This window comes from Microbulbifer maximicatervae (SeqCode) (assembly GCF_052466985.1).
Window position 1 is genome coordinate 1,270,721 of record NZ_CP174298.1, and the last position, 57,671, is coordinate 1,328,391.

48 protein-coding genes (1 of these 48 cut by a window edge) are annotated in these 57,671 nt (G+C 48.1%); 12 read left to right on the forward strand and 36 right to left on the reverse strand.

Annotated elements, in window-relative coordinates:
* Window positions 1–211: 211 nt before the first annotated feature.
* Both ACJJI3_RS05605 and ACJJI3_RS05610 read right to left on the reverse strand, forming a co-directional pair.
* Window positions 212–3,394 carry an efflux RND transporter permease subunit gene (locus tag ACJJI3_RS05605; protein ID WP_444941793.1) on the reverse strand — a complete coding sequence of 1,061 codons (3,183 nt, stop codon included), beginning with the start codon at window positions 3,392–3,394 and terminating at the stop codon, window positions 212–214.
* Between the two features lie 11 nt (window positions 3,395–3,405).
* Window positions 3,406–4,590 (reverse strand): efflux RND transporter periplasmic adaptor subunit, encoded by a 1,185-nt coding sequence (locus ACJJI3_RS05610; protein ID WP_444941794.1) that lies wholly within the window; start codon window positions 4,588–4,590, stop codon window positions 3,406–3,408.
* Between the two features lie 272 nt (window positions 4,591–4,862).
* On the opposite strand from ACJJI3_RS05610, the gene ACJJI3_RS05615 reads away from it, so the two are divergent.
* Window positions 4,863–5,525, forward strand: coding sequence for a TetR family transcriptional regulator (locus tag ACJJI3_RS05615; protein ID WP_444927753.1), 663 nt, complete (start codon window positions 4,863–4,865; stop codon window positions 5,523–5,525).
* A gap of 179 nt (window positions 5,526–5,704) precedes the next feature.
* On the opposite strand, the gene ACJJI3_RS05620 is transcribed toward ACJJI3_RS05615, so the two are convergent.
* The 12 genes from ACJJI3_RS05620 to ACJJI3_RS05675 all read right to left on the reverse strand — a co-directional run bounded on the left by ACJJI3_RS05620 (window position 5,705) and on the right by ACJJI3_RS05675 (window position 21,186).
* Window positions 5,705–6,805, reverse strand: a complete 1,101-nt coding sequence (locus ACJJI3_RS05620; RefSeq protein WP_444941795.1) for a SagB/ThcOx family dehydrogenase — start codon at window positions 6,803–6,805, stop codon at window positions 5,705–5,707.
* Between the two features lie 423 nt (window positions 6,806–7,228).
* Entirely contained in the window at window positions 7,229–9,985 is a 2,757-nt protein-coding gene (locus ACJJI3_RS05625; RefSeq protein WP_444941796.1) for a TonB-dependent receptor, read from the reverse strand.
* Window positions 9,986–10,144: 159 nt separating this feature from the next.
* Window positions 10,145–10,840: a gluconate 2-dehydrogenase subunit 3 family protein gene (locus ACJJI3_RS05630; RefSeq protein ID WP_444927751.1), complete on the reverse strand. Its 696-nt coding sequence runs from the start codon at window positions 10,838–10,840 to the stop codon at window positions 10,145–10,147.
* A 1-nt stretch (window position 10,841) separates the two neighbouring features.
* Complete coding sequence (locus ACJJI3_RS05635) at window positions 10,842–12,638, reverse strand: GMC oxidoreductase (RefSeq protein WP_444941797.1); 1,797 nt, start codon at window positions 12,636–12,638, stop codon at window positions 10,842–10,844.
* A 251-nt stretch (window positions 12,639–12,889) separates the two neighbouring features.
* Complete coding sequence (locus ACJJI3_RS05640; protein ID WP_444941798.1) at window positions 12,890–13,801, reverse strand: sugar phosphate isomerase/epimerase family protein; 912 nt, start codon at window positions 13,799–13,801, stop codon at window positions 12,890–12,892.
* Window positions 13,798–14,016 carry a twin-arginine translocase TatA/TatE family subunit gene (locus ACJJI3_RS05645; RefSeq protein WP_108733294.1) on the reverse strand — a complete coding sequence of 73 codons (219 nt, stop codon included), beginning with the start codon at window positions 14,014–14,016 and terminating at the stop codon, window positions 13,798–13,800. Before ACJJI3_RS05645 ends, ACJJI3_RS05640 begins: the two co-directional genes overlap by 4 nt.
* A gap of 3 nt (window positions 14,017–14,019) precedes the next feature.
* Window positions 14,020–14,733 carry a 3-keto-disaccharide hydrolase gene (locus ACJJI3_RS05650; RefSeq protein WP_444941799.1) on the reverse strand — a complete coding sequence of 238 codons (714 nt, stop codon included), beginning with the start codon at window positions 14,731–14,733 and terminating at the stop codon, window positions 14,020–14,022.
* Between the two features lie 67 nt (window positions 14,734–14,800).
* Window positions 14,801–15,808 (reverse strand): LacI family DNA-binding transcriptional regulator, encoded by a 1,008-nt coding sequence (locus ACJJI3_RS05655; RefSeq protein ID WP_444941800.1) that lies wholly within the window; start codon window positions 15,806–15,808, stop codon window positions 14,801–14,803.
* A gap of 56 nt (window positions 15,809–15,864) precedes the next feature.
* Window positions 15,865–17,187 carry an MFS transporter gene (locus ACJJI3_RS05660; protein ID WP_444941801.1) on the reverse strand — a complete coding sequence of 441 codons (1,323 nt, stop codon included), beginning with the start codon at window positions 17,185–17,187 and terminating at the stop codon, window positions 15,865–15,867.
* A gap of 56 nt (window positions 17,188–17,243) precedes the next feature.
* On the reverse strand, window positions 17,244–18,305 hold the full coding sequence (locus tag ACJJI3_RS05665; protein ID WP_444941802.1) for a sugar phosphate isomerase/epimerase family protein: 1,062 nt from the start codon (window positions 18,303–18,305) through the stop codon (window positions 17,244–17,246).
* A gap of 198 nt (window positions 18,306–18,503) precedes the next feature.
* Window positions 18,504–19,673, reverse strand: coding sequence for a Gfo/Idh/MocA family protein (locus tag ACJJI3_RS05670; protein WP_444941803.1), 1,170 nt, complete (start codon window positions 19,671–19,673; stop codon window positions 18,504–18,506).
* A 253-nt stretch (window positions 19,674–19,926) separates the two neighbouring features.
* Window positions 19,927–21,186, reverse strand: coding sequence for an FAD-dependent oxidoreductase (locus ACJJI3_RS05675; RefSeq protein WP_444941804.1), 1,260 nt, complete (start codon window positions 21,184–21,186; stop codon window positions 19,927–19,929).
* A 217-nt stretch (window positions 21,187–21,403) separates the two neighbouring features.
* Here ACJJI3_RS05675 and ACJJI3_RS05680 point away from each other — a divergent pair, with 217 nt between their 5' ends.
* A complete protein-coding gene (locus tag ACJJI3_RS05680) occupies window positions 21,404–21,940 on the forward strand; it encodes a lipocalin family protein (RefSeq protein WP_444941805.1) in 537 nt (178 codons plus the stop codon).
* 166 nt (window positions 21,941–22,106) lie between these two features.
* Here ACJJI3_RS05680 and ACJJI3_RS05685 read toward each other — a convergent pair whose 3' ends face one another.
* The 5 genes from ACJJI3_RS05685 to ACJJI3_RS05705 all read right to left on the reverse strand — a co-directional run bounded on the left by ACJJI3_RS05685 (window position 22,107) and on the right by ACJJI3_RS05705 (window position 25,305).
* On the reverse strand, window positions 22,107–22,664 hold the full coding sequence (locus tag ACJJI3_RS05685) for a thioredoxin family protein (protein ID WP_444941806.1): 558 nt from the start codon (window positions 22,662–22,664) through the stop codon (window positions 22,107–22,109).
* A 26-nt stretch (window positions 22,665–22,690) separates the two neighbouring features.
* The gene (locus ACJJI3_RS05690; protein WP_444941807.1) at window positions 22,691–23,095 is read right to left on the reverse strand and encodes an SDR family NAD(P)-dependent oxidoreductase; all 405 of its coding nucleotides are present in this window, start codon (window positions 23,093–23,095) and stop codon (window positions 22,691–22,693) included.
* A 146-nt stretch (window positions 23,096–23,241) separates the two neighbouring features.
* Window positions 23,242–23,691 (reverse strand): SDR family NAD(P)-dependent oxidoreductase, encoded by a 450-nt coding sequence (locus tag ACJJI3_RS05695; protein ID WP_444941808.1) that lies wholly within the window; start codon window positions 23,689–23,691, stop codon window positions 23,242–23,244.
* Between the two features lie 140 nt (window positions 23,692–23,831).
* Entirely contained in the window at window positions 23,832–24,398 is a 567-nt protein-coding gene (locus tag ACJJI3_RS05700) for a carboxymuconolactone decarboxylase family protein (protein WP_444941809.1), read from the reverse strand.
* A gap of 325 nt (window positions 24,399–24,723) precedes the next feature.
* Window positions 24,724–25,305 carry a TetR/AcrR family transcriptional regulator gene (locus tag ACJJI3_RS05705; protein ID WP_413665724.1) on the reverse strand — a complete coding sequence of 194 codons (582 nt, stop codon included), beginning with the start codon at window positions 25,303–25,305 and terminating at the stop codon, window positions 24,724–24,726.
* 544 nt (window positions 25,306–25,849) lie between these two features.
* Here ACJJI3_RS05705 and ACJJI3_RS05710 point away from each other — a divergent pair.
* From ACJJI3_RS05710 to arsJ, 6 genes are all read left to right on the forward strand, one after another.
* Window positions 25,850–27,949: a carboxy terminal-processing peptidase gene (locus ACJJI3_RS05710; protein WP_444941810.1), complete on the forward strand. Its 2,100-nt coding sequence runs from the start codon at window positions 25,850–25,852 to the stop codon at window positions 27,947–27,949.
* A gap of 91 nt (window positions 27,950–28,040) precedes the next feature.
* Entirely contained in the window at window positions 28,041–28,856 is an 816-nt protein-coding gene (gene xthA, locus ACJJI3_RS05715; RefSeq protein ID WP_413665722.1) for an exodeoxyribonuclease III, read from the forward strand.
* Window positions 28,857–28,954: 98 nt separating this feature from the next.
* A complete protein-coding gene (locus ACJJI3_RS05720; RefSeq protein ID WP_444941811.1) occupies window positions 28,955–29,383 on the forward strand; it encodes an arsenate reductase/protein-tyrosine-phosphatase family protein in 429 nt (142 codons plus the stop codon).
* Window positions 29,380–29,724, forward strand: coding sequence for a metalloregulator ArsR/SmtB family transcription factor (locus ACJJI3_RS05725; RefSeq protein WP_282932732.1), 345 nt, complete (start codon window positions 29,380–29,382; stop codon window positions 29,722–29,724). Before ACJJI3_RS05720 ends, ACJJI3_RS05725 begins: the two co-directional genes overlap by 4 nt.
* An 84-nt stretch (window positions 29,725–29,808) precedes the next feature.
* Entirely contained in the window at window positions 29,809–30,813 is a 1,005-nt protein-coding gene (locus ACJJI3_RS05730) for an ArsJ-associated glyceraldehyde-3-phosphate dehydrogenase (RefSeq protein ID WP_444941812.1), read from the forward strand.
* Window positions 30,814–30,933: 120 nt separating this feature from the next.
* Window positions 30,934–32,181 carry an organoarsenical effux MFS transporter ArsJ gene (arsJ, locus tag ACJJI3_RS05735; protein ID WP_444941813.1) on the forward strand — a complete coding sequence of 416 codons (1,248 nt, stop codon included), beginning with the start codon at window positions 30,934–30,936 and terminating at the stop codon, window positions 32,179–32,181.
* A gap of 268 nt (window positions 32,182–32,449) precedes the next feature.
* Here the strand turns inward: arsJ and ACJJI3_RS05740 are convergent, their stop codons facing one another.
* The 3 genes from ACJJI3_RS05740 to ACJJI3_RS05750 form a co-directional block, all read right to left on the reverse strand.
* Window positions 32,450–33,043 (reverse strand): cytochrome b, encoded by a 594-nt coding sequence (locus tag ACJJI3_RS05740; protein ID WP_444941814.1) that lies wholly within the window; start codon window positions 33,041–33,043, stop codon window positions 32,450–32,452.
* A 51-nt stretch (window positions 33,044–33,094) separates the two neighbouring features.
* On the reverse strand, window positions 33,095–33,751 hold the full coding sequence (locus tag ACJJI3_RS05745) for a DUF6962 family protein (RefSeq protein ID WP_444941815.1): 657 nt from the start codon (window positions 33,749–33,751) through the stop codon (window positions 33,095–33,097).
* Window positions 33,752–34,014: 263 nt separating this feature from the next.
* Window positions 34,015–35,025 carry an NADP-dependent oxidoreductase gene (locus ACJJI3_RS05750; protein ID WP_444941816.1) on the reverse strand — a complete coding sequence of 337 codons (1,011 nt, stop codon included), beginning with the start codon at window positions 35,023–35,025 and terminating at the stop codon, window positions 34,015–34,017.
* Between the two features lie 151 nt (window positions 35,026–35,176).
* On the opposite strand from ACJJI3_RS05750, the gene ACJJI3_RS05755 reads away from it, so the two are divergent.
* Both ACJJI3_RS05755 and ACJJI3_RS05760 read left to right on the forward strand, forming a co-directional pair.
* Window positions 35,177–36,085, forward strand: coding sequence for a LysR family transcriptional regulator (locus tag ACJJI3_RS05755; RefSeq protein WP_444917080.1), 909 nt, complete (start codon window positions 35,177–35,179; stop codon window positions 36,083–36,085).
* Window positions 36,086–36,446: 361 nt separating this feature from the next.
* Window positions 36,447–37,079: a hypothetical protein gene (locus tag ACJJI3_RS05760; protein ID WP_444941817.1), complete on the forward strand. Its 633-nt coding sequence runs from the start codon at window positions 36,447–36,449 to the stop codon at window positions 37,077–37,079.
* Between the two features lie 681 nt (window positions 37,080–37,760).
* Here the strand turns inward: ACJJI3_RS05760 and ACJJI3_RS05765 are convergent.
* The 7 genes from ACJJI3_RS05765 to ACJJI3_RS05795 form a co-directional block, all read right to left on the reverse strand.
* Window positions 37,761–38,756, reverse strand: coding sequence for an alpha/beta fold hydrolase (locus tag ACJJI3_RS05765; RefSeq protein ID WP_444941818.1), 996 nt, complete (start codon window positions 38,754–38,756; stop codon window positions 37,761–37,763).
* A gap of 1,530 nt (window positions 38,757–40,286) precedes the next feature.
* Complete coding sequence (locus ACJJI3_RS05770) at window positions 40,287–41,006, reverse strand: hypothetical protein (RefSeq protein WP_444941819.1); 720 nt, start codon at window positions 41,004–41,006, stop codon at window positions 40,287–40,289.
* A 429-nt stretch (window positions 41,007–41,435) separates the two neighbouring features.
* The gene (locus ACJJI3_RS05775; protein ID WP_413665710.1) at window positions 41,436–41,861 is read right to left on the reverse strand and encodes a hypothetical protein; all 426 of its coding nucleotides are present in this window, start codon (window positions 41,859–41,861) and stop codon (window positions 41,436–41,438) included.
* A 91-nt stretch (window positions 41,862–41,952) separates the two neighbouring features.
* On the reverse strand, window positions 41,953–43,242 hold the full coding sequence (locus ACJJI3_RS05780; protein WP_444941820.1) for a DSD1 family PLP-dependent enzyme: 1,290 nt from the start codon (window positions 43,240–43,242) through the stop codon (window positions 41,953–41,955).
* Between the two features lie 41 nt (window positions 43,243–43,283).
* On the reverse strand, window positions 43,284–44,678 hold the full coding sequence (locus tag ACJJI3_RS05785; protein ID WP_444941821.1) for an FAD-linked oxidoreductase, L-gulonolactone oxidase family: 1,395 nt from the start codon (window positions 44,676–44,678) through the stop codon (window positions 43,284–43,286).
* A 5-nt stretch (window positions 44,679–44,683) separates the two neighbouring features.
* Window positions 44,684–45,070, reverse strand: a complete 387-nt coding sequence (locus ACJJI3_RS05790) for a c-type cytochrome (RefSeq protein ID WP_413665707.1) — start codon at window positions 45,068–45,070, stop codon at window positions 44,684–44,686.
* Window positions 45,071–45,339: 269 nt separating this feature from the next.
* A complete protein-coding gene (locus ACJJI3_RS05795) occupies window positions 45,340–45,678 on the reverse strand; it encodes a hypothetical protein (RefSeq protein ID WP_413665706.1) in 339 nt (112 codons plus the stop codon).
* 251 nt (window positions 45,679–45,929) lie between these two features.
* On the opposite strand from ACJJI3_RS05795, the gene ACJJI3_RS05800 reads away from it, so the two are divergent.
* Window positions 45,930–46,826 (forward strand): aldo/keto reductase, encoded by an 897-nt coding sequence (locus ACJJI3_RS05800; RefSeq protein ID WP_444941822.1) that lies wholly within the window; start codon window positions 45,930–45,932, stop codon window positions 46,824–46,826.
* A gap of 141 nt (window positions 46,827–46,967) precedes the next feature.
* Here ACJJI3_RS05800 and ACJJI3_RS05805 read toward each other — a convergent pair whose 3' ends face one another.
* Entirely contained in the window at window positions 46,968–47,540 is a 573-nt protein-coding gene (locus ACJJI3_RS05805) for a hypothetical protein (RefSeq protein WP_413665704.1), read from the reverse strand.
* Between the two features lie 968 nt (window positions 47,541–48,508).
* Entirely contained in the window at window positions 48,509–49,276 is a 768-nt protein-coding gene (locus ACJJI3_RS05810) for a S1/P1 nuclease (protein ID WP_413665703.1), read from the reverse strand.
* 291 nt (window positions 49,277–49,567) lie between these two features.
* Here ACJJI3_RS05810 and ACJJI3_RS05815 point away from each other — a divergent pair, with 291 nt between their 5' ends.
* Window positions 49,568–52,705 (forward strand): TonB-dependent receptor, encoded by a 3,138-nt coding sequence (locus ACJJI3_RS05815; protein ID WP_444941823.1) that lies wholly within the window; start codon window positions 49,568–49,570, stop codon window positions 52,703–52,705.
* A gap of 227 nt (window positions 52,706–52,932) precedes the next feature.
* On the opposite strand, the gene ACJJI3_RS05820 is transcribed toward ACJJI3_RS05815, so the two are convergent.
* The 5 genes from ACJJI3_RS05820 to gspL form a co-directional block, all read right to left on the reverse strand.
* Window positions 52,933–55,146: a hybrid sensor histidine kinase/response regulator gene (locus ACJJI3_RS05820; protein WP_444941824.1), complete on the reverse strand. Its 2,214-nt coding sequence runs from the start codon at window positions 55,144–55,146 to the stop codon at window positions 52,933–52,935.
* Between the two features lie 46 nt (window positions 55,147–55,192).
* Entirely contained in the window at window positions 55,193–55,396 is a 204-nt protein-coding gene (locus ACJJI3_RS05825) for a DUF2788 domain-containing protein (RefSeq protein WP_282932717.1), read from the reverse strand.
* 109 nt (window positions 55,397–55,505) lie between these two features.
* The gene (locus ACJJI3_RS05830) at window positions 55,506–55,778 is read right to left on the reverse strand and encodes an acetyltransferase (RefSeq protein WP_282932716.1); all 273 of its coding nucleotides are present in this window, start codon (window positions 55,776–55,778) and stop codon (window positions 55,506–55,508) included.
* Window positions 55,779–55,953: 175 nt separating this feature from the next.
* The gene (locus tag ACJJI3_RS05835; RefSeq protein WP_444897209.1) at window positions 55,954–56,442 is read right to left on the reverse strand and encodes a type II secretion system protein M; all 489 of its coding nucleotides are present in this window, start codon (window positions 56,440–56,442) and stop codon (window positions 55,954–55,956) included.
* A gap of 56 nt (window positions 56,443–56,498) precedes the next feature.
* Window positions 56,499–57,671: the 3' portion of a type II secretion system protein GspL gene (gspL, locus tag ACJJI3_RS05840; protein ID WP_444941825.1), read on the reverse strand. Its footprint extends 171 nt past the window's final position; 1,173 of the gene's 1,344 nt are visible here — the last part of the coding sequence; the start codon falls outside the window, past its right edge — the gene reads right to left on this strand; its stop codon occupies window positions 56,499–56,501.

A 57,671-nucleotide genomic window follows, 5' to 3' on the forward strand; every position in this document is an offset into this window, starting at 1 on the left:
GATTTAAATCATTGCTAATGCTTCATTACTTCAGCGAATAATTTAAAACGATGACATGTTGGCGGAGCTGGAACTAAAGAGGTTCACTTTGTATCTTGAGACTGGCAGTAGCAACCTATTCAGGGATCTTGTGACTTATGGGGGGCCAGAAAGTAAAAAGCCAGGCCCATTAACCTGGCCTGGCTTTATTTAATTTATAGTTAAAGCTCTGTTAAAGCGCTTCGGCCGCTTCTGCTCTCTCATTTTTTTCTGACGAAATGTCTTGTTTAGCCAGCTCCACTTCCTGCTTATGCACTCTCCTGCCAAACAACCGCTGCACCACAACAAAGAACAGTGGGATAAAGAAAATTCCCAGTAGAGTTCCAACAATCATGCCGCCGAACACACCGGTACCGATTGCCCGTTGGGCACCTGAGCCAGCTCCGGTTGCTATGGCTAAGGGCAACACCCCCAAACCAAAAGCGAGAGATGTCATTAAAATCGGGCGTAACCTGTCCCGTACAGCTCGCATCGTGGCATCTACCAGTTCCATACCGTCTTCCAGATTCTGTTTCGCAAACTCCACAATCAGGATGGCATTTTTACTGGTTAGCCCCACTGTTGTCAGCATCGCGACTTGGAAGTAAATGTCGCGCTCCATGCCCCTTATGCTATTGGCCAGTACTGCACCCAGGATTCCCAAAGGAGCCATCAATAGTACTGCTGTCGGTACTGTCCAGCTCTCATAAAGAGCAGCCAAACACAAGAACACGATCAAAAGGGACAAGGTATACAGCAATGGGGTTTGTGCTCCAGCAGAGCGCTCTTGATATGAGAGACCACTCCACTCCATACCAATACCTGCGGGTAGTTGCGCCACTAGGCGCTCAACCTCTTCCATTGCCTCACCAGAGCTGACTCCGGGTGCAGCCTGCCCATTAACCTGCATTGATGGAACGCCGTTATAGCGCTCCAAGCGGGGGGAACCGTACTCCCAGCCAAAACTGGCAAAGGATGATAGCGGTACCATATCGCCCTTATCGTTACGCACTGACCACAATTGGAAGTCTTCCGGGACCATCCTAAAGGGAGCATCAGCCTGCATATACACCCGTTTTACCCGCCCGCGATCGATAAAGTCATCAATATATGAACCGCCCCATGCTGTACTCAAAGCGCTGTTAATATCGTCGATAGACAAGCCAAGCGCAGCTGCTTTTGCATTATCAATTTTTACACGGAATTGCGGGGTATCTTCTTGGCCATTGGGGCGAACATTAGCCAAAAGTTCACTCTGCCCGGCCATTCCCAGAAACTGGTTCCTGGCTGCTGTTAAAGCCTCATGACCCAAACTGCCATTATCCTGAAGATAAAAGTTGAAACCACCAGAAGAACCCAACTCGGGGAGCGGCGGAGGTGCGAAAGCGAAAGCCATCGCATCTTTAATTTGCATCAAGGCACCCATCGCGCGCATGGCGACAGACCCAGCGCTCTGAGACTCTTCTTCACGCTGGGACCAATCTTCCAAATTTACAAAAGCAATACCGGTATTTTGCCCGCTACCGGCAAAGCTGAACCCCTGTACCGAGAATACTGATTTCACGATACCCTGCTCATTGTTCAGGAACTGGTCCTCTACTTTTCGGATAGAGTTCATAGTGCGCTCCTGGGTTGCCCCCACCGGCGCCTGCACCATGGAGAACAGCACACCCTGATCCTCATCCGGCAGGAACGAGCTGGGCAATCGCAGGAATAGGAAGGCCATGACTGCGGAAAGCGCAACAAACAACAGCATGAAACGACCGCTGCGCTTCAAAATACCTTGTACTCCACCTTGATAGCGCTGGCTACCTCGATCAAAGTTGCGATTGAACCAGCCAAAAAAGCCCTTCTCCCCATGCCCCTCCCCTTTGGATATTGGCTTCAGCAAGGTCGCACAAAGCGCTGGTGTCAGGATAATCGCCACCAACACTGACAACGCCATAGCGGCAACAATCGTGGCGGAGAACTGACGGTAGATCACGCCGGTGGCGCCATCCATAAATGCCATGGGCACAAACACTGCCGACAAAACTACGCCAATGCCAATCAGTGCCGCAGTAATCTGGTGCATCGACTTCTTAGTGGCTTCTTTAGGGGAGAGCCCTTCCTCCCGCATCACCCGCTCGACATTCTCCACAACCACAATGGCGTCATCCACAAGCAGCCCAATTGCAAGCACCATGGCAAACATCGTGAGCATATTGACTGAGAATCCCAGCGAAGCGAGTACGGCAAAAGTACCCATTAGCACCACTGGTACCGCAATCGTCGGAATCAACGTGGCACGGAAGTTCTGAAGAAACAGATACATCACCAGAAATACCAGGACGATCGCTTCAATCAAGGTAGAGATAACACCCTTAATAGATGCCTCAACAAACGGTGTCGTATCGAATGGTACTACCGAAGTCAGGCCTCGGGGAAAGTAAGCCTCCAGCTCCTTCAACTTGGCTTTCACCCCATCAGCAGTTTCCAGGGCATTGGCCCCAGTCGCCAAGTTAATAGCGATGCCGGTTGCAGGCTGGCGATTGTAACGGGAAATAAACTCATAATTCTCCGCCCCTAGCTCGACTCGAGCAATATCTCCCAGGCGCAAGAGCGAGCCATCGTCATTGGCTCTGACGATAATATCCCGGAACTCCTCAGGGGTTTGCAAACGTTCCTGGGAAGTAATTGCCGCATTTAGCTGTTGCCCTGGAATAGAGGGAGCAGCACCAAGGCTTCCGACCGTAACTTGTGCATTTTGGGCCCGCACTGCATCGGTAACATCACCAGGGGTAAGTTCATAGGTGGTGAGCTTATTGGGATCGAGCCAAATCCGCATCGCGTACTTGGAACCAAATACCTGCACATTGCCCACGCCTGGCACCCGGCTGATCGGGTCAACAATGGCCGAATTGATATAGTCAGCAATATCATTGCGGTTCATGCTGCCGTCTTCAGACACAAAGCCGGCGACCATTAGGAAGCCACCTCGAGACTTACTAACATTTACTCCTTGTACCTGGACCTCCTGTGGCAGCAGCGGCATCGCCAGTTGCACTTTGTTTTGCACCTGGACCTGGGCTGTATCCGGGTCAGTTCCATTCTCGAAAGTTAAAGAGATTGAAACACCACCGTTGGATTGACTGGTGGCGGACATATAAAGGAGACCATCGAGGCCCTTCATGTTGCGTTCGAGGATTTGAGTAACCGAATCCTCAACCACCTTGGCGGAAGCGCCTGGATAATTTGCCTCTATATTGATCGACGGTGGCGCGATATTTGGATAGCGCTCAACTGCCAGCTCGCCGATAGACAACACACCTGCCAGTATCGTGATAATTGCCAGCACCCAGGCAAAGATGGGCCGATTGATAAAAAAACTTGCCATAACCCCTACCCTTAAGACCCCTGCTGTGCAGGCGCTTCGCCAGCCTGTTGATCGCCTTCAGCCGCCGGCAGCTGCTCATTTTCGCGCTCGCTGGCCTGTACCGGTGCTCCCGGGCGAATTTTCTGCAGCCCGGCGACTACGACCCGGTCCCCGGCCTTGAGCCCATCTTCCACTAGCCAGCGATTGCCAATCGTACGACTAACCCGCACAGATCGCTGGGCAACCACATTTTCCTCATTCACTACCATGGCTGAGGTGTTGCCCTTAGGGTCCCGCGCAATTCCCTGCTGAGGTACCAGAATTGCGTCTTCACGGACACCACTACCGACAATTGCGCGCACATACATGCCCGGCAAAAGCATGGTGTCCGGGTTTGGGACAACTACTCGCAACAATACGCTGCCCGTTGAGGGGTCGACACTGGCTTCGGCAAACTCCAGCTTGCCCTGGTGTTCAAATTCGCTGCCATCTTCTAATAGGATTGTCACAGGTAGATGAGTGGCGTCGGCCAGTGTTCCCGCTTGAAGCGCTCGACGGAGGCTAACAAGCTCAGCTGCCGACTGGGTAACCTCAACATAGATCGGATCTAGTTGCTGCACAGTAGCCAAAGTTCCGGCCTGATTGGCCGTTACCAGAGCGCCTTGAGTAACTGTAGATTTGCCAATTCGGCCTGTAATCGGAGAAGTGACCCGCGCATATTCCAACTGGATTTCCGCCCTGTGCAGCTCCGCCTGAGCTGCGGCTACATCGGCTCGGGCCTCCTGAAGATCGGCTTCCGCAGCATCATTTTCCTGCGTGCTAACAGCACCATTCCCCACCAGGTTCGCAGTGCGCTCGGCTTTGAGGCGAGCAATGTTCATAGCCGCCTTTGCGCCTTGCAAACTTGCTCTGGCACTATCGACGTCAGCACGATAAAGAGCGTCATCTAGCTGGTAAAGCGGCTGATTTGCACTAACTTGGCCACCTTCACGGAACAATTGGCGTTTTATGATGCCATTAACCTGCGGGCGAACCTCGGCCACTTTAAAGGGGGAAGTCCGCCCCGGCAGCTCCCTGGTAAGGGTGACGGATTCCGGCTGAAGTGTGACTACGGTCACTTGGGGGGCCATTCCCGGTGGAGCCGAAGCTTCCTCGTTACATCCCGCCAACAATGCGGAAGCGACCAAAAGGCTGGTGAGAGCGCGGGCTTTTAACATGGTTACCTCTAAAAGTGACTGCGCGGACAAAATACTGGCAGTTAGCGGAATTTTTAAGTGACAAGGAAATCTGAGTAAAGTAGCGTGGCATTTTATGAGTACGTAGGAAACAGGATCAACTGTTCATAATCGTGCAATTTTCATCTAACATGCACTTTCACCTAGTATATTCAAGGGTTTGCACATAAAACCCCTTTGCGCACCTGCGGTTAAACGCTGCAAAAATGAGCCAGAGTGAAACTAATAATTGATTAAAGAAGCCGCTGTTCCTTATGACCAAACGCAGAGATGAGCAAATTTTGACCACCCGTGAGCGTATATTAAACGCTGCGCTCAATGTGTTTCATGAATATGGAGTGTGTCGCCCTTCCCTTTCCGAAGTCGCAAAGCTGGCTGGAGTTAGTTGCGGTGCTGTTGCCGACCACTTTCACAGCAAAACCGGTTTGCTGCTCGCTCTGACAGAACGCATGGTACTACCCGGCGAACAACTTTGTAATAACGCCGGCGAGCAACTCAACGCCAATCCCCTCGGTACACTGCGAACCCGCTGGGTGTGGCTGTTTCAGGAAATTGCTTGTAACCCAGAGTGGCAGCAGGTACTTGAGATTATCTTCCATCCCTGTGAAGAAAAGGTTACCGAGAACAATGAAGCCCACTTGCGTATGAAGCAAGGGCGCACCCGCGGGCTTGAGCGAATGGCACAACTGATTGCCCTCGCAGTATCCGAGCGCCAACTGCCCGAAGATCTTGATACAGACCTCGCGATGCAGATGTTACACGGTGGCCTGTTCGGTGTGATTGAAACTTGGCTCTTATCCTCAAGAATTGAAGATATCGGCGAACTCGGTGAACGCTATATCGACTCTCTGATCGATATGATCCGCTTCTCCCCCACCATGCGCTTAAGTTCACGGTTGGTCCACACCCTGCACTAACGCACCTTATCCTTATCTACTTCGGTGGGGCATACTGCTTTGCAGTTTTCACCTCACCATAAGTACCTTTTCTCTTTTATGCTCATTGGAAGTCCCAAACTGGTTATTTTGGCCCTGAAATCATCGATTACCGCAATGTCAAACTTCTTTTTTCAGGCAAAACATTTAACTATTACTCATTAATCCAATTTTGTTGAATCAGAAGGCAAGTACTCTACCGGGAAACAGGCATGCTCTCCTTCCCCAATAGCCATAAAAAAGACCATGGCACTGTCTTTATCCAACTTCAGCAGACTCTCAAACTCTTCATCGTAAAAAGCGCCCGCTATAAATACGTCTTGCTTAAGAGAGTGTGCATAGAGAAATATATTCTCAGATAGATGGCCGGCTTCAAGGTAAGCCATCCGATAGATACGGGAATGACGATACTTGGACCAGAACCGATTAAATTTGCAGACAAAGCAAATATTAACTGCGGCACCCTCGGCATAGGGCTGACCGACCAGCAAGCGGCGGATCTTATCATGGCTAACAGGACCTCCGACTTTGGTCAATCCATGATCAATTGGATTGTAAAGGTAAATACCAGGATCAATCCCCTGTACCGAATGCACTATCAGGTAAATATCTGTAGCTTGTAAGGCGCCGCCAGCAGGGCTGCTGCGAAAATATCCAAAATAATTTATTTTGTCTGAGTGGGCCTTATAAAACTTTTCAACAAACGGAGAAGTACGAAATTTTACACAATGAAAAAGTATTTTTTCCAAAAGCTCACGTTTTAAAGTGGTACCCGGTACAAATTTTCGTGAAGAAAACCGGGTCCCAAACACAGACTCCAACTGATTGGTGGTAGGAAAGCTATTCAGTGGAATATCCACTTCTGGATAATTGTACTTGCCTTTAGCCTTTTCCGGCACCTGTTTACAGTAGTCAACATACTGTCCTACCCAAGATACCCTGGGATCTTCACTAGCCCCTTCTTTGCCCTCAGTCGAGGGCGGTAACGAAAGCTTGGTGCCATAATGGTAAAACCAGGATAGTACATCCCAACCCCATTGTTTCCGAGCTAAATCACCACTGATGAAGGCTCCATTACTTTGAAGGAAATCTGCTGCCTTAGTTTCTCCTGTCTGCACATCGGAATAAAATTTATCCAGAATATTTATGAGGGTTTCTTTATCCAAAGCCCACTGATCGTGATGAACAACATCCCACAAGATGACTTCATTTTCACTGAAATAGAGAAAGAAATTATCTAATAAAGCAGCGCCTTTCATCATCGCTTAACCATCATATTTACTAGAACTGGTAAAAAAACTAGAAAGGCAGAATCGATAAATTCTTGATTTGTCTGTATTAGCCCTGAGTGAGACGTCCCTTATTTTCAAGGGCCATCTCACTTTTTGTGAAAAACTACCTTCTATTAACAGGTAGTGTAGACTGTGACACAAACTCCCAGAGCATAGGGTGTTGCGTCTTCTATATATACCCTTTTCATGATAAATCCCTCCATTCAAACTACTTTAAATTACTCCTTCAACTGAGTACTAGTATAAAATGCACACATTTCCTAGATCGAATTGATATATGAGAGCTAATAAAATACTCAATTGCGCCTAAACTGAGTACGCTGATATGAAATTAAAAATTTACAGAAAGGTGCGGACACGTCCCTGTGTCCGCGTGACTGGGTAGCAATGAGGTTAGAAACTATATGTCAGCCCCATATAAGCTCGTCGGCCTGAATATGAGGAGCCCCAGACCCTGTTTTCCTCACCCCAATATCTATCCACCTTCTCTTCGGTAAGGTTGATTATTGAGGCGGTCAACGTCAGGTTATCCATCAAGCGATAAGATGCATTAACATCCAACTGATCGTATTCATCAGTGAAAGTGTTCATGCCATTGTGGAATCCGTCTGCATAGTCACTGCGATAATTGTAAGAAGCGCGAATGCTAAAGTCGATATTTTCATAGTAAAGGGATAGGTTGTACTGGTCCTTTGAAGTGCCGGCAATTTCTGTTTTGGTTTTGATACCTTCAGAGTCAATCTCAGCTAGCTCCGTATCTGTGAAGGTATAGTTTGCATAGACTCCAAAGCCATTATCAAAGGCATACTGAACAAACAGTTCTACACCTTGTGCGGTAGCATCAGTGCCATTGACCGGCATAGACATAGACACTGCCCGGGTAACACCATCGATATCCCTTGTCACCATAGAACTGCCGTTGATTACAAACGAAGCAATATCTTTTCTGAACAAGGTCAGTCCTGCAGCAGAGGCATCATCGAAATACCACTCCAGCCCCAAATCAAACTGATCAGCTTTATAAGGCTCCAATTCAGAGTTGCCTGCATACCCTTGACTGACTGTTGAGCCGGGCAAAGGAGCGTGGATCACTTCAGAACCACCGAGATTATCGTATTCCACTCTCGCTACGACTCTAGCGAGAGCTGCGCGCATAACCAGTTCATCGGAGATATCCCAAGCGATATTAGCACTAGGTAAAATATCAGTATTGCTGCTGTCACGAATATTGGGTTCGTCCTGTAACACCCCATCAATATTGTCGTAGGTGCTCGCATACTGCTTGGTCTGGACTGCTCGAATACCAAAGTTTCCGCGCAGGACTGCCGAGGCAAAATTCTGCTGTACATAAGCAGCCGTAATTTCCTCACCAACCCGGTAAACCTGATTTTTCTCGACGATTACCGTAGGGTCACCATAGGTTGCGTATAGAAACTCTTTTAACTTATCAAACTCCAGATAAGCGAAATTTGGCACATTCACACCGCCGATAATATTATCGAGAGGGCCGTTTGAAAGGATATCGATTGTGTCGGGCACACCATCGGGGTCAGTGTGGAATGAATCACTTGGCCACCAGGGGTAACAAGCTCCATCAACATCACCCCAGTTAATCGTTGGACAGGGAGGATTATCATCATCCCAGGATTGTTTGGTGATGCGGCGGTTTATCTCATGGTCCCGGTACTTAACCCCAACATCCAGGGAGGTAAGCCAGGCATAATCCATATCGATGGAAACGTCCAGCTGGTAGTAACTCTCCTCGTCCTCGCTGCTGGTCCAATGGGATGAGAACCAGTCATATAAAGGATAAGTGTTGGGATCTCCCAGATCTGCACTGGTATCAATTTCAGCAGTACCACTGCTGAGATCCCAGCTCCAATCGGTTGCAGTGCCATAACGGGAATTGACTGATGCAAACAATTTCTCAGAGGGGCCGCCCTCTGCACTGGTATTACCGACTACCAACCGAGCACTATATCCATCTCCCTCGTAACTGATATTGAAATCCAGCGTGTCCGAAACATATTCCGCTCGAGTGTAGTCACCAGCTACCTGTGGAGACTGTAACTCTGCCTGGCCCCGATCGAGCATACCAATGCCAAGAAGAGTATCACCATCTTCATCAAACTTGAGACTGCCCGGCGCTATTGCATCCCCGTAGTTCCACTCAGGAAATACGATACGATAATTCTCTGAGTTGCCGCCTAGCTCAAAGCGGAAATAATTGACACCGAATTCCAGCTGTTCTACCGGACGCCATTGGGCACTTAGCTGCATTCCATCCCGGGTCCGTTCCTCTTCCAAGACACTACCGACAACGGCTCGCGGCGCATAGAAATCCCGGTATTCATTACCATCGATATCCACCATCGGCCCCCTGGCCTCTACGCCAGCCTGGGGAGACTCATCTCCCTGCCAACCCCAGTTTTCTACCGAGGTGCTAATTACCCGGTTCTGACGATCCTGCTTTGAGTATCCAAACAATACACCAAAGGTTTCCTGATCATTTTTCCATGAGTAAAAACCGGTGTACTGAGGTTCGTACTCCCCAGTAACATCAGCATAAGTACTCTCAATGGATAGCATACCCTCCCCGGAATCCAGGTCCAGTGGCTTGCGGGTGTGTAAAATTACAGTACCACCTATCCCGCCTTCATCCAGTTTTGCTTCTGGACTTTTATACACATCCGCTCGGGAGATCATCGCTGAGGGTAGCAACGCGTAGGAAAATGATCGGGATGGATCATCGCCGGGAGTGGCTATATAGTTTCCATTTAGCTGGGTAAAAGTGAGCTCAGGTGCAGTTCCTCGGATACTTACCTCGGCACCCTCGCCGCCGCTTCGAACGATGGATACTCCCGGAACCCTCTGCAAAGAGTCTGCAACATTCTTATCGGGGAATTTACCCATATCTTCAGCGGTGATTGAGTCTACCACCGCATTGGAAAAACGCTTTACATCGAGATTTTTCTCCATGCTCCGGCGAATACCCAATACCTCTACTTCCTCTAGCACCAGACTCTCTGTATCAGATTCACTGGTGCTCTGGGCATTTGCCATACCTACAACACTGCACAACACTAGAACACTTACAGACGTCCTCAATAGATCTAGCTGGCGATTTGTATTTAAGGGTATCTCTCTCATTGCTCAAATTTCTCTTTTATTATTTTTTTCTAGCTTTCCGTTCACCCTAAAAGCCCGACATATCATTTGCCGGGCCACCGGAATATGCCCTACTCTTATCGATCCAATTCTGTCTCGATATTTTTATATGTGCGTATAGCGCTAAAGCAAAAAGCGTTTTTAGCTATCCAAGCCAAGTCGCTTGAGAACTTCAGGGGGTGCTCCAGGGAAACTCGCCATTGGTCGGTTACCCACATAACCAATATCCGCCATACCTTCCTCGGTGGTATAGAAAGCGGTGGACACGAGAACTCGAACTTTGGCAAAGAAACGAGCACCAGCCTGGAACTCAGGCTTCGCCGTGCGAGTCCACTTGATATCCTCACAGATGGCTACTTTTTGAGGTTCATTCAGATCGACAAAGGAACCTCCAAACCTACGCTTGGACTCACCCTCCAGCCAAACAACCCCTCCCCGAATCGTGACAAGATCTGCTTTATTATTGGAATATGGGGCGCTGACATATTCGTTGATGTAGTGATGGGCCCCTACTGAAGAGGCACTCGGAGAAGTTTCATCTGCGGGAATAATGACGTCGCAAAGTGCTGCCAATACCGCTAACTCACCCATTTCAAGCTGCATCTCCCAAGGCACAACGGGATTAAGGAGATCCGGATCTGTCGGCGTGCCCCTGGCAAGAGTCTGCTTCGGGGCGTCCAGGTTCTTTACTGCCGGTTCAGCCGCTGGCACCTCCTCTTTCACTACAACTTTTTGCGCTACTTTCTCAGAACAGCCAATGACTGGAACTGCAGCAGCGGTGGTAGCAATCAAACGCAGGGCGTTGCGCCGACCCAGGTTGGTTTTTTCCTCGCTCATATCAGATATTCCTCTTCTTGAACTGGTCCACGATGTAGTCGCAGGTGCGCCAGGCCAGCGCCATAATGGTCAGGGTTGGATTCTTATCGGCATTGGAGACAAAGGGTGCGCCGTCAGTAAGGAAGAGATTCGGTACTTCCCAGGACTGGCAGTATGGATTGAGCACGGAATCTTTCGGATTTGAGCCCATGCGCGCCGTGCCGACTTCGTGAATAATCGCACCGCCGTTGATAATTGCCTTGGCACCGTCGGTTTGCACGGTAGAGGTGACCTTACCGCCCATACCTTCAATGATTTCAGCAAAGGTTTTGTGCATATGGGCAGCCTGGTTCAATTCCTGGGCACTCCACTTCCAATGGAACTTCAGTACAGGGATGCCCCACTGATCTACCTGGTCCTTATCAATTTCACAGTAGCTGTCCTCGTTGGGAATCATTTCCCCGCGACCGTCAAACCACACAAAGGAGCCGTAGTAACGCCGGCAGGCTTCTTTCAAATCTTTGCCATAAGCACCACTGGTAAAATCACCCATACCGCCGAAAGCACCTGCGCCCGGCATACTGCGACCACCGCCGAATTCAATGTGGTAACCACGGGCAAAATCCAGGTCACCACGTAATTGTTCCTTGTACAACCACCAGGGCATATACATGTGCATCGCCGATGCGCCGTCCTCATTATGGGCAGGCATACTTTCCAAAGCGGGAATCTGCCCGCCGATACCAGCTCCCACTGTATCCATCAGGTATTTCCCTACGGCACCGCTGCCATTGGCGATACCATCGGGGAATAAAGTGCTTTTGGAATTAAGGAGAATGCGCGAAGTTTCAGCGGCACTGGCTGCAACAACCACAGCTCGGGCACTGGCAAATTTTTCCTGACGGGTATCTTTATCAATATAGATAACCCCGTTAGCCTTACCTTTTTTGTCAACGGTAACTTCACGCACCATGGCATCAGTAATGATATCCAGGTTGCCCGTCGCTAATGCCGGTGGCAGTAGTACAGTCGTGGACTGGAAATTCGCCTTAATTGAGCAACCGCGCCCACAGGGCGTAGCCCAAAAACAGGCTGCGCGAGATTTCATTGATTCCCGGGTGACGTCCTGAGCCAATTTATTGTTTGGGAATAATTTCTGCGGAATATTTTCGTGATCCAGACGCTCACTGAGAATAGCCAGGTGAGAGGGAATTACAGGGATCCCCAGCCTATCGCACGCTTTTTTGGCCAGAAGTTCATAGGCACGGGGCTTCGGGGGTGGCAGCAGCACTCCTTCGGAAGAGTCAGGAGTGTTTTCTAACCCCTCGTTAGTGCCATAGACACCAATGAGCATCTCGGTTTTATCGTAGTAGGGAGCGAGATCGTTGTAACTGATCGGCCAATCAAAACCGAGTCCATCCCTTGAGTAGGGTTTAAAATCATACTCACCCATTCGCAGGGAAATCCGTCCCCAATGGTTCGTACGGCCACCCAGCATACGAGCACGCCACCAGTCAAAACGGCGGCCTCTTTCTCTGGAGCCCTGAGTGTAGGGTTCGCCGGGTACCTTCCAACCCCCGTCAACTGTTGCATCATAGAAACCGAACGGCTTTTCCGGTGTGCTCCCCCCACGCAAAGGCGCATCTTTTGGGAGGTTAAACATTGGGGTTTCCTTGACCGGGTCATAGGATCTCCCCGCCTCCAGCAATAGAACCTTTAGCCCTGCAGTGGCTAGTACATAGGCAGCCATACCGCCGCCAGCACCAGATCCAACAATTAGTGCGTCATACTCTTTCTTCTCGAAGTCATCATTCGGCATCGCCTCTCTCCTACTTCATCAATTATTTTTGTTTTACTCGTTTAATTTTAATTAACTTATAAGATAAATCTGTAACCGGTTACATATTTTGACAAAAATTTTTACTTATCCGTTATATCTAATGTCTAACTTATGTTTTTTTAACCAAAAAGATTAATTTTTATGAATATTTTTAACGAGCCTAGAAATCCCTAAATATTTTGATCAAAAAATGAGAGTAACCGGTTACATTTTTACCAAATAATTATTACTTACTTACCATATAGCTCACCCTGTCGCGACAAGCGCAGCAAAAGCTCTTTCGTTGCTTTGATCCCCCAGTCTTCATCGCCGGCGCCTTCATACTCAATGCCGATATACCCCTTATAACCCGCCTTTTGAATTATCCGCAGCATCCGGGCAAAATCCGTATTGGTCTCATTTCCCCGCTTATCAAATGAAAAACTCTTTGCGCTGATTCCGCGGGCAAAGGGCATCAACTGCTCTACTCCCAAGTAGCGGTCGTAGTCACCAAAGTTTCCAAAGTCTGGCAAGCTTCCACAGTTCGGCATATCCACTGACTGTAATAACTGGGATAACCAAAGTCCGTTTGAGGAATAGCCACCGTGGTTCTCCACCACGATATTGATGCCGAAGTCCAAGGCAAACTCTGAGAGAGCTCGCAGCCCATCTCTACAAGCAGAACTAACCTCCCTGCTACTACCCTGTCCGCCAGCATTCACTCTGATAGAGTGGCAACCCAAATATTTGGCCGCTTCAACCCACTGGAAATGATTTTCTACCGCTTGTTGTCTTTCGCCAGCATTTGGGTTGCCAAGATCACCTTCTGCATCAACCATAATCAAAAGGCTTTTAACCCCGTGATCTATTGCACGTGCTCTCAACGCTGAAAGAAAATTCTGATCCCTGGCCTTATCGGCAAAAAACTGATTGACATACTCTACCGCGTCAATTGCAAATGCCTTTCTTGCCTTAATAGGGAAATCCAATACCTTGAGAGTGCCACTTCGCAATTGCCGATGCAGGGACCATTGGGCCAGGGAAATTTTCACAGGGCCACCCGGGGTATTGGCAATGATTTGCCCACTATTGCCAAACAAGGGTGCGGTAAAAGCAGCTGCAGCCAAGCCGGCACCAACCTGTAGCAAATTTCTACGCTTCATTCCCGCTCCCCAGCTTGGAGTAGATTGCCAGACAAGTTACCTGGGGAATCTTCTCTAGTGCCATCCTTATCGCTTTGATGCAATGAGCGGCGGAAACCACTAATCGCTCCTCCAAGGTCTTCTCCCAGACGGCGGATCTTGCCACTACCAAATAGTAGAACCGCTAACACAAGAACAATAAGTACCTGCCAAATACCCACGCCTGAAATACCCATGATTTACAGCTCCCGAATTCTGATATTGCGGTACCACACTTTGTCGCCGTGGTCTTGTAAAGCAATAAAGCCGCTCTCACTACGGGCAAAATCGGGGTAAGAGGAAAACTTACTGCTGGCAAGACGTGTATCCCAATCTTCAGACCAAAGTTCATAGCTGACAATCATGCTTCCATTCAGCCAATGTTCAACCCGACCATTCTCCACTCGAATACGCGTTTTATTGAATTCTCCTGCCGGCTTTACCTCATCTTCGCTGGGTGCATACAAATCGAAGACTGATCCCGCGCTGTGGCTCAGTTTTTCCAGTTCGGGAAAAGCACTGTTATCAAGTACCTGGTATTCCATACCTGACATCCAGACTGGTGCATTGCCACCAGCTACCCGATAAATAATGCCGCTGTTTCCGCCTTCAGATATCTTCCATTCCAGTTCCAGCTCAAAATCAGAAAACTTCTCTGCAGTGACGATATCCCCTGCTCCACCCGCAGTGAGCACCAGGTTGCCATCAACGACCTGCCAGGCTTCTCCTACATGGGAGCCGTTTGCGCCGGTCCAACCCTGTAACGTTTTGCCGTCAAATAGATACCGCCACTCAGTACTGGCTTGTGTATCAGCCTTTTCCGGCATCCGTTCACAGCCCCCCAATGTGACTAGCAGTGCTGCAGATGCCAGTAAAGACGTGCAAAATTTTGTCTCAGTGAATTTTTTCATCATTGTTATCTCCACATGAATTGGTGTTTATCTAATCAGTTTGCCGCGATGGTTTTACATCCGCACTTTATTAATCCTGATAGCGAGCCGTACTTCCCCTTGCCACTAAATCAAAGGGCAAAATAGTTCGGCTCGCTTTTAACGGTTTTCCATCAATAATGCGGCGCAAGGTTTCCATCGCATATCTGCCCAGCTTCTCTGCGGGCTGGTCAATTGTTGTCAGGGGCGGGTCCGTAAATTGCGAAAACTCAATATTATCGAAGCCCGCCACCGACACATCCGCAGGCACATGCAAACCCATTTCCTTCGCTTGATGAACAGCACCAATAGCCATTTCATCATTCATACAAAAAATGGCGGTAGGCGCACTGGCTAAAGAGAGCAGTTTTTTTGCACCCTCCGCACCAGACGGCATAGTGAATTCTCCGTTTACAACCAGGTCAGAATTCAATTCAAGACCGTGCCGTTGCATCTCCTCCTCAAAACCGGCCAGGCGATCACGCACAATCGGACTGTTAAGCGGGCCGGTCACTATGCCGATCCGGCGGTGACCCAGCTTGATCAAATGGCGAGCCATGGCTTGCGCCGCGCCGGAATTATCCAGTTCAACAACCGGATAGCGGTCGTCTTCAGCAATGCGCTCACACGCATTTACCATTGGAATCGACGCGGCTAAAGCTGCATCTTTCTCTGCAAATGGATAGCGGCTATCCAGTTGAATAAGGCCATCTGCCTGATTCGTCAGTGCCATTCCCGCATAGAACTGCTCATGAGCTGGTTCGCCCTTGGTATCTCCCAGTAAAACGGAGTAACCCTGGTCTTGAGCTGCCTTTTCTATCCCTCGGATAACTTTGGAAAAAAAAGGATTGGCAATATTTGGGACCAGAACCATCACTGCAAATGACTTACCGGAACTAAAGTTTCTCGCCAACATATTGGGCCGATAACCGGCCTCTTCCACCGCCTTCAGCACCCGCTCCCTGGTCCGCGGAGAAACCATTTGCGGGTCTTTCAGGGCTCTGGACACGGTCGCGACGGAAACACCGGAGCGACGTGCAACTTCGCGAATGTTTGACATACTTTTCCGTTACTTTGTTGTTAGTAGTCGACTATTTTCGCACAAATGGAAAACGCCTACTGGTTGCCTACTGCAGTAACACCTTGCACTTTGCTCGCTGCCTGCCTGCGATCCCAAAACCAGATAAACGCAAAAATCGGCAGTAAGATAAGGGGAACCACGGCCAGTGACTGGAATGATTCGATAGAGGCAGTTGCCAACACAGCATCCAGTTCATCGCCCGTTAACTTTTCAAAGGCTTCCAAACCACCGGCAGCCTCAATCTTGGCGTTGTCGAAAATTTCTCCAAGTTTCGGCAGTACGAACTGAATAGACATTCCCCCAGCAAATCCCAGCAGCCCCAAAAACAGTGCGCCGCCGCGTACAAAACGCTCGGATACCGTAGCGAGCATGGTGGGCCACATATAGCAAACGCCGATAGCCCAAACAGTCGCCGCCAGGAATGCAGTAACCGGAGTTCTTGCCATTCCCAGACTATAAAGTCCTATTGCCGCAAGTAGACTGCTTAACCAAAGTAGTCCTGCAGGCGACAGTAACCTCGCAAGATGGCCGGCGAAATGGCGCATTACAAACATCACCATACTCACGTATACCAATAATAAGATCCCTTTCATTCCCACGACTCTTGAGAGTGTCAGGTCCACCCATTGCATGGGAGCGAGTTCCGATGCAGCTGTCAGCCACATGCAAACCCAAAGAAGAATAAACATCGGCTGCCTGAAAACTTCTTTAAACATCTCGCCATAACTGATGCCAGAGGAAACCCGTTCAGTTACCGGGAATTCTGTTCTGGACACAAGCCACGCCATGACCACAGCCGGTAGGGCCAAAACAATCAGGTTCAACTGCCAGGGAAGTTCAAGCGCAGAAATGGCTAACCCAAGTAATCCGCCCACCACAATCCCGGCAGGCCACCAGGCATGTAGTACATTTAGCCGCTGAGTTTTATTTTCAGGGTCAACCGCGGCTACCATTGGGTTACTGGCGGCCTCCACGGCCCCCCAGCCCAAACCGGTAAGTAACAGCCCCGCAAGAACCAGATTCTCAACGCCCTCCCCGGGGGTTACCAAGGATGCTGCAATAATAAGCAGGCTGCCCAACACGTAGCCTATTGATGAGAGCATTAACATCCGTTTGATACCGACCAAGTCTACCAATGCGCTGCCAAATAGCAGGGTTAGGGCAAACCCTGTAAAGGTAAATCCAAGCGCTTCTCCAACCATTGCGGTGGAGTTGGCAAGATTAATATGATCATAAATATCCGACTGTAAGTTGCCGGCGATCGAAGCCCTCACAGCAAACCCAAGGCCAATCATAAAGATTGACAGATTTCCTACCAGGAAGACATTCCTGTGCAAAGCCTTAGTCTGTGTACTCATCTATCCAGTCTCCGCATGATTTATTGTTATTCGTTGTCCACTGGGATTGGCAAAAATTAGTCCAGCCCTAAAATCCTACGATTTCGGGCGCGATCTGTTTCAGCACCGGCAAAATCATCAAAAGCTTTGTCAGCCACGGTTATCAGGTGCTCTCGAATAAATGGTGCACCCTCGCTGGCCCCCTGCTGTTGATCCTTAATGCAACACTCCCATTCCAATACCGCCCAGCGATCGTAACCGTACTGAGTCAGTCGGCTAAAAATCCCACGAAAATCTACCTGACCATCCCCCAGGGAGCGAAAGCGACCGGGCCGGTCAATCCAGGGGGCATAACCGCCGTATACTCCAGCCCTTCCACTCGGATGAAACTCCGCATCTTTCACATGGAAAGCCTTGATTCGCTCGTGATAGATATCGATAAAGGCCAAGTAATCCATTTGCTGTAAAAGCAAATGGCTCGGGTCATACAAGATGTTGGCTCTAGGGTGATCTTCCACCTCGTAAAGAAACCGCTCGAAGGTCAAGCCATCATGCAGGTCTTCACCAGGGTGCAGCTCATAGCAGACATCGACCCCCGCGCTGTCAAACGCATCCAATATCGGACGCCACAAACGGGCCAGTTCGCGAAAACCTTCTTCAACCAACATCGCTGGGCGCTGGGGCCATGGATAAAAAGTGTGCCAGAGTAAAGCGCCGGAGAAAGTTGCATGGGATTTGAGCTTCAGGTTGGCGCTGGCCCGGGCTGCAAGAACTAATTGATTGCTCGCCCACTCTGCACGGGCTTGCAAGTTTCCGCGTACTGCCTCTGGAGAAAAAATATCCAGCATTTCCTTATAGGCTGGGTGAGCTGCGACCAACTGTCCCTGCAGATGCGTAGACAACTCAGAAATCTGTACCCCAGCCTCCTCACAGATTCCCAGTACATCGTCACAGTAAGCTTGGCTTTTACTGGCCAGCTCAAGATCGAAAATTCGCTTGTCCCAAGTGGGAACCTGGATGCCTTTGTACCCCAGGTCTGATGCCCAACGAGCCATAGCTTCAAGCGAAGCTGGCTGTTCGCTCGATGGGAGAAATTGGGCGAGAAAAATTCCGGGCCCCTGAATTCTGGGTGCCTTCATTTATTGTTATCCTTTTTACTGCTGTACTTATTAATTCTGCAACCAACCCTTTCCAAGCGATTGGTTTGCACCTTTTGAGAAAACTCTTCAAAAGGTAACTGGCCGCAGGCCGACACCGGCACCTCCCTGTGCCGTACTAGCTGCCGGACGCCCACCCTGCCAGAGATACCTAAATTCTGTGAGGTTGGACCTAGCCGCTCACTTCCAATAAGGCGCCAGGGAAACCCATGAGGATTTTGCGCGACTGCTCTCCAGCACACCGCGCACAAATGCCATCGCGCGAACACCTGCATCAATGTTGCCAACGGCAGGGCTGTTCTTTGAAACTAACCCCTTCCGGCGGCCTCGGACTTGACCAGCAAAATCGCGATAGATATTGGCGAAGGCCTCTATATAGCCCTCCGGGTGTCCTTGAGGTGTCCGGCAGAAAGACCTGACGTCTCCATCCAGATACTCACAATCCGCACCGGCTTTCCAAATCGCCACAGGCTGCCCCCTGCGCTTTACTTGCAATTGGTTTGGGGCTTCCTGCTCCCAAAACAGCGAACCGTCTTCACAGTAAACACTGATATTCAGGTTGTTCCCCTCTCCTCCACAGACTTGACTGGCTGTAAGTGTTCCTCGGGCGCCCTGATCTAATTTAAATAGCGCTGCACCGTCATCATCCAACGCTCTTTCATCAACTACCGCTTGCACGTCTGCGCAGACTTCAGAGATATGCTGGCCAGTAAAAAACTCCACCAGATGATGAGCATGGGTGCCTATATCTGCAAAGCAGCCACTTTCTCCCGAACGTGCAGGATCTGTTCGCCAACTCGCCTGCTTACTTCCCGTGGAATCACCGGCTAGTGCCAGCCACCCCTGCGGATAGGTAACGGTAACTCGTCGAATAGACCCCAACTCTCTCCTGCCCAGGATTGCTCTCGCTTGCATAACCAGAGGGTAAGCAGCATAAGTGTGGGTCAAACCATAAAGATGCCCGCTTTGCTCCACTTCCTTTTTAAGCTCAAGTGTTTCTTCCAAAGTGGAGGCGGCTGGCTTGTCGGAGAGGACATGGAATCCCGCCCGCAACGCAGCAATAGAAACGGGTAAATGGAGGTGGTTGGGAGTTACTACAGATACAAATTCAACTCGATCATCAGCGCTGCGACGGGATTCCTCTTGGAACATCTGTTGATAGCTTTGGTAAATCCGGTCCGGGTGAAGCCCCAGCTTTTCACCAGTTTTACGACTGCGTTCGGAATCGCCACTAAAGCAGCCGGCGACTAGCTCTATCTCACCGTCGAGAGCTGCTGCCATCCGATGGATTGCACCAATAAAAGCACCCTCTCCACCACCAACCATGCCCATTCTTATTTTTTTAACCAAACCCCATCCCCTCGGGCCACTCAAAGAACCAGCTGAATAAACAGCCTATTTATTTTTATTTCCGTGTTTTGTAAGCGGACACGCTGTTTCCAGATCTCGGTTTTCGTAGCACTCCACCGTTTGAAACAGAATGTAACCGGTTACATTTCAATTTAAGATACAGAAAAATAATGTCTTTGCAAGCGAAATACGTTGTTAATATCGCCTTATTGGACTCATAGACTGATGGCTCGACGCTGAAATACTAAGCAAATCACCTGATTGGCAGGCCCATTTTCTGGACAAACTCAGCCCAAGAGTGCCACTTCAGCTCGTCGCTTTGCCATTTATTACAAATAGCTTGATGACCAACTGACTGCGACAGCAAGCTACCTATCGCTTCAGGTTGAGGATGCCGAGGCTTGGCTTTTGAGCGTACCCATTTCCCGGCCTCCTTTGCAGCCTCCACGGCGAGACCCCAGTGATTCGGCCAAACCGCCAAGAAATTGGCTATATCAAAGCTGTGGATGTGGTATGGACGCGGGTAGTTTAACTGCACAAGAGCATCCCCATCCGGCCCAGGGGCATCAGTTTTCCAACCTGCGTAAACATCCCAATGGCAGCCGGCTGCCCAATCCTCAAACCCGGTCATACAATTTGACAGCCTATCCAGGGAATCCCGGATTAGCGCCCTCTCTATGGGCGGGGCCACCCTCATGTCAACCACACCAGAGCGAAATCTGGGGTGCTCTGGATTGAGGGTGAGTATCCAAAGTCCCTCTCCACTTTCCATCGGGTGATATGCCACTACCATGTCCATCAGGAAGGCTGAGATTGGAGGGGTATTAGCACCCTTAGCCAGCAACATATGTAGGGGCCGAACAACTTGGCTATCCCGCACACCTTGAGCTGGCACTCCAAGACTTTCGAGTATTGCTGCATTGCCCGCCCCGCATGCTGAGAGAACCAACTGGGTTTTTATTTGGTGGGAACTACCACCGATATCGGCAGAGACCTCAGTCACGCCACCACTATCTTTGTCGAATTTTCGGATACTCCCTTTCACCAACTTCTCGCTAACAGGAGCACTAAAACGACGATAGGCTTCAGCGCCGTCAAACATAAGGTCATCAGCAAATCGAAAGCACTGATGCGATGGCAAGCTAGTTGTTACCAGTGGAGCTGGTATCGGCACCTCTTCCACTGAAATACCCGCCGCAAGCCAGTTGGGCTCGACAGTATCTAAAAATTCTCGGGGAAGCGCGGCATAGAAATCTGTTATGTGGCTATCAACACCATCGCTCTCCAGTTGTGTGCGCCAAAACTGTGCGGCCTTCAAGTAAGCCTTTGCCGCACTTGGGTGTGCCGCATTCCAGCCTGAGGAGAAATAGCCATGAAAGTGTAACGACTCAGCATCGTCTAACCCCTGATCTATTGCCAGCACAGAAAAATCTGTTGATAGCTCTCGCAACAATGAAATCGCTTGAATTCCGCCCCCTAATACCAGGACGTCTACATCTACCGTTTTAGCCATGGTCAGCCTCAAACAAATCCTATCTATCACCACTTAGCAAAGGCTGGCCTTCTGTCAACTTCTAGGACCTCAGCTCATTCACCTAGGTGACACTTTTTTGAAATTCAGATTAAACACAGAACTTGGTTAATCCGTTCCAGTTATATTCCCGTAAAGAGATTGTCGCTTAGCTATGAAGCTGGCGGCCTAAAAAACTGCGAACACAAGGAGCGAGGAAATGAAGAGTTTATTGAGAGGTATAGGGATTGTACTGTTTGCACTCAGTACCCAGGCCGTTCTGGCAAATGATGAACTGGAAACGGTTCCCTATGTCGATGTGAATCAGTATCTCGGCAAGTGGTATGAGATTGCCCGGCTACCGCAAATTTTCCAGCCGGCTTGTACTGCGGTAACAGCGGACTACGGCCTCAATGATGATGGATCTATCAGCGTTTTCAATTTTTGTCGAATCTTACACCCAAAATATGGGTTCCCGATCAGTGTTCAGGGCACTGGAGTCCCCATTGATGAGACGAACAGTAAACTCGCTATCACCTTCTTTGAGGGTAAAGCTGCCGGCGACTACTGGATACTAGAGCTAGATCCTGGCTATCAGTGGTCACTCGTTGGTGATCCAGACCGCTCCAGCCTCTACCTGTTAAGCCGCACTCCCCAGCTGGATGAAGCTATTACAGACTATTTACTAGACCTGGCAGTTACAAAGCATGGTTACAACATTGACCACATCATCATGACCCGCCAGCTTACTGAGTAAACAAGAAAGCGGGTGTCACACTTCTGGCACCCGCCACCCAACAAACTACATTAACTTTTCATTAATTCTTTATAATCAATAGGTTAACTAACTATATTAAAGTATTTTCTTATATTTTTGTGTGCTTTATGTTCGCCAAAGCATCCCTGTCAGCTAGCAACCTATGTCAGATATAGTTACCACTCCATTTAATAGAGCACCCCATACTTGGCTGCTGCTTTTCCGGCCCTGCCCCAGTCTCTGCGACCAACTTCATTGCATTGACCAGCTCCCTGGTTCGGCCTGCCGGATTTCCCATTCCCGCATCATCGATTCGGCCTCGATATTGGAGCTCTCCATCCTTATTCAGCCCGAAGAAATCTGGTGTACATACCGCCTGGTAAGCTCTCCCTACGGACTGATCTTCATCAACCAAATAGGGGAAAGTAAACCCATGGTCTCGGGCAAACTTCGCCATATAAGGAGGGCTGTCAATTTGGTAATCGCGATAATCGTTTGACATAACGGCCAGAACATTAATGCCCAGCCCTTGTAGTTCTCGCACATCCTCAGCTAGACGATTTGCAATCGCCTGAACATAGGGGCAGTGATTGCAGATAAATGCAATCAACAACCCCTTGCTTCCCAGATGGCCCGACATTCGAAAGCTCTTGCCGTCAGGGTCTTTCAAGGTAAAGTCTGGGGCTTTCCATCCGAAATCACATACTGGTGTATCTAGTAACATTGCCCGATCCTCTCTTGGGTTCTAAGTTAGCTTTCGATCTCAAGTACGCTCTTGGCAAAGGGAGCGTAAATTTTTGCGACCTCTCGAGCCATCTCATCTGGATAAACAAAAAAATCACCCGTTGTTAGTGCCTTCATAATGCCATCGAACACGATGCTCGCTGGAGGGGCGCCCTCTCCCATGCCTGCGGAGTCGGCCATATCCGTCTTGATTGGACCAGCAATAACACTGATAACTTGAGTCCCCTGCTCCGCCCAGACTTCCCTCAAACCCTGAGTTACTGCATAGGCAGCCGCCTTTGAGCCGGAGTAACCGGTAAATGGGAGAAAATTTTTGATGGATGCCAGTGAGTTCATTTGGACAAAGACACCCCCACCATTAGGGAGCCTCTGAATAACTCCGTGATGCCTCTGGCATGCAGAGCGGTTCACAATCAAGGCGCGGCTTCGCAGGAATGTCTAGACCTTTCAAGAAGTCGCAACGCGGAGTGTGAATCGCTCTGTAAGCCCCGAAGGGCGGGCCTTGAAGGCCACAGCTGCTGTGTTGCAGCTCTTGCAAAGGACTAGGCCATTCGCGGCTAGCTGCGCCTAACATCTGCAGCCTTCAAGACCCGCAGAGGCATTACGGAGTTATTCAGAGGCTCCTTAGATTTCAAAACAGGGCCAAACGCTTTGGCCAGGTTTATCAGTGGGTAAACATTGCCCTCCATTTGATACTTGAAGCTTTCCACAGCATCATCATCCAAGGGGGTCGATAGCTTCACTACGCCCGCATTTGAGACAACCAGATTGACATCACCGGCAACCTTTACAGCGTTTTGAATGGTTTCTTCACGTGAAAGATCAAATTCAATGGGGACGACCCTTTCACCATACTTTTGAACGAGCTGCCTCACCGAGGCTAGGTCGCGAACAGCGGTATACACTTTAACCGCGCCCGCATCCAACAGCCCCTCTGTAATGGCCTTGCCGATCCCCCGATTTGCCCCTGTGATTAATGCAGTGATATTGCTAGCTTGAAGAGTCATTTCGTATACCTCAGTTACTTAAGTCGAATAAATTCAAATTTCGATTCGCAACACAGTTGCGGGCTCCGCTACGAATTGTTGATGGCCACCCCATATCTCCTCAGTGAGGGCTGGATGGCCAATCAAGCCCAGGCCAGAAATCAGGCCACTGCCTCTCCTTCGGGAGTCCACTCATTAACTGCAAAGGCACTATCCAGGGCGGTCTCGGCAATGTGATTTGTATAATTCAACATAACTTTTAAAGCGGTACCTAGAACCACTTCCAGTACGCTCTGCTGCGTGTAGCCAGCAGCAAGGAAAGCGCTAACTTGTTCCTCCGTCGGCCAGCCACGGCTTTCATTCACTACCGCAGCAAATGTACGTAATGCCTCAAGCTTTTCATCTGCAATCGGTGTGTTACTACGCAATGCTTCAATAATTTCCGCTTCAACACCGGCCATTTGGGAAATGGATGTGTGAGCAGCCATACAGTAACGACACCCGTTCAGGCGGTTGTTTGTCATTAAGATGATTTGGCGCTCTGTCTCGGAAAGATTGGTTTTATCGAAAATTCCCGCCAAGGTCGTATAACCCTCAAGTAATGCGGGGGCCTCTGACATAGTTGCGAATAGATTGGGCACAAAGCCCATCGATTTCTTAGCGCCTGCAAGAAGAGGCTGAGCAGCAACAGGAGCGGATTCAATCGTGTGAGTCTTGAAAGTAGCCATCATATTTCCTAACTAGATAGTTTCACTTGTTTGTAGCGATCGGTCCAAAACTGGTTAAAAAAATAAGGGGAGACCCCCCTGTAAACTGTATGTACCGATTGCTACAAACAATACTAATGAGTTTGTACCGATCGGTAAATATGATTTATATAACTATTTGCTATGCATTAATGCCTACTGAGAATGAACAGAAAAAATATGAAGCCCTATCCAATGCAAAATTGACAGTAGGATCAATGGAGGTCAGGAGAGGGAAAGCCCTGGCAACCGAGAGGACGGCGCCAAGGCCCTACGAAGAGCTTTCAACGCCAGAAGAAAGATCAGGTCAACGCAGCAAGTCTAATGCCTGTACCTTAATTCTGGAGAGGCTTTCCTTATTAAAAACTCCACGTGCCAACACTCGCAAGCCGACTAACAGAGTTAGTAAACTATTGGCGCAGACTTCCGGGTCTACTCGATCAGATATCACACCTTTCTCTATCCCCAGGCGAACCTGCCTTGCAAAAAATGACTCAGTATCCCGCAAGCCCTTTTTTACAGCATCCCCAATATCGCTATCCAGGTTAGGCATATCGAGTGCGGTATTAACCAGAAAGCAGCCCTTCTTTTCCGGATCTGCAAGGCTCTGTTCAATTAGGGAGTCGAAAAGCTGACTGATAGCGCCGATAGGATCTTCCAACGACTCAAGCCGGGCCATTACGTCGCGCCGCTGCTCTCTCTCATACTTGAGTAAACTCAGGGTAAAAAGCTGCTTCTTACTGCCAAAGGCATTATAAAAGCTCCCTTTAGTCAGCCCAGTAGCTTTGAGCAGGTCGGCCAGAGAAGTCGCTTCAAAGCCTTTTTTCCAAAAGGCTTCCGTCGCTTTATCGACTGCGCTATCGACATCGAAACTTTTCTCCCAAGGCATAAGCACCTCACCTCAAACGAATCTACTGGCCATGTTACCACTGTTTGGACCAAGTGGTAAAAACACGATTCGCAGATACAAATACTGGCACTCGCCCGATATTCGCCTATTGCTCCGAAATCAAAACACCATTTTTGCGGTCACAGTGATTGATGGAGCAACACTTCTAGCCCAGGAGAGCTCACTCGAATTATTAAAGTGGTAACTGCTGCAACTTCATGACCCTAAAAGCCTTCAAAGTCATCAAAGTGGTTCTGACCTATTAGTCAAAACGCTTATTTTTAACGCTTTTTACAGCTGCAGTTACACAATAGTTATGATGACCATACATACTCAAGCCTTCAAAACGAGAAAAAATTCCTCAATTTCACACTAAATAGGAAAGCTATTTTGCTAAATAAAGCGTTAAAGAAAAAGATCCATCTCTGATTAGAGGTATTTCATGCCCTTTGGAGCTTTCAGCCTTTATACTTGTCCTAAGCTATAGGTCGCCGAGCCGTAAGGGCCGGACGCCTATGAAGTAGGACGTATAAAGAGACTCCCTATGCTTACCAATCGGATCGCCGCTTACTTTTCCGGCTTCTTGGTCATTGGCCTTCTTTCCACAAGTGTTCTGGCAGAGCCAGAGCGAATAGCCCCCCAAGAGGGTCAAGGTGGTACTGCACAAGAGATAGTCAGCAAGCTTGAAATGCTGCACTACAACAAAATCAAAATCGGCGACGAAATGTCCGAGAACTTGTGGAACGAGTATATCGATGCACTCGACCCCACTAAAAGTTACTTCCTCGCCTCTGATATCGACGAATTCCGCGCGTGGGAAGCGGAGATGGATGACCAGCTTCGCGCTGGTGATGTCACCGCTGGGTTCAGTATCTATAACCGTTTCCGCCTGCGTATGGGCGACCGGCTAGATAACATCCTGTCCCAACTAGAGAAAGGCCTGCCCGCCTATGACTTTTCTCGGGAAGAGACCCTTGAGCTGGATCGGGAGGAAAGCCAGTGGCCCAACTCGATCAGCGCTGCAGATGAGCTTTGGCGTAAGCGCTTAAAGAGCAGCATCCTGAATCTGCGCCTTACCGGTAAAACCGATGAGGAAATCCAAGACCTTCTCGTACGCCGTTACAAAGGCCAAAAGAAGCGCCTCGAGCAGCAGAAGAGCGACGACGTATTTGAGCTCTATATGAACTCACTGACTCGTCTCTACGATCCACACAGCAACTACCTGTCACCGCGCTCATTGGAAAACTTTAATATGAGCATGTCCCTCTCCTTGGAGGGTATCGGTGCTGTGCTGCAGGCAGACGAGGAATACACCAAAGTTGCTCGCCTGGTACACGGTGGTCCAGCCGATCGCACTGGCAAGATCAAGCCTAACGATAAAATCGTGGGTGTTGGCCAGGATAAAGAAGGCGAAATGGTCGATGTCGTAGGCTGGCGCCTGGATGATGTTGTCGACTTGATTCGCGGCAAGGCCGGTACCTATGTTCGCCTGGAAACCATCCCCACTGGTGGTGACGGCACTCATAAGACTATCTTGATCAAGCGCAGCAAAGTGAAGCTTGAAGATCAGGCGGCCAAGAAGGCAGTGTTTGAATTCTCTGACGGCAGTAAGAATTACAAGATCGGTGTGATTAACCTGCCGACCTTCTATATCGACTTTGATGCCTATCGCCGCCGCGACCCCAACTATAAGAGCACCACGCGAGACGTTGCCCGTCTGCTGAGTGAACTTAAAGAGGAGAAGGTTGACGGTATTATTCTGGATCTTCGCAACAACGGCGGTGGTTCACTGCAAGAAGCCACCATGCTCACCGATCTGTTTATTGATCAGGGTCCTGTTGTACAGATCCGTCATGCCAATGAGCAGATTTCCCGCCATAACCGCTCGCGCTCCCGCGCCATGTACCGCGGGCCGCTGATGGTATTGATTAATCGCTTATCCGCCTCTGCATCCGAGATTTTTGCCGGTGCAATCCAGGATTACAACCGCGGCCTGGTAGTGGGCAACCAATCCTTTGGTAAGGGTACTGTGCAAACTATGGCTCCCCTGAAGGAAGGCCAGTTGAAAATTACCCAGTCCAAGTTCTACCGGGTTTCCGGAGACAGCACACAGCATGCGGGTGTGAAGCCGGACATCGATATGCCACAGTTGATTGATGCCGAAAATGTGGGTGAGAGTGCGTACGATACTGCCCTGCCCTGGGACCGTATCCACGCTGTGCCTCATGCGAAGTATTTCAACTTGAAGATGCTGATCCCGAACTTGATTACCAAGCACAACAAGCGCACGGAAACAGATCCAGATTTTGTTTTCCTGCGCGATCAGTTCAAGTTCGACGCCGAGCGGGCTGACAAGAAGTATGTCTCTCTCAACGAATCAACTAGAGAGAATGAGCGCAAGTCCGTTAATCAGCGATTGCTGGATATGGAAAACCGTCGCCGCAAAGCTAAAGGCCTTGAACCCTACGAGAACTTTGAGGCATACGAAGAAAGCGAATCTGAAGAGGTGGCTAACATTGGTGGTCCTGTAGAGATCAAGTTGGAAAAAGACCCAATTTTGAATGAAGCGGGCTATATAATGGCGGACTTTATCGGCCTCGCCGATAAGGCCAGCAAGGCCCCGCCCCAAGTTGCCAACTTCTAAATACTGATAGGCACTGGGCGCGGCGTGCGCCCGGTCCGCGAACTAACTCTTAGGTCGGGCTAGCCCGACCTTTTTTATTTTGGGGGAAGAGATGAAGGTTGTTTCCTTTAACGTCAATAGTATTCGCACTCGCCTGCACCAGATGCAGGCCCTGGTAGACAACCATCAGCCCGATATCATCGGCCTACAGGAAACCAAAGTCACCGACGAAGATTTTCCAGTAGATGCGATAAAAGACCTGGGCTATGAGCTGATTTATTTTGGCCAAAAAACACACTACGGCGTTGCCCTGCTCTCACGTCTACCTTTTATTGATCGCGAATACGGTTTCCCAACTGATGCCAGCGACGCCCAGCGCCGTATGGTTGCCGGCAAGTTTGATATCGGCGGTCCTGAGCCCCTCACGGTTATTAATGGCTATTTCCCGCAAGGTGAAAATCGCGAGCACCCGGTTAAATTTCCGGCCAAGCAAAAGTATTACGCCGACCTGGATACCTACCTGCAAACCACGTGTAAGCCGGAAGCGCCTGTATTGGTTATCGGCGATATGAATATTTCACCCAGCGACCAGGATATTGGTATTGGTGAACCCAATCGCAAGCGCTGGCTGCGCGATGGAAAATGCAGCTTCCTTCCAGAAGAGCGCGAGTGGCTTCAAAAAATTGAAGGCTGGGGGCTCACCGACACTTTCCGCGCACAAAACCCAGAAACAGACGATGTATTCAGCTGGTTCGACTACCGAAGCCGTGGGTTCGATCGCGAGCCCAGACGCGGCCTGCGTATCGACTTAATTCTAGCCACCAACCCTCTTCTGGAAAAATGTGTCGGGACTGGCGTGGACTACGATATTCGGGCTATGGAACGCCCATCAGACCACGCGCCTGTATGGGCCGAGTTTAAGCTCTAAGCACAGGTTATAGCCCGCTGATTCAGTGGGCTATTTTTAAGGCTATGAATATATGGTTTTCCATATATAATTGTTAAAAAGTCCAATGGAGCCCTCCAATGAAAAGGCGTGTTCTGTTTGTTTGCGCCGGGGACTCTGCCCGCTCACTGATGGCTGAGGCACTGTTGCGGCATTTTGGAGGCAACTCATACGAAGCCGTTGGCGCCGGAACCAATGTCCATGCAGTGGACCCACGCGCTCTGCAAGCGCTGGAGCGACTGGGGGTTTCAACAGAGGGACTCATTCCCAAAGTTGTAGAAGATGTAGCTGACCAACCTTTTGACCTGGTCATCACACTTTGCGACAAAAGCCGGGAAGATTACGTACCCTCCCCAAAAGTTGACAAGATGATTGCCTGGAATTTTAAGGAACCGACAAAGCGACACTGCTTCTGCCCTTTTTACACCACGGCACGTGAATTGAGCACTCGCATCAAACTACTGGTCTTGGCCCAAGCCGAGGCAGATTTACGAAAAAGAGCGGCATGAACCCAGTACAGTTTTACAAATGCCTGGCCGATGATACGCGCCTACGCACATTGCTCCTTATTGCTCACGAGGAAGAGCTTTGCGTATGCGAGCTAACGGCAGCCCTCGAATTGAGCCAGCCGAAAATTTCCAGGCACCTCGCCTTGCTGAGAAGTTCAGACCTGCTCCAAGACCGCCGCCAGGGGCAGTGGGTGTTTTACCGAATCAACCCAGACTTAAATGCCTGGGCAAAGTCTGTACTTTTCGACACCTTACAGGCGAACCAGCACTTTATTACCGAAGACCTCAACAACCTGATTCAAATGGGAGACCGGCCAGAGCGCACAAGTCTGTGCTGCTGATACCGCCTGCCGACCTAAGATTTAAACTATCCAGATATATATGATTTTTCATATGTATTTGGCAGAAACGGAGCGAAATTAACAATGACCATCAAAATTGGGATCAATGGATTTGGCCGAATTGGCCGGCTGGTACTGCGCGCTGCCTGGGATTGGCCTGAAGTTGAGTTTGTCCAGATTAATGACCCTGCCGGTGATGCAGCCACTCTCGCCCACCTACTCAACTTTGACTCTGTACACGGGCGCTGGCACAGAGAGGCGAAAGCCGTTGATGACACAATTCAGGTTGATGGCAAAACAGTAACCTGTAGCCGCAATACCGCTATTGCAGAGACCAATTGGAAAAACTGTGATCTGGTGGTAGAGGCCTCTGGTAAAATGAAAACTACCAAACTTCTTCAACCCTACCTGGATCAAGGGGTAAAGAAGGTGCTGGTCTCTGCACCAGTTAAAGAGGCTGGAGTACCGAACATTGTCCTTGGAGTGAATCAACATATATACCAGCCGGACAAACACCAGATTATTACCGCCGCTTCCTGTACGACTAATTGTCTTGCTCCAGTAGTAAAAGTTATTCACGAAAACCTGGGTATTCGTCACGGTTCAATCACCACTATTCACGATATCACCAATACCCAGACTATCCTCGACGCACCCCATGGAGATCTGCGCAGAGCCCGCGCCTGTGGTGCCAGCCTGATTCCCACAACAACAGGTTCAGCTACAGCTATTGCCTCCATCTTTCCAGAGTTGTCCGGCCGCCTAAACGGCCACGCAGTTCGTGTTCCCCTCGCCAACGCATCCATTACCGATTGTGTTTTTGAAGTGGAAACCGACACTACCCCAGAGGCAGTAAACCAGTTATTTAAGGAAGCTGCAGAAGGTGAACTAAAAGATATCCTCGGCTATGAGGAAAGGCCCCTCGTTTCCGTGGATTACAAAACCGACCCCAGATCGAGCATTATCGATGCTCTATCGACCATGGTCGTTAACAGCACCCAGGTAAAAGTTTACGCCTGGTATGACAATGAATGGGGTTACGCCAACCGCACGGCGGAATTAGCTCGAATGATTGGCACCATGGGCTAAGCAGCCAAAGTACAACGGGGCCGGAAGGAAAGAACACACTGCACCTGAGGGGTACGCCTCTCCATGAGCTCACATTTTTTCCTCCTGCTTTTAGTAAGTAGCAGTACAAAGAACAAGATCATGCAGTTTCTTCACAATTTATCGTCGCCAGTGCGCCAATACCTGCTGGTAACAGGCAATTACTGGGCATTTACTTTGACTGACGGCGCTCTGCGCATGCTGGTGCTGCTGCACTTTCACGAACTCGGCTACAGCCCTTTGCAAATAGCCTTGCTTTTCCTTTTCTACGAATTCTTTGGGGTAGTCACTAATCTTGTCGGCGGCTGGCTCGGTGCCCGGATTGGACTCAACCGGACCATGAATTTGGGACTGGCCTTACAGATTGTTGCTCTTTCCATGCTGCTGGCACCCAGTCAGTATCTCTCGGTCCCCTTGGTTATGGCTGCCCAAGCCCTCTCCGGTATCGCCAAAGACCTGAATAAAATGAGTGCGAAGAGCTCAATCAAGTTACTGGTGCCCGATCAGGCCAGTGGCACCTTATATCGATGGGTCGCCCTTCTTACCGGTTCGAAAAACGCGCTAAAAGGCTTGGGCTTCTTTCTCGGCGGTGCCCTACTCGCCTCACTTGGCTTTCAAGGCGCGATTGCATCGATGGCCCTAGCTCTTGGAATAGTTTGGATATTGAGTCTCAAATTTCTTAAGCGGGACTTAGGGAAAGCCAAAGCAAAAAGCCGATTCAGAGATATCTTTTCCAAGAGTCCCGCAGTCAACATATTGTCGGCCGCGCGCTTACTCTTGTTTGCTTCCCGGGATGTTTGGTTTGTTATAGCTCTACCGATTTTCCTGGCCAGCCAGTTCGGTTGGAGCCACTGGCAGGTGGGTACCTTCCTGGCATCCTGGGTGATCGGATACGGCATAGTGCAAACCCAGGCCCCAAAGGTCACGACGGCACGTTCAGCCCAGGCTCCGGATGGTCGAACCGCACTATTCTGGGCAATAGCGCTCACTGCAGTGCCCGCATTAATCGCAATCGCATTACACAAAGGAGTGGATCCACAGCTCGCCGTACTGGGTGGACTTTTGATGTTTGCTGTACTCTTCGCCGTAAACTCATCTTTACACAGCTACTTGATAGTTGCCTATGCTCGGGAAGATGGCGTCTCTATGGATGTGGGCTTCTACTATATGGCAAATGCCGCTGGGCGATTGCTCGGGACACTGCTCTCGGGGTGGGTATTCCAAACTCAGGGGTTGGTGGCTTGCCTACTTATTTCCAGTGCTTTTCTTCTGCTAACCGCACTGGTTTCACTGGGTTTGCCCAGGCACAAAACCGGGGCTCAGGAGGTTGGCAGTTTAAGTAGGAGCTGATCAGATAGCAGCATAAGTGCTACTTGCCAGCGAAGGCTGGCAAGTAGGCTGAGGGACCATTTCGACCTGCACGATTCGATACAGTTTGGACTCAGGTATGCACCCCATTTGAAATAGAATCAAAGCAAGGACCAAATACCTCATATAACACCCACCTCTAGTCCAAGTGCACAGCTCCACAGGAGCTGCAAAAACTCGAGATTAAAATGTCTGGATTTGGCACTCAATGCCTATTTGCCACTACTTTCTGCCAAAACCATCGCAAGAACTATGGCTTTTTAGTCACGGTCATTCTTAGCAAAGTCCGATCCTTTTTGATGTAGTGGTGATATAGAGCGGCTATTACATGCCCCAGGATTAAGATCCAGACCACCCACTGCCCTAGAATCTCTTTATGGATAAAGTCCACAGGCTTCTCAAACTCTTCAAAGGTTAGCCCCATTCGATCCTGAACTATCGCCACAAAAGCTTGGGTGTTCTCAAACTTCGGAATCTCGAACAGAAAAAAGTAGTCCGTATCCACACCCGTTCCAATATACCCTGTTAGTGGGGTGATGATCATAACCAAGTAGAGAAGAAGGTGGCCGGTATGAGCAGCAAAATGTTCCAGGGAAGTTCCTGGCTCTGCTGGCGGTGGTGGGTTCGTCAGACGCCAAGCAACTCTGAGAATGACAATTACTCCTATAGTGACGCCAATAGAAAGGTGTAGTTGTAAGGCGGCCCAATTCGCCGGTGTCTCTTCCTGAGTAAACCAGTGTCGGTAATATACCGAAATATAGGAACCTAAAAATAATATCGCCGTTAGCCAATGTAGCCACTTGGCTACTGAACCGTAACTGTCAGGTTGATTTCTCAGACTCATCTTTATCTCTTTCCCACTTCCAAAATCTATATTCTGTCGGCAATTCGACAACTATCTCTCCGAGTAAAATCTGCGTAAACCCAAAATAAAGAGCACAACACCAAGCGCCTGGACAAAATGGTAGATAATATTGTGATCAAGGTCCCAAATGATACTGACTGATAAACTTCCATCTAACTGGACAGCCATTGCAACAATACTAACTATCGAGCCAAGTGCCATAAACCAACTGCCACACAGCGAGCTTTGTCTCCTTAAGGCTAATATAAAGTACCCTATGAAAGCCACCGCGCAGATTAAAAACTGATAAACAGCAAAAGCAAAAATTTTATCTTTAAGTGAAAAGGAAAAAACAAACAATATCAAGAAAAGAAATAACACTGGGAAAATAGCCCGTTTGGAAAAACCTTCACTCACCAAATCTACGCTAACCGCAAGAACAAAAGAAGAAATTAGTAAACCAAGTAAAAAAAGTATTCCATACCATAAGCAACTTCGAAAATATGGGGGGATTTCAAACCCGTGATAGATAGCTGCCACTAATGAGGCTATGAACATGATAGTGAAAAAAATAAGCCAAATACTTCTTTTCCACTGCTTCCTCCTTACAAACACCAACAAATAAAGGGCGCCAATAAATGCGACCAGAGCCAGCCCGACATTAGTAATTGCAGTTAATAGGTCTATTTCGCCATGTACTAGAGTCATTCTATTTCGAATATAGTCGACACACTTTCATATACATTCTCTATCCAACCCAGATCGTAACCCTTTATAGCAATATATCAGACTTTCTGAAGATCAATTGAACATAGGTGTGTCATCTACGAAAACTCAATAATATCAATTTCCCTAGTGCAACCTCAATAATGGGGTAGATGCAAAGTTTAAAAAGCACAGAGACAGACAAGAGCCAGCGCGCCATTATATCTCAAGGCGGCACTGACACTTATTGATCGTTTCAACTCTTATTAACTGGCTATGACTGATACAATCACCTTGCCTTTAGCGCGTCCTGAAGCGAGATATGAAAAAGCTTCTTTGCCTTGCTCTAAAGAATAGATCTTGTCTATTACTGGAGAAAGAATCTTCTGCCGGTACAGATCCCCCAATTCACTCAGCTGTCCTCCATTAGCTTCCATAATAACCATTCGATAGAGCGCAGATTTGCCCTTCGCTGCCTTCATTAGATTTCGCGACTTAAGCGCCACTAGCTTGCGAAGCAACCAACCTAGCCCAAGCTCTTCAGCTGTCTGCGGATCTAAAGCCCCTTTAACAGAGACAACACGCCCACCAGTTTTCAGGACCTGAAATGCATCCAAAGCATACTGACCACCCAAAGTATCGAATACGACATCCATATCAGATAGTAATTGCCGGTAGTCATCTTTTTTATAATCAATAACAAGGTCGGCACCGAGTGCTTTCACCCACTCCACATTCGCGCTACTTGTTGTAGTCACCACATAGGCGCCTACAGACTTCGCCAATTGGATCGCCATAGAGCCAACACCACCTGAGCCTGCATGTATCAGCACTTTCTCGCCGGACTTCAAACCAGCAACTTTGATCAAAGACTGATAGGAGGTCAGCCCAACGAGCGGAATACCCGCCGCTTCACTGTGTGACAAGTTTTTGGGCTTTGCAGCCAAGTGGGAAACACTAACGGTGAGATATTCTGCAATAGTGCCCACATGATCCTCCCCCACCCTGGAAAACACCAGGTCCCCTACACTGTATCCAGCGACATCATTCCCCACTGCTACAACTTCACCGCTGACATCCCGGCCAATACCAACCGGAAATACTTCCTTTCGTACCGATTTAAGCTCCCCCCGCAACATCATGTTATCAACTGGATTTACGCTAGCGGCATGCACCCGAAGCAAAACTTCACCAGCCTTGGGGGTGGGAACCTCAGCTGACTGAAACTCCAGGCTGCTATCAATATCCCCATAGCGAGTCATTTTCAAAGCTTTCATTGGTCATCCTAACAATCGGTTCAACAAACATTGAAAGCGATAGTGCCCATACTGCGACCATAAAAACAGGTGGTAATAGGTATAAGTCTTTTGTCATTTTGGCAATAATGGGGAATATTTTGAGCCGATGACAAACAGTTAGAAGTTGATTATGGACAAAATCAGAGCATTGCGTTACTTCAAGCGGGTGGTAGAACTGAATAGCTTTACTGCAGTTGCTGAGGAATTTGAGGTTCCCGCTTCATCAATCTCCCGCCGCGTAAAAGATCTGGAGCAGTCCTTAGGAGTGGAGTTACTGCAACGCAGTACCCGCCAAGTCAAGGTTACTGAGCTCGGCAAGCTCTACTATTCGATGATAAGTAAAGCAATTCGCCAGCTTGAACAGGCTGATGAACTGGTTAGCCAGACATTTGAAGCGCCCAACGGTCTGATACGTATCAGCTGCCTCCCAACTTATGGAGAGCAGCATTTAACCCCCCTTCTTGAGAAGTTTGCCCAACGTTACCCCAATATCGTATTCGACTTAACCTATAACGATGACCTGTCCCAGTTAGGGAAAGATCCCGTTGATATTGCGATTCGCGGAGGGTTTGCACCGGATGAGCATGTTATTGCCAAACGCCTATCGGATAATGAGTTCACCCTCGTGGCTACACCGCAGTTTATCGACAAGTTGGAGTATAGCTTCCCCTTAAACAAGTCGGCGATTGAGTCAATTGCTACCTTGCAATATCGGGGGCCTCGTGGCGTCATTGAGTGGTACATACTCAATGATGAGCACTGGGAGCCCCTGAAGTTGACTCCAAAAGTTATCAGCAATAACGGTAAAGCATTAACAGCAGCCGCCCTCAATCACCGCGGTATGTTCTGCGTACCTTCGTGGAGTATTTGTAACTATCTAGATACAGGGGAGCTTGTACAGGTACCTTGCGAGGGTAAAGTCTCAGTCAGCCCCGGTGGCGATCTGGGAGTATTTCTTTTGTATGAGCGTACTAAATACCAAATTCCCAAAATAAAGCTTTGCGTAGACTTTATCTATGAAAATTTGAATGAACGATAGAAGAATATCAAAATTTTTCGCATTGCTACTTAAATTATATGGGCCAATAATACTAGCTTGAACAAATCTGCCGTTAAAAAAAGCACTCCACCCTCTTTATTGTTCGAAAAAATTTATATTCGGCTACAAGCTTATATCCCGCACCCTGTGGACATATAAAGACCTCATAAAACTAAAAATTGATCTGCTTCAAGCTTCCCTTAGATATATTTGGAGGCATATTGATAGGCATGCTAGTTTGAAAAGTAGAAATCATGCCAAAAGTACCTTTAACTATGAATAACTAAATGGAGGAGTTAGCACTGATAAAACCAAGTCAAACCGCTTATATCAGAACAGCCGGCGACATAAGGATTGAGCCATGCCAAGTTATGAAGACTTCATCAGCCTATTAGAAAAAGACATTGAATCAGCCTTCAAAACCTATGAACTTGATTTTAATACGGAGGCCTTCGACAACAAAGCAGGAGCCTACGAAACTGAGTTTGATTTTGAATTTGTAAAACCCAATAAAATCATGATGGTAAAAAGCGGAGATTCTGGCAAGAAAGCAACATACCTCACCTGGGCTCGACAACAAGCTGTGCCTGTAACTCTAGATAGTAAAAGCCCCCCATACTTCTTCACCTCCCATCTCAGCAATTGTCGAATGACCTTCAAGTACCATGACGACCAAAGCAAAAGTGTAACGGTTATCCATGTTGCAGGTGATGTTTCCCAGGGGGGGACCATCAAGGGGAGCGAACAAAGAGATGAGTTGGAGAAGATGGTAAAAACTCCCGATGCAACCAAGGAGAGGAGACTCTCAATAGGTGGCCCCAAAGGGGGTAGAAAAGGAGCAAGCTTCAAGAAAAAGCAAGCAAAACTTGGTACCTCATACTACGATACTTGTGCACGGGTATTCGGGGTGAGAGATGGAAACGACCAGTGGGCATTTTATACGCAAAATATCGGTCGTAAGGATGAGCTGCTGGGCTTTTTCGAAATTACATAATTCTTGCAACAAACAATCTAAGCTCAGCCCCGAAATCTACTCGAATAGAGCCGCACGAAAAAAATCGTCGCGGCTGCCCCCATTGCCCCCATTGCCCCCATTGCCCCCATTGCCCCCATTGCCCCCATAATGGAAACTGCATTATCAGTATTAGAATGAGTTAGCGAAACTCCCTCTTGGTAGTAGATCCCCTATCAATTTCTATACTATTGAATAAATTTCCCTAAATGCCATCAACCCTGAGATGGGTGACCTAGATATCAAATAATGCCTACTCCCCCTTTAGACTTGTGAGCACCCTCATCAGTATAATGAGGGTGTCGATCAATACATTGAAAGAGAATGCAGAATTAAGGAGCCTCTGAATAACTCCGTGATACCTCTGGCATGCAGAGCGGTTCACAATCAAGGCGCGGCTTCGCAGGAATGTCTAGACCTTTCAAGAAGTCGCAACGCGGAGTGTGAATCGCTCCGCAAGCCCCGAAGGGCGGGCCTTGAAGGCCACAGCTGCTGCGTTGCAGCTCTTGCAAAGGGCTACGGCCATTCGCGGCGAGCTGCGCCTAACATCTGCAGCCTTCAAGTCCCGCAGAGGCATTACGGAGTTATTCAGAGGCTCCTTAACATAACTCTTATATCAGGTGTCTAACTCTGATAAAAAATGCACTATAAATATCTAGTTAGCTAAATAACTACGTTCGAGCAACGACCACTATCTAAGAACTGCAGTAAGGTTTCACCAAGTTCTTCATCGGCATCAAAAAATGGAAGATGATGACTATCTTTAAGTATAGTGAGGCACTTTGGCCCACGATATCGCGCAAAATCATCTTTAACTTGAGAAGGAGTGGTTATTGTATCCTTTTCACCTACCATAAATAATGCTGGAATCTCCAAACTATCGACTTCAGCATTTACATTTAACGCCTGAAGTTCCCTTTCCATTTTATCTGCCAAGCTTCCCCGTTTCTGTTGCCACCCAGGAAACTGCTCATTTATCTTTTGATTTGCTATAAAGCCATGAATATCTACCCCGTTTGCAATACCATCATTCGCCCTACTTGCCCACTTTGCGAGTATAAGATGGTTCTCTTCTGGGTTCTCTTGATATTGCTTCAATTCGTGCATTGCATGTTCATTATTTTCCTGCATTGCCCATTTTAGGGTTGCATCAAGGCTCGTTTTAGACTGAACCTTTCCATTTTGGAATGAGGAGATAAATACTATGCCATCTAATTCTTCTGGATATTTCCCTGCATAAAGAGCAGCTAAAGCGCCACCCCATGAATGGCCAATCAGAGTAAACTTGTCTTTTTTATAATGGGTCCGGAGAAAATTAACTACATTGCGCACATCCTCAATATTATTATCAATCGTTAAGGTATCTTCCTTAACTTCAGGGGATTTCCCTGCCCCTCTTTGATGCATATAAGCAACTAAATAATCATCTTCCAGAGTTTTGCCAATTTTTACCTGAAATGGAACCAACCCCAACTCCACATCCCCAGGCCCCCCATGTAAAAATAGCAATAAAGGCTTGCCTTCATCTTGCCCTGCAACTTCCACATGCAAATTTGTGTCATTACTTTTAATACTCAGGATATCATTTACTTGCTCTCCAACCGTCATATTGGAAAGCAAGGCAACAAATAGAAGAACTAACCGAGCATGCTTAAACATCGATGTAATCACCATATCAACTATATCCTTAAGCAAATGAGCTGAAGTACCATTCGATGGCACACTACCTTCTGTGAAGAGTCTCACAGTTATATGTCAAAGATATAGGAAAAAGAGTCGAGTTGAATTACTTCAAAGATAAATAGTAACTTCAAGCCTCACAACATCAAAGGGCAACTTTACCAGAACACCTCTGAAACCCTACTCATAAAATATGATTAGCATCCAACGATAATTGATTAAATGCACATAACTAACCCATTACTGGAATAAGTAAAAGCGAAAAAAAACATTCCTAGTGAATATATAGATCAACCATTCTATCCATTGCTAATCAAACTAGCGTAAAGCAGAATACCAAAGCAAGCTTGTCAATCACTAGAAAGATGGCTTCTACCTGCACAGCACCATGTAATCAAGCTATAGGCCTTAATAAGTTAAAGGCCCGGCACAGCTATGCCATCCGGGTCATGTTTTTCCTACTGCCTAAGAAGCTATTACTGGGTGCTGTTGAAACAACAATACAGCCCTACTCCCCAGTATAAGGCTATCCAATCACGCTTTTAAGTAACTTGATTTGAAAGAGGTACACAAGTCCATATAGCAGGTATTGCCAGCCATCGTCAACTACAAATAAAGGGCGCTTGATAGCTGGCATGTATTGGAATTAGTCAAAATTATGGTTCAAGGCATCCTCAAATGAAACAGACTTAATCACACTCCTAGCTGTAAAACGATTCATCCTTGCGGTATACGTTGACTTACATCTCTGTGAAGCCCCCAAATCCCTAGCCTTAATCTCATTGGCTATAGCCCAGTGCCATTGAGAATGATATTTAAAAGTTTTATCGGCCAGCTTTGTGCAAAGCTCCCAATCACCAAATCGCTTAACTCTAGTGTCCGGCTCTCCAAGAAAAACTGTACAACCAGTGAACAGAATCGAGCCCGATATGACCAAAATCTTTAGAATTCTCATACTCAATAAACCCAAATGATACTTCATGGATGAGCTTTTCGATATCCTGAACCAAGTCACAGGATCGTACGACATCGCCAGCCCTTATCCATCTCAATTACTACCAGATGCTCGTAGGCTACCTATAAGCATTCTAGGAATTCATGAAAATATTAACATATTGTTGATATTTGGTCATATTATTCTGTCTAACATATATAAGGTATTTGCATACCAGTTTAAGTACTACTTGGTTGGTTAATTTTAGATACCTACTAAGTTTAGTGAACGGCCCTTATTAGCTATCCTATCACGCCCACTGAATCGCATGTTGCTCAACACTTAAGTCAAAGTAGGTGACTCTAAGAGTGACCATTGAAATATCGGCGATTTAGCCTGCTATTTATCGGTTACTTGGTTATGCGCGGAGAAGTAATATATGAGCTCCTTTTATACTAATTCATTAATCTAGTTAAACTCTAGAGAATCGGGCCGCCTTAATTCGCAAAGTTACCATAATTAATCACAAACTATATAATCAACTTATTGTTTTCAACATGATTATCAGCAAGAAGTCAAAGGTCTATCAGATTCCAGCGAGCATTATTTTGGCAATCTATAATCTGTTGATCAATGGCGGCTATTCGACCCCGAATACGCTCCCAATTACTTTTCTTCATTTTCAGCTCATCAGTAATACTTGCACTGTAATCAATAGCTTGATTATCAGCTAAACTTGCTGTCCGAGAGTCATGGTGTTCTTGCCGTATAGTAATCCAAATATTAGGGTCCAGCTCCGATGTATATGTGATGGCCTGACGGAGCTTCGTGGGTACAGATTCTACTCTGACGCTTCCATTTCGATCCGTAAAGTTAAGTACTTTTTGTTTGTCCACATTGACAATATAGAAAAATTTACGATTTTGGTTTAAGACCCAGTTCGCAATACCCTCAAAGGGGATCATCGCAGTATTGAGACCATGACTGCCAATGATCGTATTGTAATTAGAGTAACGGCGTTCATGTAAAATACCCGCGCTTACTCCAATTAGGTGAAGTCTCTCCCAGCTGCGCCCCAATCCAGAATCTCGATCCCCAATTATTGCTCCCAAATCACCGCTAATTAGCCCCATTGTGGAGCGAGCCATATCTCCTGGCAGTGGACCTATAACTCCTGCCTGGTTATGCAGTGATCTATGCACAATCCCTTGTGGAGGATTGAAAGGCTTAGAGCTCGCAAACCAATCAATATCGCCTGAAATATCATACCCCGCAGAACTAACTCTAAAGTACATTATGTCGTCCCTATAATTGAGGAAATTCCGTTAGCAACTAGTTGTCAACTTATAAACTTGGAAAGCGAGGGAAACTATCTGCCTGAAATCAGATAAGCAAATAGTTAAACTGGGGGAAAACTAACAATCCCTCCCATGCCCTGAATATAATATCAGCAATCCTGAGGACACAATCACCTGTGTACTGCGCCGTAAGAAATGACTCAAATTTTGTCCGGCGAGAACCAATTATAAGCACCGCCGACACATTATTAGGTACCTATTTAGTTTGACCCAATAACTGCAATAGAGACATTATACGCCGACGTTTTCTGTAGAAATTAAAGTTCGCCCATCGATTTTAACAATGACATTCTCACTACTGATTTGGCATGCTGATCATTATCGGCCACAACAAGTATCGTGGCCGAATTTTATAGGGTTTAAAATTCAGAGGAGTATCCAAAGTGCGGCTATTAGATTCAGTGACATCATTATAAAGTCAGTGATAAAAATAAAACGCATCACGCCTTTAACTTGCCACGGCCCTTCACCTTTTCGGTTTTGTAGGGCTACCGGGACATTGTAAATAAACTGTGTTCCGTGAGTGACAGCAAACACCAGCAGCAACGTAGCGCGTTGCACCTCCGTAGCAAATACTGAGGGGCTGATTAGCAGTAGTATATTGAGTAGCGCCAACGACAGGTTAAAACCACCCAGAAATTTTCCTGATTCTGCCAAGATATTAAATACGGGGGTATCCCTTTGTTCCCTGGGTACCAGTAACTTCGCAAATATATGGTTCCTCAAAGAGAAAACGTTAAATCCCATCAGAAACCAAATCGTGTTTAACACCAAAACAACTTCATAGATCATCAATATCTCCAAGACTTGTTGTTTGCCCGCCACTATGGTCAGTACGTCTATTAAACAAATTTGTACTTACCCCGTAGCAGGGGTTGAACCCTCAGGAATTACTCATTACCGGCCAGAGATCCACTATCTCGCCTTTGCTATAGACCGCAATATCACCAAACTGCAGGAACACGGACTCACTCTGTGTGGGCCGGAGAAAGACCCAGTCGTCTTCATTCAGCAGTACCTTTTTTGAGCCATTCAGCATTTCTTGGTTGCTGGAGCGGCCATAGATGGGGTTGATCGATAGACCTTTTGGTGATTCTGGCTCCGCCTTCCAATAGCCGCCAGATATAAAGAAGCTATACTCCCGATTTGGGTTCAACCAACTAAAGGGTCCGGTGAGCCCTTCTATGCCGGGTATCTGTGTCTGTGACAATTTCTTCAATACCGGACTTGCGATATACGCCGCTGGTAAATGATCAGACAGAGTGGGAATATCAAAGCCCACCGGTTTAACCAGGCACGAGCCAGCGGCAATCTCGTTACAGGGAGCCCAGTCTGCTCGGGATTTGTACAGTTGGTAGGTTGGGCTACCGGCAGCGTTCAAAGTGGCCGCCTTCGGGAATGCACTTCCCAGCTGGATCTTAGCTTGCTCCACCCTGCTTTGGTAAATATCCAACCCCCGAGTGATTGCCTTTTCAGGTCCACCGAGAACACCTGGCATTTTTGCGGCGTGGGCGTCGTAACCCATAAAACCGGAAAATTCCAAATAAGGTTCCCGCTGAATGATAGCGAGCATCGCGGAGAGATCTTCCGCACTGGCAATGCCACCCCGGTGTAGGCCTACATCAATCTCGATATTAATTCGCAAGGATTGTTTGAGCGATCGTGCCAGATCGGCGTACTGATTAAGTCTGCGGGGGCTGTCAACCAGCCACTGTAACTGCCGCGTAGGATCAAAATGCTCCGCCTTAGTGCCAAAATAAAAGGCCTTTGCCGCAGTAATCGGGAGAGGTTTCCCCAGCAAAATATCACTCGCTGGATAAGATTTAACCAGTTGCTGTAGAAATGGCAGCTGGAATACCATAATGCGATTGGTATTTGTTCGCTGAGTAATAGCATCCAGCAGGTTTAGCGAGGGCAAAGATTTAGCCACTACCCGGTAGTCATAGTGACCTCTGAGGTGGCCGGCTAATATATCGGCGTTCTTTTGCAGATTCTCCAGGTCTACGACTAAGGTGGGACCAGAAAAGCTGGCATTATCCAGAGCTTTAGAAACACTGGAGAAGTATTTGCTGTGCCCTCCCTGCCCTTGCGCTTTAGGGCGAAGAACGGCGACACTTGCCACCGCTCCTAACGCGACCCCACCTAGTATTAGCTTTCGTCGCTTGATATCCATTGTGCTTTCCTCTTTGAGGGTTCACTGCTGAGCAGCGTTGCTCAGGTAAAAAGCGTTTTCAGATAGGGGTTTAAGAACTTACCACTGGGGTCTAGCTCTCGGCGAACCTCAAGAAAATCCTGCCACTGAGGGTAGAGCTCGGCAAAGTCCGAGCCTTGTAGCTTGTTTAACTTGCCCCAGTGCGGGCGGCCCCCATATTTGCGCATAATGGGCTCAATGGCCTGGAACAGCGGTAGGTGGTCCTCTTCAAAGTAGCGGTGTATGGCGATGGATACGGAATCTTGCTTATAAAACGGGCTCAGCCAGATATCGTCAGCTTTAACGAAACGCACCTCGATAGGGAAGAAAACATCCAGGTTATTTTCCTCAATCGCTCGACGTATTTCCGCGAAGGCTTTCAAACCGTCCTCACGGGGCAAGTGATACTCCATTTCATTGAAACGTACGTTTCGCTCACTGGCGTAATTCCGCCAGGAGGACTCGACAACGACTTCCCTCTCGATATCTTCCATCGCATTTTGCAGCGCAAACTGACGCAACTTCGGTGACCAACCCAGCCAGTCCCGCACAGATTTCAGGGTCATTACTGCTTCATTAGTATCTTCCCGCTCCGTAGAGAAGATTTCCTCTGTGGTCGGCTGGTGGGAATCAGCCATGCACATCCCAGAAAACGGGATATAGTAAAATTCAAAGTTCCGATTGGCCTCTGCCAGTGCTGGAGCCTGATCCAACACCTCTTCCAGGGGCGCTACCCAAGATTCACGCCGCAAACGGTAGCTGGGCTGGTTCTGCATACGCACCTTGGTCACCATACCCAGGCTGCCAAGGGATACTTGCGCTGCCGCGAACACCTCGGGGTTTTGCTCACCATCACACCAGAGCGTATCTCCTCCTGCGGTCACCAGTTCCATACCCGTTGCATAGCTGGACATACAACCCAAGCCTGCACCGGTTCCATGGGTCGCGGTTGCCAGGCAACCACCTAAAGTCTGCTCATCGATATCTGGTTGGTTAATCAGCGCTTGACCGATATCCTCTAAGGGTTGGCCAATGTCTGCTACACGGGTGCCAGCGTAGATTGTCGCCTGGACCTTGTCGGAATCGTGGTCGGCGACGCCAGTAATGCGGCCCAATGAAATAATTGTGTCGTCAGTGGGTACCAGTGCAGTGAAGGAGTGACCCGCACCTACCGCCCTGACCGTACCTTGCGCTTCCGCAATTATCGTTTGCAGTGCAGGAATATCTTTGGGTGCCAGACGATGGGCCGGCAGACACTCTTGTGAACCAGACCAGTTCCGCCATCGAACACCCGCTTTTTTTGTCGGTGGGGCTGCAGCTTGCAATAAGGTGCGTGCAACTGATGAGATGGGCGCGGCCGCTAATGATGCGGAGCCGATCGCAATAGAATTAATAAACTGGCGACGATTGAACCCCATATCCTTTACTCCGCTGTAGCCATAAAAACAATCAACTGTTCAAACTGCTCGGGGGAGCACTCAAAACAAAGGCCTAGTGGCGGCATACCCTGGAACCCATTGATCGCATTTTCCACCAACACATCCATCCCCTTCTCCATACGGGGCTTCCAGTTGGCCAAATCTCCGGTAAGGGGTGCGGCGCTGGCGCCAGTGCTGTGACAGCTGCGGCAAGTGCGAGTATATATTTCAGCGATTTCCGGATCAGTGGGCGCAAGAGACAGCGCTCTTTGGGTCAAAATTGCCCGGCTTTTTTCACTATCCTGTGGAGGCTCAGAACATCCTTGAATGACATTTAGTACCAAAAAAAGAGACAAGAGCTTAAAGCTCCGGCGCAAGACTTCCAGTTCCATATGCGTACACCTACTACATTATTGTTGTTTATTTCTTTTTGGCTATTGCCAAAGCTATCGTGTACATATCGCTGGCACTATTGTTAATCATGATGACTGCTAAAACAACTACTTGAGTTGCCTGTTCTCAATTATTTCTATCGTAATTTATTTGCGTACCACTTAGAGAACCAAAGCCTATGCACATCTCGAAGTTAAAATCAGCATTTATTACAGAGATAAAATGACTCTTGTTAACAGTAGACAGGCTTTGCAAACATCAAAAAGAGCTATTTATATTTACGAATATATAGCCATAAATAGAAACCGCCGACCAAGGTGCCCAGCGGAACATTTAGTACACTCACTGTTGAAAATATTAAAGCTAATTCTGGGGCATACCTTTTATCCAAAAGGACAGCAATGCCAGCAAAGACCCCCAAAATATTCAAAGACGCAAACAGTATTATCATCAACCCCATAAGACTGAATATATTGAATGGCATACTTAAAATTGAATTCCCAAAAACTGCGTATAGGAATAACAATATTGCGCTGGATATCAATAACATCAAAATTGAGTAAGTAATTATCAACCAGCCGGAAACTTTTTCCTCGGTACTAACCATGCGGTACTCCTGTGAAGGTAAAAGCCCAAGCCTCTTTAGTGATCCTCAGAACATCAGGGCATTGAGAAATGACTCTAAAGTTGCTCCGGTTTCAGTTGTCAGCTAGCTCAACGATCAACATGACTCAATGACATTTATGACACCGATGGCGACTTTGGGCTGCCTACCCTTCTACTTTAGGCGTTGAGTATCAACAGGAACAGGAATACCCTAATGCTTTTCGATCAGGTAGGTATTCAGTGGTTAATAGAGTGCTAGCTTCTCCAAAAGGACCAGAACTGTCAGAGTTGGTCCAAGGCTACTGGCGTGTGAGTGATTGGAATTTAAGCCCTCAGGAGCGCCTGACATTCCTAAAGCAACATATAGATAAAGGGGTTACCACCGTAGATCATGCTGATATTTACGGAGATTACTCCTGCGAACAGTTATTCGGCGAGGCCCTTAAGCTGGATAGATCTGTTCGCAATCACATCGAGATTGTCACCAAATGCAATATCAAATTGCTTTCTGAAAAATATCCAAACAGGAAAGTTAAGTACTATGACTCCAGCGCTGAACATATTCAGCACTCGGTTAATAACTCCTTAGCCCACCTCGGTGTAGAGCACATCGACATCCTGCTTCTTCATCGACCTGATGTTTTGATGGATGCAGATGAAATTGCCAGCACATTCGCCGAACTGCAGAAGTCCGGTAAGGTATTACATTTCGGCGTTTCCAACTTTACCTCCCAGCAATTTGATTTGTTGCAGTCCCGCCTGAGTTCACCACTGGTGACAAATCAGGTCGAGATTAATCCTATCAATTTTAGCGCTGCAGAGGATGGAACTCTGGATCAACTGCAGCAATATAGAATTCATCCTATGGCTTGGTCCTGCTTAGCTGGAGGGGAAGTTTTTAGTGGATCAAGCACCCAGGCAACACGGTTACGAATCACCCTGGAAGATATCAAGGAGGAAATCGGGGCAGCCAGTATTGACCAGGTAATCTATGCGTGGGTACGACGCTTTCCCTCCAAGCCCCTAGCAATTATGGGGTCGGGAAAAATTGAGCGCGTTCAGTCGGCGATAGAAAGCCTGAAACTCAACTTGAGTAGAGAGCAGTGGTATAGAATATGGACCGCCTCTAAGGGGATTGAAGTTCCCTAGATCCAGCTTTCAGCCTAACAAATTATTGATTACTTGGCTTACGCAAAAAATAATTTATTAAGACTAACCTCTTGCTTAACAATTGGGTGGTGTAACTTTAATTCGGTTACACCACCCATCAACCAGACAAGTATATTTGTTCTACGGCCCCATCTGGCTTGACCACTGCATCAAGCGTCCCTGGGACATATTTTTATTTTTCTCATCCCCATTATTCATGAAAGATGCCAGTTCGGTTACCAGATTTGCCTTTCGCCACTCATAAAGAAAGCTTGCAAGCACATGGAAGGCAGCATCTGAACAGTTGGAAATGACTTGCAGCTGACCATTATTATTCCCCTCAAGGGAACTCAAACGCTCCATCCACTTTCCTGGGGCAAATGCATAATGGTATGAGACTCCGATATTATTGAGGTGGGGCCCGAAACCCTGGGTACCCAAAAGATCTTGCTGCAAAAAATCTCTGAAATTACCATGCTGTGTCTGGCTAACTTGCAGGCCATAATACTGAGCTGTTGGGTCTGCATTCATCCCTGTATCATCACGCCAACGACCAGCAATAGGCCTCATACTATTGTGACGCCCGCCCACTGAGCCTTTAAATGCATCCCAAGAACTGTTGGGGTCCCAACCTACAATAGTATCGATAACACCATTGTGACCTGATATTAATGCCGTGTGACCATTCCATGTTCTACCCAGAGAACTTTCCACCCCACCATTATTCCACCACTGCGCGTAAAACCTGGAAAAAAGAGAACCGTATGACCTCAAACTGGATACAAAACAAATACCTGCAAAGTATCCTCCACACGCCCTAGGATTAAAACCTCTTCCGCTCATCGCCCACATCCTCCATAACGACTATGAAATTTTTTGCCAAAATTGTTATTTAATATTTTGACAATTCAAGAACTCTTTCAATTCATCGCTAAAGCCACTGAATTATTATTTTTATTACTCAGGACCTAATGAAAATTGACAGACTTTCTATATAACTCGAGATTATTTGATACCAAATCTGGTACTACCGTGTCAACACGGGAAATATTTCAAGCTGAAGTGAAGGGGTAACTGAGAGGCAAAGTAAAATAGGAGTTATGTATCCTCTAAAATTTATCAGAGAATCGCAAACAACCCAATGGGCCCATAATAAAACTCAAGATATGAAAAGATATAAAGCAGTTATTAGATATTATTTGCTTATCACCAAATATAGTTGAATCATGAAAATTAATAGGAAATTACAAAACAACAACCATAAGAGAACTCACATACTAAAAACTCCCGCATAAAGGATTCCTTTTATAGGCATAGCTGTACAAGGAAGACTCAAAAGGCTGAGGGAAAGCTACTCTAAAGATCCTTTCTCTCATCCACAATCGCCTTTAACTTTCCCTCTCCAACCTGCTCAATCGCATTACTCACGAGCTACTTGAGCAAACATTTAAATGGGGATAATGATTGCAAATTTCAGCTATCTTTCGAAATAGATAACTTTACATATCTACAGTTCTAGGCAATTACCGACTGCTTATCGGACAAATTGATGACATTCCAATTAATTAACCAATAGACATCAAGAAAACAAAGATAAAAGAGGATAATTCGACTGATTTTGAAGCTTCACTTTTGGCTCACCACATCAATGGCGTAGACTGAGGCGAGCCCCAAGAAAGAATTTACTTATTAGCCACATCGATCGCAGGGTTACCAAGTACACTGTTTAGAACAGAGGCCAGGCGAACTCCCCCCTGCTGCAAACGCTTTTCAAGGGAGTCCTGACAGCGCAGAAAGTACTTTTCCCCAAGTTGTGTTTCGCTGGTATAGGCGAGACCATGGGCTAAGTGATGAGACTCCCGGGCCCAAACTTCGGCCGAGGTAGACTGCCAGATCTGCCTCTCAGCCGCACTAATTTTATCCGTTTGCTCCTGAGCATAATCTTGCCAGTCTAAAAACAAACGGGCGACCATATGGATGTCCCAGAGCGCGTGTAAATTCGTTTCGACCCCATAGAATTGGACTTCCACATCATTACCTCCTTTATCTGAAAATAATCCGGTATGTAATGGCTGATGAAGGTCGCCAACAAAGTGGGCAATAAACATCAGTGCTTCTGCACGCTCCGTCTTGGTGCGCGAGCGATCGGCCAATACTTCCTGATATCTTTGAATCGCCTTCAATATGCATCCTGCAGCTGGGCAATCCCGCTCCTCAACATAAGCAGACCAGTCTCGAGACAAGTTTATATAGTGAAGCGGCGCAGCCCAGTTATAAGTCTCATCAGACCTAATTCGATCAGCCCAAGTTGTGGATTCAGCTAGGTGCGGCTCACCGACTTCATCAAGGAGCAACTCTATTTCGGCGGCTACCTCCGGGTCCAGGTAATGCCATGCAATTTCTCCAACGACCCTGTGACCATCATCTCCCCAAGCGTGTGCTTGTGTCATAGCTGTGAGTCCGAATAGTGCAACTGCTATACGGGCAATTATCAATCGTATGCTCATTGGGCATGTCCGCCAGAGTGAATTTGCTGCGTACTTTAACGCCAGTATGTGACAAGTTCACGGCTGTAATAATTTATTTATATGTGCACTACATAATCGCTTCAGCTCTTAGACGGTACCCAATAAAAATCACATAACAGTCTCCATTGGAACTTGGAACCTAAGTTGCAAGAGCAAAACTCGATAACTACTTGGGCCACTTGAGTTGGCAATTCTTTAGACCAGGAAAACCCTATGAAACCTTCTCTGTTCCCGCGCGTATTACTATCTGCGGCAATTATTTCTGTTGCCAGTATGGCGCAGGTATCTCAGGCACAGGAAACTGCAGCCGGCATTCGCGGCTCTATTTCCGCAAGCAACGGTCAAGCAATTACCAATGCGACTGTAACAGTGGTTCACACCCCCTCCAATAGCCGCCGTGAAGTAGAAGTCAGCGACGCGGGGCAATTTAACCTGAGTGGCCTGCGAGTGGGTGGCCCCTACACCGTCACCATCGATTCCGAGGAAGGCCAGCGAGTTATTGAAGATATCTACCTTTCCGTTGGTGATATCCTCCCTCTGAGCCTAACCCTCGGCACTAGCAATCTGGAAGAAGTAACCGTATTAGGACAAGCGCTCAGCACCTCCCGCTTAGCTGTAGGTCCATCTTCGCACTTTAACAGTGACGACCTTGCCAGCGCCCCTTCCATTAATCGCGATATCAAGGATGTGCTACGTCTCGATCCACGAGTTTATGTGGATGAAGCCAATGTTGATGCTATCCAGTGCGCCGGCGCCAACCCTCGCTTCAATAGCCTTACGGTTGATGGCGTACGCATGAATGACAACTTCGGCCTGAATAGCAATGGCTACCCCACTGAACGTATGCCGTTCTCGTATGATGCTATCGATCATGTCGCCGTCGAACTGGCGCCGTTCGATGTTCAGTACGGCGGTTTCAGCGCTTGTAATATCAACGCAGTGACCAAGTCCGGCACCAATGAGTGGCATGGTTCATTTTTCTACGACTACACCGATGATGGTTTCCGTGGTGACTCCCTGGAAGGTGACGATATCGATGTGGCCAGCTTTGATGAGAAGCGCTACAACGCAACTCTCGGTGGAGCCATTATCGAAGATAAACTCTTTTTCTTTGCTGCCTATGAAAAGCTGGAAGGCGTTGCCACTTTTGACCGGGGGCCGGCAGGGAGTAGTTCTGCCACCGAAGTCCAGGGGGTTTCCCAGGAGCAGCTCGATGAGATTGTTCGTATTTCAAACGAAGTCTATGGCTACAATCCAGGAAGCCTACCCACCAGTATTCCAGAAGAAGACGAAAAGCTATTGGTGAAACTTGATTGGAATATCTCTGACGACCACCGCGCTGCATTTACTTACAACTACAACGACGGTTTCTCTATAGCCGAGGCCGACAGTGACCCCGATGAGCTGGAATTGTCCAACCACTACTACAAGCGCGGAGCCGAATTAAACTCCTATGTGGCACAGCTTTTCTCTGATTGGAGTGACATATTTTCTACAGAGATGAAAATTGGCTACTCCGATTTGGACAACCGCCAAAACTCCCTGGGCGGAACTGATTTTGGTGAAGTTCAAATCACCACTTACAACGATCATGACAACGACGGCAATGACTCCCGTGCGACAGTCTATCTAGGTGCTGATGATTCTCGCCATGCCAACAAGCTGAGCTATGAAAACCTGACATTTAAGCTCGCCGGTAAATTGCTGTTGGGTGAACACAACATAACCGCCGGCTATGAACATGAAAACTTCGAGGTCTACAACCTGTTTATACAGGAGGCTGCAGGAGAATACCGTTTCGATAGCATCGAAGATTTTGAAGCTGGGACTGCCAACCGTATTACTTATGAGAATGCAGCTGGCTCCAACCATATTTTAGACGCCGCCGCTGAATTCAGTTACAGCATCGATACACTCTACGCACAGGACGAATACACCTTCGCAAATCTGGACCTGACAGTGGTTGCGGGACTGCGCTACGACCGCTATAGCAGTGATGACAAGCCAGTAGCTAACGCAGACATAACCTCTACTTATGGCTTTTCCAACCAGCACAATATGGATGGCCTGGACCTGTTACAGCCCCGCCTGGGCCTAAGCTGGAACCTTAACGATAGCCTGGAGTTACACGGTGGTATCGGCCTTTACTCCGGTGGGAATCCCAATGTATGGATTTCCAATAACTACTCAAATAATGGTGTTCTGCAAATCGAAGCCCAAGATAGAAGCGGCACCCCCCTATTTGATATGGATTGGACCAATAACGGCGATCCGATCTATGAAATCCCACAAGACCTCTATGATATGGTCGCAAGTAGTGATGGTTCTGTAGGTGGGGTCAACCTGATGGATCCAGATTTTGAACTGCCATCCATCTGGAAGTATGCAATCGGCGGTAGCTACGAATTTGAATCCGGTTATTTAGCATCTATAGACTATTTGTACAGCGATTATCAAGATGCCGCAATTATTCAAGATATCTCTCTTGAGCAAGTTGACTCGACTGCTGATGGGCGCCCGATTTACGGCAGTGCCAATGGTCGCAGCGAAGACTTCATGCTGACCAATGTGGATGGCGACTCCGGTTATTCCAGCGTACTTTCTCTCGGCCTCAGCAAGTCTTTTGATTTTGGCCTGAGTATTGCCCTTGGCTATGCCTTCACCGAAGCTGAAGATGTTAACCCCATGACCAGCTCAGTGGCTTACTCCAATTACACCAAAATCGCTACCGCTGATGTACAGAATCCAGGCACTGCAACATCAAACTATGTAGTTCCCCATCGCTTCACTTTGAAGTTGGATTACACCCAAGAGTTTTTCTCAGGCTACGAAACACGATTCACCTTGTTTGGTTCTGCCAATGAAGGCATTCCTTACAGCTACACGTTTGGTGATCAGATCTTTGGTGATGCGGGCTGGGGTCGAGGCCTACTCTACGTACCCACGGGCACCGATGATGCCAATGTTGTATTTGCAGATGACTTCGATACTGAGGCCTTCTTCGCCTGGGTTGACTCTGAAGACCTGGATAGCGGGACTATGGAACGCAATTCACTTAACAGTGATTGGTGGACCAAGTTCGATTTGCGTATCGACCAACAACTACCGGGGTGGCGCGCGGAAGACCGGGTTAATGCGTACTTTGTTATTGAAAACCTGGGCAACCTACTGAATGACGAATGGGGTGTTATGTATGAGGGCGGATTCCCTCGCTATCAGTCAGCGGTAACGGCCAGTATCGATGACCAAGGGCGCTACGTATTTGAGGAATTCCTGGATCCAGCGGGGCAAACCCGAGTGACCGATGCCTCTCTATGGAGTGCTCGTATGGGAATTCGCTACGAGTTCTAACCCACACTTTGTCGAATGCCGCAGCATTTGCTGCGGCCATTCCTATTTCCCTAACCAAAAACCGTTTCTCGGTGCCGATCATTTCAATAGCGACTGATAATGAGGCTTTGGAATAGCACTTTTCTCAACTTCCAAAGCCACAAGACGCCCACCTTGAGTAAATGGGAAATAAAAAAACCGCACTGAAGTGCGGTTTTTTTATCGAATATCAAAGCAAGATCAGTAAGCTAAGCACTACCCAGCCAACGCGCCAAGGTTTCCCGAAGAAGATCCTTGCTCAGAGGCTTAGTCAGAAAATCATCCATACCTGCTGCCAGGCAACGGCCCTCAAATTGCTCTTCAGTAGTGCTGGTTACAGCAACAATAGGCAGGCGATCATCCGGGCGGTGCTCAGACTCCCAGCGACGCAGTATCTCGATAATCTGCGCACTATGATCAGTATTTTGCTGGCAGTCCACTAACACCAAATCATAATGACCTTCAGACAAGCGAACTAAAGCATCATCCGCATCTACCGCTATATCTACCTGGTAACCCAGGGCCTGAAGCATTTCTTCAGTCACCCATTGATGAGGCCTAGACTCCTCCACCAACAACAAAGAGTAGTGACGCGGCTGATCCGCCCCACCGGTAACCACTCTTCGACAACTTCTTTTCGCACCGCCAAACAGTAATCCCACTAACGCATCGTGCAGTTCTTTACGGGTCACCGGTCGACTCAGATACTGTGCCGATGGTAAGAGTTGCTGCAGGTGAGCAAACTCACTTTTCTGGCCAAAGCCGCCCAGGCATACCAGGCGACTCTCTTTATCACTTGCTTCTTGGGACTCTTCAAAGAAAGGCGTAATGGATTCGAAAAGAGTCGAATCCCCCATTGCCGGTGCCATCATTACCAATTGGTTGCGTTCTACCGCTTGGCGAAGCAGCTGCTGGACTTCGCACTCACAACCTTCACACCAGCGGATGGACTTTACATCCATCCCAAAAGAACGCAGCACCTGCACCAAACCTGAAATAAATAGGCCTTTCTGATGAATTAACAGGACTTCAATATCCTGTAACTTTCTGTCCGGTGTGAGGTAGGTTCGTTGGTTTGGCTCGGTGGAATACTTGATCACCACCTGATAGCGGTTGCCATCTGGGGTTGAATGCAGCTGTAGATAACCGCCCATCGCTTCAGCTAAACCTTTAGCTATCGACAGCCCAAGGCCAGTAGTAACCTGAGTGGTATCCATACGGGAGAAGGCACCGAAAAGCTCGCTCTCATCCGGTAAAATTTCTCCACGCCCATCATCCATTAAGGTGATCGAGAGTTGCCCCTCTACTGTGGTGATCGGGTTATAAGATACCTCACCCCACAGCTCGCCTCTTTGGGCAATGCCTGTAGCGGAGTCCACCAGATTGCGAATCAGCTGGGCCGTTTTGCGATTATCTCCTGTCACCATCACAGGGAGGTTGTCATCAATCTGGAAGTTGAACTCCAATTCCTGACTATGGGCCGCCCTCGCTGCAAACTTGAATGACTTTTCTACTGTCTTGACCAGGTTAAAGGGCCCCTGGCGCAATCGGATATCCTTCCGAGCCACACGGGTAAACAACCCTACATTATCAACCAGTTTTAGCTGCTGACTACTGGCGGCCTTGGCCAGCTCCACCCATTCCCGCTGTCGCTCGCTTAATGGCTCAGCTTCCAGCAGTGCCAGAGCGCCGAGGGAGTCAGACAGCTGACTGCGGAATTCCTGGCCGATATTGGCAATAAACTCATTGGTCAGTTCAACTGCAGCTTCAGAGTGTTTGCGGGCTGCAGCCAGGCTACTCGCTCTTTGTTGCAGTTCCTGCATCGCAGACAAACGCTCCCAATAGTTCTCCGATTCACGACGGCCCTGGTGGGCAGTCAGCCAAATAAAAGCGAGGGTGAGAGTTCCGTAGATGGTCCCCAGAATCATGCCCGAGAACAGTGCCATTAGCGCTGCTGGCAGTAGTGAGGTTGCGGTGAACCAAGTCAGGAAACGATGGTAGGGAGAAAATACGGTGGTAACACTGGAGCAAAAGATTACCGAATAGATCCACAGGAAGTGGGTCTCAGGCGCAAACCCCATTAAGTAGACAAAGTAAAATAAGGTAATGCCCCACCAGGCTGAGCCGATAATCGAGAACAGAAAGTAACGATTGCGCCAACGATTTGGTCCCGAGCCATACAGGTGGTCGAAGCGAAAAACGTAGTAGCCCCTAATCAGGGTTAGTACTACCAGGCCGATTCCCATTGTTAATAACAGGCGCGGAGCTTCTAGGCGCATATCTCCAATAGAGGCTGCGATCAGAAATGCAAAAAGGGAGAGCACCATGCCGCGCCGGGTATATTTGGCGATACGCATGTCAGTTGCGCGGCAAATACGTCTGTCTTTTTGAACCTTAAGTTCAGGGCGATCAAATATAGACATTGCGACCTTCCCTGAGAGACTGGGTATCCGGTGCCATTGAAGCTCCCTAGCCTATCCCGAGTACTTCAACCAAAACGGTCTTTATTAGAAATCCCAGCAATCCAAGCCCCAGAGCAAGGAACAGAATAAACGTCCCAAATCTACCAGCCTTGGAGTCTTTTGCCAGGTTCCAAACAATAAACACCATAAATAGAATTAGTGCACCGATTCCCAACCACAGGGAATACTCTTCAAACTGCTCAAATGTCATGCGTGCATTCGCTTAAAAAATTGGCGCGCATTGTACAGTGCTTGAGGGCAACTGGTAAGTCATTGGCAAAATCTAGTCGACCACCGTACCATTTGGTAAAACTATAAATTCAAGCACCCTGATAGTAGTCGCCATCCTCTGAAGCGTGAGTGCCGCAACGAAGCCTGCGAACCTCTTTATCCCGGTAGCGGCTGTCATGCCAGCATCTAGGAAGTGGCTCACCAGAGAGGAAGCATAAGTCAGTTTTATCGAAGACTTCTGGGTCTTGAATCTCTTCACCCCACAGATAACGGCCTACCACAGTCAGCTCGTAGGGATTCGAAAGTGTGACAATATCAGCCACTTCTACCAAATGCTTGGTGGATATGTCTTTAAAAAGCATAGTGGCACCTTTTTCCTCATTACTAATCCAGTATAGGGCTAAAGATGACATTTCCGCCTAAAACCGCCCTCCTTCTATGGGAGGCTGCACGAATGGGAGTGTCGATGACGGAGTGCGGTTAAGAGGTGATAGGCAGGCCCGAGTTCTATATTCGAGCCTGTCAGTAGGAAGGTTACTAGCCTTCGATCGTCAATCGAGCGGAGACCATACCTTCATCGGCAAGGGCATCCAGATTAATCGTGCGAACAGCCATTTTCTCCTGCATTAGGCGATTCAACCAGGGTTGCAAATCCTGATAACGGACTTCTTCAATCCACAATCGGATGCGGTTTTCACCCTCAGGCTCAAAGCGCTTAATCACAATCTGGTTTTGTTTTGCCGCACCAGTAACGCGCTGCAGAAGAGTTCCAGAAGCACTACCAGCACCACCGCCTGCGGGCTTTATTCGCTCCAGCGTCGGGCGCTGGCCCTCCATCCAGTTAACCAGCTCACGATTTTCTTCCGCTCGCAAGCGAGACTCATCAAAGAAGCCCTTTGCCGGGGAATACAGGCCATAAACTATAAAAATTACGGCTCCGAATATACTCAGCAAACCCAAGGCTCTCTGGTCATTGGGCGGAAGTGCCTGCCATTTCTGGCGCCACTGTTCGATCTGTTCTTTCATTATATTGCTACCACAATCTCTTCTTACGCCTGGCTGCTTTATATAAACCGCTGGCTCTAACGTAAGCGAATACGGCCTGAAACGCCTTTTTTCAACTCGTTCGCACCTAACAGGTCCGCCTTGATCCCGCCGCCAGATAGCTTGCTGACAAATGCATCGAGATCAGACAGGTTTTCTGCCTGAAGCTGCAACACCATTTCTCCACGCTGGCCATCAAAACGAAGGGACTGTAATTTTAATGCTCCCCCTTTGTGAGCAATCCAGACTTTGCTCAACTGTTGCATCTGGGTAGAGAAAGCACCACCCTGATTACCCGCGCCTTTCAGGAAACCTTCAAGCTGTCGGCGCATCTGGGCAGACGGTCGAGTATTCGGGAACAATTCCGTAAACATCGCCCGGGCCTGCTCTTCAGACTGGTTGCCCTTCCACTGATAAAAAGCACCGGCACCAACGAAAAACAGTAGCTGGATAACAAAACAAGCGGCAGCAACTTTAGCCGGGCGTATCCACCAAGCCGCAGCGCTCTTATTACTCGATAACTGATAATCTCCAGTTAGCAAGTTTGTTAGCAGCCCCAGCTTGAACCGTTCAATAAAGACTTCTTCCGCTGAGCGCTGGTTCAGCTGTAAGCCATCGCCAAACTGGGATTCCAACTCAGCAATCAGCAGCCCATCCTGCTCGCCAGCCCCCAGCAGTACTACCTGTTTGTTATCGATCGGCTCGCCGCTTTCAGAATCGTCTTCGCTTTCAGGTTCATCACCTTCATCAACTAATAGCGAACCGAGAAGAGGTTGTAAAAAATCGCGATTAACAGTTAGGCCCTGCCCGACACCTTTCCAGATATGCGCTTGGCCACCATCCAGCCACAGGCGAATGTCACCTTCGATCAAGCTAAGTAATTCATACTCCGGCACTACAGCAGCCAGCGGCCACTGGAGCCGCTCCAACTGGGAGTGAAGCGCTTCTATTTTTTCAACATCAATGGCGTATACGCTGCAGAGATCACCGGTGCGGGGTCTGCAGGCAAAGTGTAAGTCCTCGACATCCTGGGCTAAATGCTCCTCAACCATGTAACCAATGGCACTTGCCTGGCGACGAGCTGCCTTAGGTATAGTTTCGAGGCCGCTCCATACCCAGTTACCAGGCACCATCAGTAGCGCTTTGGCTCCCTCAGGGAGGTTGAGCTGAGGGAATTCAGGCTGCTCTTCGACAGCTTCAAATTCGGGATT

Excerpts from the sequence above, each read along its gene's own strand:
- ACJJI3_RS05605 (WP_444941793.1), bottom strand. The coding sequence starts at position 3,394 with ATGGCAAGTTTTTTTATCAATCGGCCCATCTTTGCCTGGGTGCTGGCA.
- ACJJI3_RS05610 (WP_444941794.1), bottom strand. The coding sequence starts at position 4,590 with ATGTTAAAAGCCCGCGCTCTCACCAGCCTTTTGGTCGCTTCCGCATTG.
- ACJJI3_RS05615 (WP_444927753.1), top strand. The coding sequence starts at position 4,863 with ATGACCAAACGCAGAGATGAGCAAATTTTGACCACCCGTGAGCGTATA.
- ACJJI3_RS05620 (WP_444941795.1), bottom strand. The coding sequence starts at position 6,805 with ATGATGAAAGGCGCTGCTTTATTAGATAATTTCTTTCTCTATTTCAGT.
- ACJJI3_RS05625 (WP_444941796.1), bottom strand. The coding sequence starts at position 9,985 with ATGAGAGAGATACCCTTAAATACAAATCGCCAGCTAGATCTATTGAGG.
- ACJJI3_RS05630 (WP_444927751.1), bottom strand. The coding sequence starts at position 10,840 with ATGAGCGAGGAAAAAACCAACCTGGGTCGGCGCAACGCCCTGCGTTTG.
- ACJJI3_RS05635 (WP_444941797.1), bottom strand. The coding sequence starts at position 12,638 with ATGCCGAATGATGACTTCGAGAAGAAAGAGTATGACGCACTAATTGTT.
- ACJJI3_RS05640 (WP_444941798.1), bottom strand. The coding sequence starts at position 13,801 with ATGAAGCGTAGAAATTTGCTACAGGTTGGTGCCGGCTTGGCTGCAGCT.
- ACJJI3_RS05645 (WP_108733294.1), bottom strand. The coding sequence starts at position 14,016 with ATGGGTATTTCAGGCGTGGGTATTTGGCAGGTACTTATTGTTCTTGTG.
- ACJJI3_RS05650 (WP_444941799.1), bottom strand. The coding sequence starts at position 14,733 with ATGATGAAAAAATTCACTGAGACAAAATTTTGCACGTCTTTACTGGCA.
- ACJJI3_RS05655 (WP_444941800.1), bottom strand. The coding sequence starts at position 15,808 with ATGTCAAACATTCGCGAAGTTGCACGTCGCTCCGGTGTTTCCGTCGCG.
- ACJJI3_RS05660 (WP_444941801.1), bottom strand. The coding sequence starts at position 17,187 with ATGAGTACACAGACTAAGGCTTTGCACAGGAATGTCTTCCTGGTAGGA.
- ACJJI3_RS05665 (WP_444941802.1), bottom strand. The coding sequence starts at position 18,305 with ATGAAGGCACCCAGAATTCAGGGGCCCGGAATTTTTCTCGCCCAATTT.
- ACJJI3_RS05675 (WP_444941804.1), bottom strand. The coding sequence starts at position 21,186 with ATGGCTAAAACGGTAGATGTAGACGTCCTGGTATTAGGGGGCGGAATT.
- ACJJI3_RS05680 (WP_444941805.1), top strand. The coding sequence starts at position 21,404 with ATGAAGAGTTTATTGAGAGGTATAGGGATTGTACTGTTTGCACTCAGT.
- ACJJI3_RS05685 (WP_444941806.1), bottom strand. The coding sequence starts at position 22,664 with ATGTTACTAGATACACCAGTATGTGATTTCGGATGGAAAGCCCCAGAC.
- ACJJI3_RS05695 (WP_444941808.1), bottom strand. The coding sequence starts at position 23,691 with ATGACTCTTCAAGCTAGCAATATCACTGCATTAATCACAGGGGCAAAT.
- ACJJI3_RS05700 (WP_444941809.1), bottom strand. The coding sequence starts at position 24,398 with ATGGCTACTTTCAAGACTCACACGATTGAATCCGCTCCTGTTGCTGCT.
- ACJJI3_RS05705 (WP_413665724.1), bottom strand. The coding sequence starts at position 25,305 with ATGCCTTGGGAGAAAAGTTTCGATGTCGATAGCGCAGTCGATAAAGCG.
- ACJJI3_RS05710 (WP_444941810.1), top strand. The coding sequence starts at position 25,850 with ATGCTTACCAATCGGATCGCCGCTTACTTTTCCGGCTTCTTGGTCATT.
- xthA (WP_413665722.1), top strand. The coding sequence starts at position 28,041 with ATGAAGGTTGTTTCCTTTAACGTCAATAGTATTCGCACTCGCCTGCAC.
- ACJJI3_RS05720 (WP_444941811.1), top strand. The coding sequence starts at position 28,955 with ATGAAAAGGCGTGTTCTGTTTGTTTGCGCCGGGGACTCTGCCCGCTCA.
- ACJJI3_RS05725 (WP_282932732.1), top strand. The coding sequence starts at position 29,380 with ATGAACCCAGTACAGTTTTACAAATGCCTGGCCGATGATACGCGCCTA.
- ACJJI3_RS05730 (WP_444941812.1), top strand. The coding sequence starts at position 29,809 with ATGACCATCAAAATTGGGATCAATGGATTTGGCCGAATTGGCCGGCTG.
- arsJ (WP_444941813.1), top strand. The coding sequence starts at position 30,934 with ATGCAGTTTCTTCACAATTTATCGTCGCCAGTGCGCCAATACCTGCTG.
- ACJJI3_RS05740 (WP_444941814.1), bottom strand. The coding sequence starts at position 33,043 with ATGAGTCTGAGAAATCAACCTGACAGTTACGGTTCAGTAGCCAAGTGG.
- ACJJI3_RS05745 (WP_444941815.1), bottom strand. The coding sequence starts at position 33,751 with ATGACTCTAGTACATGGCGAAATAGACCTATTAACTGCAATTACTAAT.
- ACJJI3_RS05750 (WP_444941816.1), bottom strand. The coding sequence starts at position 35,025 with ATGAAAGCTTTGAAAATGACTCGCTATGGGGATATTGATAGCAGCCTG.
- ACJJI3_RS05755 (WP_444917080.1), top strand. The coding sequence starts at position 35,177 with ATGGACAAAATCAGAGCATTGCGTTACTTCAAGCGGGTGGTAGAACTG.
- ACJJI3_RS05760 (WP_444941817.1), top strand. The coding sequence starts at position 36,447 with ATGCCAAGTTATGAAGACTTCATCAGCCTATTAGAAAAAGACATTGAA.
- ACJJI3_RS05765 (WP_444941818.1), bottom strand. The coding sequence starts at position 38,756 with ATGTTTAAGCATGCTCGGTTAGTTCTTCTATTTGTTGCCTTGCTTTCC.
- ACJJI3_RS05770 (WP_444941819.1), bottom strand. The coding sequence starts at position 41,006 with ATGTACTTTAGAGTTAGTTCTGCGGGGTATGATATTTCAGGCGATATT.
- ACJJI3_RS05775 (WP_413665710.1), bottom strand. The coding sequence starts at position 41,861 with ATGATCTATGAAGTTGTTTTGGTGTTAAACACGATTTGGTTTCTGATG.
- ACJJI3_RS05780 (WP_444941820.1), bottom strand. The coding sequence starts at position 43,242 with ATGGATATCAAGCGACGAAAGCTAATACTAGGTGGGGTCGCGTTAGGA.
- ACJJI3_RS05785 (WP_444941821.1), bottom strand. The coding sequence starts at position 44,678 with ATGGGGTTCAATCGTCGCCAGTTTATTAATTCTATTGCGATCGGCTCC.
- ACJJI3_RS05790 (WP_413665707.1), bottom strand. The coding sequence starts at position 45,070 with ATGGAACTGGAAGTCTTGCGCCGGAGCTTTAAGCTCTTGTCTCTTTTT.
- ACJJI3_RS05795 (WP_413665706.1), bottom strand. The coding sequence starts at position 45,678 with ATGGTTAGTACCGAGGAAAAAGTTTCCGGCTGGTTGATAATTACTTAC.
- ACJJI3_RS05810 (WP_413665703.1), bottom strand. The coding sequence starts at position 49,276 with ATGACACAAGCACACGCTTGGGGAGATGATGGTCACAGGGTCGTTGGA.
- ACJJI3_RS05815 (WP_444941823.1), top strand. The coding sequence starts at position 49,568 with ATGAAACCTTCTCTGTTCCCGCGCGTATTACTATCTGCGGCAATTATT.
- ACJJI3_RS05820 (WP_444941824.1), bottom strand. The coding sequence starts at position 55,146 with ATGTCTATATTTGATCGCCCTGAACTTAAGGTTCAAAAAGACAGACGT.
- ACJJI3_RS05825 (WP_282932717.1), bottom strand. The coding sequence starts at position 55,396 with ATGACATTTGAGCAGTTTGAAGAGTATTCCCTGTGGTTGGGAATCGGT.
- ACJJI3_RS05830 (WP_282932716.1), bottom strand. The coding sequence starts at position 55,778 with ATGCTTTTTAAAGACATATCCACCAAGCATTTGGTAGAAGTGGCTGAT.
- ACJJI3_RS05835 (WP_444897209.1), bottom strand. The coding sequence starts at position 56,442 with ATGAAAGAACAGATCGAACAGTGGCGCCAGAAATGGCAGGCACTTCCG.